The following is a 57,671-nucleotide window of genomic DNA, read 5'->3' as shown; positions in this document are numbered from 1 at the left end:
TGGCCGGGGCAGCCGGCCTGCGCTATGCCTTCGATGCGCATGGCCGCGTCACCAGCAAGACCTGGCCCAACGGTGATCACATCGACCTGGCCTGGGATGCGGAGCACCGCCTGCGCCGCGCGTGCGTCCAGCGTGGTGGCCTTACCCAGGAGACCGAGTACCACTACGATGTTTTCGGCCGTCGCATCGCCAAGACGGGCAGTGAGGGCCGCGCGCAAGATTTCCTGTGGGACGGCAACCGGCTGCTGGGCCAGTCCATGGCCGACGGCACGGCGCTGTTCGTCTACGACAAGCCGGACAGCTACACGCCGCTGGCCCAGCTGGCCACGCGACCCGGCCAGGCACCCGACATCCGCCACTACCAGGTTGATCACATCGGTACGCCCTTGCTGCTGAGCGACGATCAAGGCCGCGTGACCTGGCGCAGCGGCGGCCCTGGTGATGGCGTTGACCAACCATTGCGCCATCCCGGTCAGATGCACGATGCCGAGTCCGGCTTGCACTACAACCGCTTCCGCTACTACGATCCGGACTCCGGTTACTATCTCTCCCAAGACCCCATCGGTCTGGCCGGTGGCGAGCATGTGTACCTGTATGCCAACGGCGACCCGGTCAACTTGGCCGACCCGCTGGGCCTGATGGTGACGGACCCGGTCGCCCAGGCCGAGTACAAGGCATACAAGGCGCGCTGCTCCCAGTCCGCGCCGCCGGGCCTTGATCTGTGTGCCCGCAAGCGCTTCGAGTTGTCGCGCAACACCGATTGCCGTGACATGCGTCAGGCCTGGGACGACAAGTGGTTGCCGGGACGTCACCAGCAGGCCATCAACGAACTGGACGCCAGCGTCAAGAAGTTGACCAGCTGGGTTGCCAAGAATTGCCCTTGATCTTGCCTGTGACACTGACATGCCCCGAGACGAAACCCAGCCCGCGACCGAGCACCCGCAAATGACCGAGATGACAGCCCAAGACGTCCTGGCCCGCTACCTGGAAGAGGCCTTGCCCGATTTCGCGGACTTGCCCTCGCTGGACGTCAACCAGCGTGGACGGTTCGAGAGCTGCCCGCTGCACATCGCCGCCACGCGTGGCAGCGCCGAGGAAGTGCAGGCCTTGCTGCGAGGCGGGGCGGACGTGCGTGCCGTCGGCGACATGGGTAACCTGGCCTTGCATGACGCCATCGATGCAGGGAGTTTGCCTGCCGTTCAGCTTTTGCTGGACGCAGGCTCGCCGCTGGACGTGAGCAATGAGTTTGGCCAGACGCCGCTGGCATTGGGCCTGGCATCCGACGATGAGGCCATCCGCCGGCTGTTCGAGGCCCAAGCCGCTCGCGCGGGTGGCTGATCTCAACAAAGCGCAGGAAGGCGATCACGTGGCCAGCAACGCATCTGCATTTCCCGGTAGTACCGGCACCGGCACGGCGCCCGCCGTGCTGCTGCCCATCGTTCAGCAGCATGTGGACGAAGTGGCCATGCTGCGCCACGTCCGCAGCACGCTGCTGACTTCCACCCAGCCCCTGCATGCCCTGCGGCGGCTGGACGAACGCATGGCCGCCCACCTGGACGGCATCGGCGTGGCCGGTGAGGCGGGCGTTGCCCTGCTGGACGCGGCGCTGGAAGGCGCTTCCGTCGGCGCGGTGTTCGCGGCTGCGGTGCTGGCGCTGCAACGCCGCGACGCAGCAAGGCTGCTCAAGGTGGTCGAGCTCGCCAGCGCGGACCACCAGGCGGAGCGGGGCTTGCGTTCCGCGCTGGGCTGGGTCTCCGTGCAGGATCTGCAAGGCACCGTCCGGTCCTTGCTTGGCAGCCGTGTTGGCGTGCACCGGGCCTGGGGGCTGGCGGCCTGCGCCATGCACCGGGTGGACGCGGGCGCCGTTCTCCAGCAGGCCGCGGCAGATGCCGACGTTCGCGTGCGCGCGGCGGCCTGGCTGGTGGCCGGCAGCTTGGGGCGCCGCGATATGGCCACGGCGGCCCGCGATGTGTTGCGCCGGGCCGAGCCGGACGCATCCGGCCCTGCGGGAACGCCTTCAGACAGCGAACTGGAGAAGCAGGCGGCAGCCTGGGCCTTGACCCTGTGGCGCGACGGCGCCGACGAGCTGGTGCGTCGGCACCTGATGCGCGATGGCGCACCTCAGGGTACCGTGGGCGGGCGGTCCACCGATGCCGCGTGGCGCCTGGCGCTCATGGCCGCGCCCATGGACGTGGCCCAGCGAGAAGTCAAACAGCGTGCCGCCGCCGGGGCTGGCAAGGCGGCGACGCGGCAGCTGCTGCGCATGACCGGCTGGGTGGGTGACCCCCAGGTGGCGCCCTGGCTCATCCACCATATGCAGGACGATGCCCTGGCTCGCCTCGCTGGCGAAGCCTTCAGCCTCATCACTGGCGCAGACCTGGCGCTTCTTGATCTGGAACGCAAGCCGCCCGAGGGCGTCGAGGGCGCCCCCAACGACAACCCTGAAGACGAGAACGTGGCCATGGACGAAGACGACAGCCTGCCCTGGCCCGATCCGGCCAAGGTGCAGGCCTGGTGGCAGGCCAATGCACACCGCTTCGTGCCGGGGCGGCGCTACTTCGTGGGTGAGCTACCCAGCCCTGCACATTGCATTCACGTGCTCAAGACGCAGGGGCAGCGCCAGCGCGTCATGGCCGCGGAATACCTGTGCCTGCTACGCCCTGGCAGCCAGCTGTTTCCCGTGGCAGCACCAGCCTGGCGTCAAAGCCGCTGGCTGGCAGAAGAAGAGGCGGCCTTGTCATGAACATCCAACCCAATGTGGTGCTGCTGGTGGTCGGGGCAATCATGCTCGTGCTGGCCGTCAAAGATCTCGTCGTGCACCGCAGCCTGACGTCGGCGGGTAAGACCAGGTTGCTGGTGGCGCTGATTTTTGCGGCGGTGCTGGCCTGGAATCAGCTGCATCAACCTTGATATCGGGCTCAATTGCCGCCGGTGATGGTTTTGTAAATCGTGCCGATTCGGCTGGCTGCCCACAGCGTTTGCGGGTTGACGGCAGATACGGACACAGCGCCCTCACCGCCCAAGCCTTGCAATTGCCAGGACAGGGCGCCATCTGTGCTGCGCCACAGTCCTTGTGCCCCAGACACCCACAGGTTGCGGGCATCTGTGCTGGTGATGCTGCGCAGCCGTGCATCGGCGGGCCCTTGCCGTTGCATCCAAGTTTCACCGCCATCCTCACTGAGCAGCAGTGCAACGGGTGTGTCAATCGGGCTGAAAGGTGTGGATTCGCCCAGAAGCCAGATGACCTGCTTGCTCGGCGTGCTGATGTTATGCCAGCCGGTGGGTGGCGGATTGGGCGGCGACACCGTTTGCCAGTTGAGCCCGTCAGTGGTTCGCAGCAGCAACCACACACCTGGCGTTTGAATATTCGGGCCCAGTGCCCAGGCGGTGTGGGCATCCACGCCCTTGATGAGCTGGACATGGGCGTTGCCTGGCGTGTTTTGCGTGATCCAACTGGCGCCGCCATCCGTGGTTTTGACGATCTTGCCACCTGTGCCACCGCCCCAGACCAGGTCGGCCCCCAGGGCATCAATGGTCATCAGGCTACCAGGGGCCGCAGGGGGTGCTGACCAGGTCGTGCCGTCCGTGGTCTTGAGCAGCCCTTGTTCCATGGGCAAGGCCCAAGCGCTCGTTGCAGACACCGCGCTCATGCTCACAATCGGCACATGCGAGCCAATGCTGGCGTCGACCCAATCTCTACCGCCATTGTTGGTTCTGAGGACGGTGCCCAGATCACCTGCGGCCCAGGCGATCTGATCACTGATGGCCTTGATGACGCTCAGTCCAGAGGGCAGCGCCGACGAACTGGCCACCTTTTGCAAGCTATCTGACGCGAGCCGATAGACGCTGCTGGAACCATAGACCCAAGCGACTTGCCCTTCCAACGTGGCCAGATCGAAAAAGCTCGGGGTGTCGGCACCATTGATGGCTTGCCAATGGGCCCCTCGGTCATTCGTAAACCATAAGACAGGCTGATCAGTGCCGCCTGAGGCGCGCACAACGCCCAGCAGCCAGGCTGAATCCGCACTGGTTGCAAGTACCCGGTTGATCTGTCGGGCGATGACATTGCTCGTGGGCAAACTCGTGGAGACGGCCCAGCTGGTGCCACCATCTTGGGACAGGTACACGACGCTGTTCGCATCTGCTGCCCAGACGATCTTGTCCGATGCGGCCGAGAGCGACTCTATGAAGATACCTTGGCCGACGGTGCTGCTCTGCCAGTGCGCGCCACCATCTGTCGTTCGCCGGATGGTGGCCCCTGATCCCACCCAGGCGATATCGCGGCTGAACGCGGTCAGCGCCCCACCCTCCGGCCTGGGTGTGATCGGTGAGCCCGGCACAATGGTGTCGAGCATTGTCCAGGTCTGCCCGCCATCCGTGGTGCGCCAAGTTGATATGCCATTGGTGATCCAGGCGGTCTGGGGATCTATGGACACGATGTGCTTAAAACCGAAGGTGTCGTTGCCCTCGATGTTTTGCGCCGTCCAGCTGATGCCCCCATCGCTGGTCTTGATCACCGCATTGCCGTCGCCCGCAGCCCAGGCCGTGTTGTCTTGAAAGGCGCTGAGGTCATTCAGCCGTTGCGTGGTGGGCAAGGGCACGGCTCGCCAGCTCACGCCGCCGTCGACGCTCTTCAACAAGTGCCCCGCGCTGATGCCAAATTGGGTGAAGGCGGTAAGCGCCGCCGCGCGTGTGATGGTGGGGGTGATGTTTTGCGGGAACTGCCGACACCACCCTTGCGCGAAGCCCGTGCCACTGCAACTCAAGCCTGCGACCGTGGCCAGTGCCTCGGGGCCGACATGCACACTCATCCTGACCACGCCGCTTTGACCCGTGTCATCAGTGCATTGCACCGTCACGGTCAAGACGGTGTCACTGCTGGTTGTATAGGTGTGGCTGACCTCGGCCTTGTCGAAGGCGCTGCTGCTGCCTTCGGTGCTGCCGTCGCCGAAATCCCACTTGTAGTGGCGCGAGCCCGTGCCGACGCAGTCGGCCTTGAAGGTCACCGGGTTGCCGGGCCAGGTCTCCTGCAGGCTGGCGCTTTGGGCGTTGACAGTGGGGGCGGGGTTCAATCGGTTGATGGACGACTCGCCACCGCCGCCGCCACAGGCGATCAGGTTGAGGCTCAGCCCGGCACAGGCCAGCAGATGTCTTGTGGGATTGCGCCACCGATTGCAAGCCATGTTGCGCTCCTTGTCTGACGAATCAGAATGTGCCCAGCAGGCTGATGGTCAGACCCTGGGTGTTGTCGCGCAATTCATCGTGTGCATACACGGACACCGCACCACCGCCCGAGGGTTGGGATGACAGGGCGTAGTCACGGCTACGCACGCTTTGCGAGCGGTAGCCTATGGTCATGGTCAGACCGGTGTCGCCCTTGATCAAGGCGGGTGTGAACGCATAGGCCAGGCCGACTTCGCTGACGGTATAACTGGCGCTCCTTGTGCCTTGCCCGTCTGCATCGGCTCCTGGGAGCTTGAGGCTCAGGCGGCCCAGGCCCAGTGTGCCGTATAGCGCCCATCCTGCAGGCAGCGGCGCCGTGGCCGAGGCGCCCAGCACCGGGCCACGCCAGGTGAAGCGTCCGCCGGCTTCTTGGGTCAGCCGTTTGAAGCCTGCAGTCAAGGTGATGCCTGGCGTGGCTGCCCAGCCGGCATTGAGATCAAACTCGCTGCGTGAGGCAGAGATGGTGGTCACGGCGTTGTGCAGCGTGTAGTTGGTTTTGCTCATGACGCTGGTCGTGATGGACCAGGGGCCTTGTCGCACGCTGATGACCGGGATGAAGGCCAATGTCTGGTCGCTGGATACCGATTCGACCACTTGCAAGGCGCTGCCGCCAATCTGAACGCGGTTGATGTCCCAGCTGTCCCATTGGTTCAGCCAGGCTTTGGCGCCCACACTCACGTGCCATCGGTTGGCGTCTGCTTCATCCGTGGTCTGGGCGGGGCAACTGGCAGCGCCACACAGGCACGCGGTCGACAAGGCGAGGGTGAGTGTGTGATGCATGGTGTGTCCTACCTGTTGAATTGATGATTCAGAAAATGGCTGGAACAACGGGCTGCGCCGGCCGGGGGGCAGGGCTGCTTGCTGGCGAGCCTTGCTGGATTTTTTGTTCCAACATTTGGTTTTGGGCCCGCAAGCGAGTGAGCTCATGCTGATCCTCTCTTGAGGCACAGCCGGCAAAACAGAACTCGCCCGTGAACGACGAATAGACAAACGGCGTTTGCCCTTTTCGCGCCAGGCGTTGTGACTCCGCGCGAACGCCAGCACCCACGCGCTTGATCATGTCTTCGACGGTGATGCCCGGCGTTTCAATGTGGGCCAGCAGGTGTTTGGTGAGCAGGCCGTTGCGCCCGTTGCCGTCCAGCGCGACGTCGTTGGCGCCCGTGGCATACAGCACGATGGTGCCGATCGGCGCATCGCGTATCGCCCCCAGCCCGTAGGCAATGGGCCCTGCTTGCTGGTTTTGAACGCTCAGCCCTCTGAGCAGATTCGGGCCGTTGTCGCCAGGTGTGGGTAATGAACCTGCGAAGGGGTCTTCCCGGCAGGCGTCCAGTGTGACCACATTGAAGGTATTGCCCTTGGACTTGATTTGGTCCAGCAAGTCCTGGACGTCGACCAGCTGCTGCGGAACGTCAGACATGTTGCGCACCGATGCACGGGTAGGCACGAGGTAGTTGTGCCCCTGAATCTGCACGGCATGGCCCGCGTAGTAGACCAGGCCGTGGCTGTCTGGCGTGAGCTGGGCGACAAACTCGGCGAATAACTTCAGTACGGTGGCGCGATCCGGGATGTCCGTGTGGCACAGCGTTTTGAAGTGCAGCCGTCGCAGGCTCTGGCACATATCCTGGGCATCATGAGCCGGGTTGTTCAGCGGCGTCATGCCTTCATAGCGCGCATTGCCCACCACCCATGCCAGCCGAGGGGGTGGGGTGTCTATTGGGGCGGCAATCGCGCTGATGGGGCGCAAGCATGTACACAGGGCGATCAGGCCGATCAATGAGACAAGATGCCGCCGCGCTGGCGCCAGGCAAATCATTGCACGCTCCGTGAACCATTGATTTTTGGATGCGCTGGGCAGCGAAGACCGCGCATGCGCCAGCAAAGCTGGGCAAGCTTGACGCAATCGAGGCAAATGTCACGTGACTTTGGTTAGTCGCATGGCCTGTATCAAGGCTGCGCGCATGACTTTCGTTGATTGACCAAGGTCAGCTGCCCCGACACCATTCGGATCATCGCCCCCACCCATTTCTATAACAGGGGCAGTCTGGAGCCTTCATGCACTTGCTCATCCGCGCCGTCAGCCTGGCTGGCCAGCCCTTGACGCAGGCGATTTCCGCTTACTTCGACGAGCGCGGCGGCACCATCGGCCGCTCCGACACGAACACCCTGGCACTGCCCGATCCGGAGCGCCGCATCTCACGCCTGCAGGCCGAGGTCAGCCGCGGCCCCGAGGGCTGGCGCATCCTCAACGTGGGCAATGCCAACCCGATCTGGCACAACAACAAGCCCGTGCCACCTGGCGAGGGCGTGCTGCTGGACGAAAACGACGAGCTGCAGATCGGCACCTATGCCTTGCTGGTGAACTACTCGCAAAACGACGCCACGGCCCGCACCATCACCAAAGGCCGCGCAGCAGTGGATTCGCGCACGGTCATCGTCGGGTCGGGTCAAGAGCCGCGCACCGATCCCAGCCTGATGCGGGCGGCCGAGCATGGCACAGGGGTGCAGGCGCCGGTTGCGGCACCTGCACCTGCGCCCGCATTTGCACCTGCACCCACACCGCCGTCCTCCAACGCCTCGCCTTTTGCCGATCTGCTGGGAGGCCTCAGTGGGGCGTCGTCGGTCGCAGGCGCGCCGGTGGCACCCGCGTTTGTGCCCGCACCGTCTCCATCGCCGGCCTCTCCGTTCGCCGACCTGCTGGGCGGCTTTGGCTCCCCCGCGCCGGCCCCGGCGCCCTCTGCGCCCGCGCCCGCCACACCGGCACGCCTGCCGGATGATTTTGATCCCTTTGCCGACCTCCAGTCCGCCCCCACCCCATCGGGCCGGCCGGCTGCCGCGGCCAGCACTTGGGATCTGCCGCAAGCGCCCACGCCACCCGCCAGTGCCTCGCCTTTTGACCTGTCACCCGGTGCCAAGCCCTTGCCCGGCGACCTGGACCTGATGGGCTCGGTCGCGCCACCCGGTGCCCAGTCCATTGACCAGATGTTCGGGCTGGGTGGGGGCGCCTCGTCCGACCCGCTGGCGTCCTTCCTGAAAAAGACCGAACCGGCGGCACCTGCCCAGGCCGCAGCCGGCACGCCCATCAGCATGGACCCGCTGTCCTTGATCAAGCCCCGCGCTGACATCAGCACCTCGGCGCCAGACAAGCCGCCCGTCGATGCCGGATCGGCCTTCCCCGACGATGTGCCCGAGCTGCAGGCGGCGATGCCACTGCCACCCGTGGCCTCGCCCAAGCCCGCTGCGCCCCCCGAGCCGCTGGAGGCCTCCTTCTCCTTCATGCCGCAGCCCAAAGCGGCCGACAAGATCGCAGACAAGGCGCCAGGCAAGGCTGAGGCCAGCGGTGCCTCACCTTTTGCCGACCTGGGCCTGGGCACACCCGCCCGGTCCGGTGGCTTGCTCGACGACCTGGACCTGTCGCCCCAAACGGTGCCCAGCGTGCACGTCAAAAAGGCGATCGATGTGAGCGCGCCGGTGGGCCATGAACCCCTGGTCGAGCCCTTGCAGACCCAGCTGCCCATCCCGCAGACGGCCGTACCGCATGTCGAGGTCAAGGTGCCCGAGCCGGTGCCGGCCGTTGCACCCGCTCCCGCTCCCGCCACCGCTTCGGCATCTGCCGCAACGACCTCCGCAGCGCTCACCAACCCGGCCGCCAGCGCCGGTACGCAAGCCGGCACGCAAGCCGACACGCAAGCGCTGTGGGCCGCTTTCTGCGAGGGCGCCGGCATCCACTTCACGCCACCGCAAGGCCTCAACCCCGATCTGATGCGCGTCATCGGCCAGTTGCTGCACCACACCGTGGACGGCAGCCTCAAGCTGGTGGCCGCCCGCGCCGCCACCAAGCAGGAGATGCGCGCCGAGGTCACCGTGATCCAGGCCCGTCGCAACAACCCCCTGAAGTTCTCGCCCGACACCGTGTCGGCCATGGAGCAGCTGCTGCAGCCGCCGCTGCGTGGCTTCATGTCCGGCCCCGAGGCCGTGGCCGACGCCATGGACGACCTGCTGGGCCACACCATCGGCACCATGGTGGGCATGCGCGCGGCCCTGGAGGGCGTGCTGGCCCGCTTCGAGCCCGATGCGCTGGAGGCCAAGCTGGTGGGCCGCAGCATGCTCGACAGCCTGCTGCCCATGAACCGCCGCGCCAAGCTATGGGAGCTCTACCTGCAGCACTACGACGCCGTCAAGGCCGAGGCGCAGGACGACTTCCACAACCTCTTTGGCCGTGCCTTCCTGCAAGCCTACGAAGAACAACTGGACCGCCTGGATGCCGAACGCCGCCAGACCGGCCGTGACCCAGCCAAACCTGCATGATGCACATTGAAGTAGCCAGCCGCAGCGAAGTCGGCCAGCGTTCGCACAACGAAGACGACTTTCGCCAAGGCACCTCTGGCACGCAGGTCTATGCCGTGCTGTCTGACGGCGCAGGCGGCCACAGCAATGGCGCCATGGCCTCGGACATCGTGGTGCGCACCGCCACCTTGCTGCTGCAGCGCGCCACCGTCTACAACCCCGCGGTGCTGGAGGCCTCCATCGAAGAGGCCAACGAGGTGCTCAACGCTGGCCAGGAGGGCTTCAAGAGCCACCAGCGCATGCACGCCACCGTGGTGGTCCTGTGGCTGGAGGCGCAAGAAGGCCTGGCCATGTGGGGCCATGTGGGCGACTCGCGCCTGTACCGCGTGCGCCAGGGTGTGGCCCAGCAACTCACCACGGACGACAGCGTCGTGCAGCACATGGTTGATGCCGGCTTCATCAAGCCGGAAGAAGCCCGCCACCACCCGCGCAAGAACCAGCTGCTGGCCGCGATGGGCAGCGAAGAAACGCCGCACGTGCACCTGACGCGCGAGCCACAGGCACTGATCGAGGGTGATGCCTTTTTGCTGTGCTCGGACGGCTGGTGGGACCAGCTCGAACCGGCCGACATCGAGCGCACCCTGCTGCAGGCCGGCAACCCCCAGCAGTGGCTGGACCAGATGGCCGAGCTGGTGGCGCAGCGCCAGGTGCCCAACCAGGACAACTACACTGCGGTGGCCGTCTGGGCGGGCAACCCCAGCGAGGTCACCCGCATCGGTCCATGATGGGCCTTGATGCCAGCCCATGACCCTGTCGATGACAAAAGTCGCTTCTCACCTCCAGGCCATCGCTCTACAGTGACGGCCGTCACCCCTTCAAGGACCTGTCCATGAACACGTCTTCCAACTCTTTCCTGATCCGTGCCTTGAGCGCCGTCGCCCTGCTGGCCAGCCTGAATCTGGCGCATGCCGAAGGCCCCACCCCCACCACCGTGCTCAAAGGCAAGGCCGTGACCGAGGGCAACCTCATCGACGCCCTGACGCCCGAAGAGCCCGTGGTCACGCGCTCCCTGCGCGTGCAGCGCGACACGCCTGGCCAGCAGGCCGCCCGCAAGCCCAGCGCCTCGCTGCTCATCACCTTCGAGACCAACTCCGCCGAGTTGACCCCGCAGGCCAAGAAGCAGCTGGACGTGGTGGCCGCCGCGCTGCGCAACAACAAGCTGGCCGAGTACGGCTTCAACGTCGAAGGCCATGCCGACCCGCGTGGCGCCCACGACAGCAACCTGAGCCTGTCGCAGCAGCGCGCCGAGAGCGTGCGCAACTACCTGATCACGGCGCATGCAATCGAGGCCAAGCGCCTGAAGGCCGTGGGCAAGGGTGATGCCGAGGTGCTCAACGCCAAGGACCCGGCCGCCGCCGAGAACCGCCGTGTCACCATCGTGACCGACGTCTCGAAGGACTGATCGCGCCAGCGGCCCCCGCGAAATCGGTGCGGGGGTGGTGTACGCTGCGCGGCTGTGAGAAAACACCATGCAGTCATCGTGATCGGTGGCGGCCCCGCCGGGTCGTCTGCAGCCCGCACCCTGGCCAGTCAGGGCGTGGACGTCGCCCTCATCGACAAGGCGGTGTTCCCCCGGGCCAAACTCTGCGGTGGCTTGCTCACGCTCAGAAGCCGCAAGCTCTTTGCCCGCATCTTCGGTGAAGCGGCCTGGGACCAGGCCTTCGAGTACGAGGCAGATGGCATCCGCCTGTTTCACCGGGACCGGTGCCTGAGCGAGGTGGGTGGCCACAGCGCGCTCTATTTCACCTGCCGTCGCGACTTCGACCACTACCTGCTTGGCCTGGCCCGAGAGCAGGGCACCACCTTGTACCTGGGCGATGGCCTGGCCGCGATCGACCTGGACCAGCAGGTGTGCCGCCTGCAGTCCGGCCAAGAGATCCGTTATGACCACCTCATTGGCGCCGATGGTGTCAACAGCACCGTGGCCCGCACCTTGTTTGGCGCGTCGTACGACCGCGAGAAGATCGCGTTCGCGCTGGAGATGGACGTGGACCGCGCGCTGTTGCAACGCGAGGTCAGGCAACCGGAGATCTACTTCGGCGTGGTGAAGTGGGGCTATGGCTGGGTGTTCCCCAAGCGGGACACGGTCACGGTGGGCGTGGGCGGCATCCAGGCCCGTAACCCGCAGATGAAGCAAGACTTCGAGGCCTTCCTGCGCAGCGTGTTCGGCACCATGCCGCCGGGCAAGATCAAGGGGCACCACATCCCCTTTGGCGATTACAAGCCGACGCCCGGCGCGGACAAGGTGCTGCTGGCCGGTGATGCTGCCGGCCTGGTGGAGCCCATCACCGGTGAGGGCATCGCCTTTGCCATGCAGAGCGGCTACTACGCCGCACAAGCGGTGCTGGAGGCGCAGGCCTCGGGCGGCCGTGTGCCCGCACTGACGGCCTACCAGCACCGCCACAAGGCCATCACGCAGGCACTGGACCACGCCAACCGCCTGCGCTACCTGATCTTTCCTCAGGTCTGCGAGCGCCTGCTGGTCAAGGCCCTGCCGCGCAGCACACAGGTCACGCGCCTGCACCTGGACCTGATGGCCGACGAGATCGGTTACGGTGATTACGCCAGGCGCCTGGTTGTGCGGGTGCTCAAGGGCCTGGTCAACGGGCGCTTCTTCTGAGCCTGGCAGGCCGCGCGGATGCGCTCAGTTTGTGGGGCACGACACGCGGGTCAGCAACTCGGTCAGTGGTTGCGGCTTGTGGAGCAGGTAACCCTGTGCGTGGTCCACGCCCAGCTTGCGCAAGGCATGCAGCGTGTCTTCGGTTTCAACGAACTCCGCGATGGTCTTGATGCCCAGCACGCGTGCCACTTCGCAGAAGCAGCGCACGGTGGCCTGGTCCAGCGGGTCGTTCACCAGGGCCTTGATGAACTGGCCATCGATCTTGAGGTAGTCCACCGGCAAGGTCTTGAGGTAACCAAAGGACGAAGCACCCGAGCCGAAGTCATCAAGCGCCATGCGCACACCGCGCTGGCGCATGCCGTCAATGAAGGCGCCGGCATCGGCCAGGTTGGTGATGGCCGATGTCTCGGTGATCTCCAGGCAGAGCTTGCGCACATCCACTGAGGTCTCGGCGATCAGCTCCTGCATGAACTGGTGGAAGGTCGAATCGCTGATGGACTGACCGGACAAGTTGACGGCGATGGTGTCGATCTGATCGAGCGCCTCGCCTTGGCTGGCCAGCCACTCGAACACATGGCGCACCACCCAGCGGTCGATGCGCGAGGCCATGTGAAAGCGCTCGGCCGCGGGCAGGAAGGCGCCCGGCGGGATGACGCTGCCATCGGTGTCCTTCAGGCGCAACAGCACCTCGCAGTGCAGGCCTTGGGTGTCCTGGTGGATGGCGGCGATGCGCTGGCCATAGAGGATGAAGCGGTTCTCGTCGAGCGCCTGCTCCAGCCGGCTGGCCCATTGCATCTCGCCCTTGCGGGCTCGCATGGCCTGGTCGGTGTCGTACCAGGCATGCACACGGTTGCGGCCGGCTTCCTTGGCGGCATAACAGGAGGTGTCGGCCGCTTGCAGCACGGAGGCGGTGGTGGCCCAGCGCTTGTCCAGCGGCACCAGGCCGATGCTGGTGCCGATGCGAAAACGCCGGCCATCGTGGATGAAGCGGAACTCGCTCATCTGGTCGCAGATGTCCTGCGCGACGCGGTGGGCCTGGTCCACATTGCAGTGCTCCAGGATCACGCCGAACTCGTCGCCACCCAGGCGCGCCAGCGTGTCACGCGCACGCACGCAGCCTTGCAGCAGATTGGTCACCTGGCACAGCAGCTGGTCGCCCACGCTGTGGCCGCAGGCATCGTTGACGAGCTTGAACTGGTCCAGGTCGATGTACATCAGCGCGTGGCTGCTGTCGTGCTCGTGCGCTTCGCTCAGCACACGGGTGAGGCGCTTGTCGAACTCGGCGCGGTTGACCAGGCCGGTCAGCTCATCGTGCGTGGCGCGGAAGTTCATCTCGTGGCCCATGCGGCGCTGCTCGGTCACGTCGTGGAAGACCAGGACCACGCCCAGCATGGCGCCGTCTTCATCGCGAATGGGTGCGGCCGAATCCTCGATGCCGTATTCGACGCCATGGCGCGAGATGAGCAGGGTCTGGTCCAGCTGGCCCACATGCACGTCTTCGGCCAGGCAGCGCTCGAAGGGGTTGACCTCGGGCTCACGCGTGAGTTCGTTGACGATGTGAAAGACCTGGCCCAGGGGCTGGTCACGTGCGGCTTCATTGGGCCAGCCGGTCATGCGCTCGGCCACGGGGTTGAGCCATTGCACGCGGCCATGCGCATCGGTGGTGATGACGGCGTCGCCGATGGAGTGCAGGGTCACGCGCAGCAGCTCGTGCTTTTCAGCGAGCTCGCGCTCCATGCGCTTGCGCTCGGTGACGTCGTAGTTGGTGCCCAGCACGCGGGTGGCACGGCCCTTGCCGTCGCGGAACACCGTGGCGCGGCCGTACACATAACGCACATTGCCATTGGGATGCCGCACGCGGAAGTCGAAATCCAGCGCTTTGTGGCCCTTGATGGCAGCGCTCAATTCGCGGCTGGTGTATTCGAGGTCATCGGGGTGGATGCACTGTGCCCAGTCTTTGATGCGGCCGGTGAAATGCTCACGGGGCAGGCCGAAGATGGTGAACATCATGTCGCTCCAGGTGAGCCTGCCATCGGGCAGGGTCAGCTCCCAGATGCCGATTTCATTGGCCTGTGTGGCCAGGGTCAGGCGCTCCTGGTTGGCGTGCAGCGCGGCCTCCACGGCGTGCTTCTCGGTGACGTCTTCCAGGATGGCCAATGAGCGGCCAGGCTGGCCATCGGCCTCGCGCTCCATGATGGCCGACAGGCGCACGTCGATCAGGTTGCCGTCCTTGCGCACCATCTGGTACTCGACGTTGTCGCAGCGGCCCGTGAGCAGGTAGCGCGGCAGCACCACGTTGCGGGCGTACTCGTAGGACGAGGGGGCGAGGAAGTCTGCCGACGAGCGGCCGATGACCTCTTCGCGCGTGTAGCCCATCTTGGCCAGCCAGGTGTCGCTCACCGTGAGCAAGATGCCGTGGCTGTCGATGGAGTGCAGCATGGCCGGCGTGGACTCGTACAGCGAGCGCAGGCGGGCCTTGCTTTCCTGCAGCGAGTGTTCGGCCAGCTTGCGCTCGGTGATGTCGCGCCCCACCGAGTGGATGCCGGTGACGCGGTCGCGCTCATCGCAGATCACGCGGTTGGTCCAGGCCATCCAGCGCAGCTCGCCATTGGCGGCAACGGTGCGGTTCTCGTCCTGCAAGGGCTCGCGGGTGGCCAGCAGGCGGGCGATGTGGGCCCGCACTGCCTCGCGTTCGTCTTCGGGGACGTAGTCGTAGAAGCTGGTGCCGATGAGCTCGTGTGTGGCCTTGCCGTACTGGCGGCTGTAGGCCGCGTTCACGAAGGTGAGCCGCCCTTGCGTGTCGGCCAGCGAGATCAGCTCGGTCTGGTCTTCGACAATGGCGCGGTACAAGGCTTCGTTGTTGGCGATCTCGGCGGCGTAACCCTGGCTGGCCTCCATGGCCCGGCGCATGGTGCGCTCGCGCATGAGCAGGGCTTCGGAAACGGCCTGGGCCAGGTGCTGCAAGGCCTGGCGCTGTTTGCTCGACAGGATGCGCGGTTGCCGGTCGATCACGCACAGCGTGCCGATGCGTGTGCCATCGGGCAGCGTGATGGGGGCGCCGGCGTAGAAGCGGATCCCGGGTTCGCCGGTGACCAGGGGGTTGTTGACGAAACGGGGATCACGCGTGGCATCGGCCACTTCCATCACGTCTTCTTCGAGGATGGCGTGTGCGCAAAAGGAGATGTCGCGAGGGGTCTCGGTGACGGTGGGCAGGCCCACGCGGGACTTGAACCATTGCCGATCGACATCAATGAGGCTGACCAGTGCAATGGGCACACCGCAGGTGCTGGCGGCCAGCTGGGTCAGCGTGTCAAACAAGGGTTCGGGCCCGCTGTCCAGGACGGCCAGCTCGCGCAGCCGTGACAGGCGCTGTACTTCGTTGGCAGGCAGTGGCGCTGGTTGTGTCATCAAACGGTGCAAACAGTGCAAACGGAGCGGTCAGGCTCAAGAAGCGGGGCCGGGCGGGATGGGCCTGCCCGTTGGGATTGTCTCCTTGCGGACCGCCCCGGTATCTGGGGAGTCAGCCGTCTTGTCACCGGTAATTGACCGATTGTCCGCCTCTCCGGGCGCCGTGTCAGCAAGTTCGTGATGGCCGGTGTCAGCGTGTGGCCACTTCTTCGATGTGGACCAGCGTGGCGCCATAACGTTGATCGCAAGGCGTAGTGGCTCCTTCGCACAAGGCCGGTGGCACGAAGGGGCTGCCGGGGCCCTTGTGCTCGGCCCACAGGCGGACTGCCTGGGCCATGTCGAACTCGGGGATGGTGTCGCTGGTATTGAGGGGCAACTGGCCCAGGTCGCGCGGGAAGGGCGAGACCATGGTCACGATGTGGTCTACACCGGCCGGGCCACCGGCGGTGATGTGCCAGCCCTTGCGGGGCAGCTCCACCAGCTTGTCGGCCTCGATGCGGTTGTTTTTGTCCAGCGCATTGGGAAAGAGCAGGTAGAAGTGGTTCTGGTCTGTGCCGGCCAGGTAGACGTAGAGGTAGCCGGGCACGCTGGACTTGACCTGGAACAGCAGCTTGTCCTTGCCGATGAGCAGCTGCGATTTGTCGGTGAGCGTGTTGATGGCCATCAGCGGGTCGGCGTTGCGCACGATGTCTTCCAGAGCGGCCACGATGGTGAATGGGTCGCGTTGCGCGGGCATGGTGGGGGGCGCGGCGGAAGCGGCGGTGGCCGGTGCGCTGGCCGTGGCGTTGCTGCTGGCGGCCTGTGCCACTTGCGAAGCGACCTCACCCGTGGTGGCCGGGCCGGCCTGGTGCGAGCGGGTCATGAACCAGGCCCCACCGCCACCGGCCAGGCCGAGCGCGGCCAGGGCGATCCACAGCTTGTTGAGGCCGCCGTTGGAGGCCGGTGCCGCCGACGAGGACGCAGCGGCGATGGCTGAGGGCGGGACCGGTGTGGCGGCCGAGGGAGGCGGTGCCACCTGCGTGGCCGGGAAGCCGGTCGCCGTGGCGGCCATGGCCGTCATCTGCGTGTGCTGCTTGGCCTGCGTCACCAGGGTGGCCGCATCCATGCCGGCCGGGATCATGACCGTGCGCTCGTCGTCTTCCTGGGCGGGCGCAGGTGGGGTCATGCCGGGCGGCAGGTCGGTGGCAAACAGGCGCTCGCGCAAGGCGGCCATGTTCTGCAGGCGCTGCTCGGGGTGCACGGTCAGGCCTGCATCGATTGCCGCCAGGAAGGGCGCCGAATAACGACCCATGGCCGCTTGCGAGATCGGCGTCATGTCGTCCTTCATCATGCGACCGACCGAGGGGGGCGGTGCCTTGCCCAGGATGGCGGCATACAGCACGGCGCACAAGGCATAGACGTCGGTCCACGGGCCCTGTTTCATCGAGGGCACTTCGGCGTACTGCTCGATGGGCGCGTAGCCCGGCTTGAGGATGACGGTCAGGGCCTGGGTGGCGTCGCCGATCACGCGGCGTGCGGCGCCAAAGTCCAGCAACAAGGGCTTGTTGGGGCCCAGCAGCAGGATGTTGTCGGGCGCGATGTCGCGGTGGTAGCAGTGGTCGGCGTGGATGACGTCCAGTGCGTCGATCAGGGGGCCCAGCATGCCTTTGAGCCAGGCCTCGTCGGGCGGCTGCTTCTGCTCGCGCAACCAGGTCTTGAACGTGGGACCCTGGTAGTAGGGCATCACCATGTAAGCGGTGCCGTTTTCTTCCCAGAAGCGGTAGACCTTGATCAGCGCGGGGTGGTCGAACGAGGCCAGCAGCTTGGCTTCATTGACGAAGCTGCGCATGCCCAGCGTGAAGGTCTCGCGCTGGCGCTCGGATTTGACGGTGACGGAAAGGTCGCTCGCGCGCGTGGCCAGCGAGCCGGGCATGTATTCCTTGATGGCCACCACGCGCTCGAGCTGCGTGTCGTGTGCGAGGTAGACGATGCCGAAGCCGCCTTCACCCACCAGCCCGGTGATCTCGAACTCGTGCAGGCGATGGCCGATGGGCAGGGCATTGCCGCTGTGGCCCCCTGCTGAGGGGCTGGGGCTGCCGGAGGCGGGCGCGGAGGGCGTTGGGGGCGCAGGTTGCGCGGATTCGGCTTGACTCATGAGGGCGATGACAACGCAGGCAGCGCTGAGTTGGGGTTACCAGCTGCCTTGCAGCAGTTCGACGAAATGATCCGGGCCGGGCAGGCCGGGGCCCATGCTCAGGCTACCACCGCCATGGCCCGAATCGGGTAGCCACCACAGGCTTTGGCCCTGGGCCTGTTGATGCAGGCTCATGCCGGCCACCCCTTCCAGCCATTGGCTCAGCGAGGGGTGCGGGGGGCCCTGGTAGCGGTCGCGCCCGACCAGGCGCTGCAGGTTGGGGGCACCCACAGGCGGGGCGGCCTGCCAGGTGGGGGCGGCCATCAGCTGGGCTTCGAAGCTGTCCACCTGGGCGCCCGCGTGCAGGGTGCTCATGGCGGCGTGGGCCACATGGTCCATCCAGCGCTGCAAGGCGGTCTGGTCCTGGCCGGAGTCAGGGGCATGCATGCTGGCCTGGGCCACGATCAAGGGGAAGTAGCGCCCCACGCTGTCCACGCTGGGCATCATCACGCCCATCCACCAGTGCGGGCCGGCGATGCCGGGGCTCCAGGCGAAGCGCCAGATGGGCGCGGTCAGGTAGGTGTTGAGCCAGTGCTCACCCAGTTGCGCGCGGCTGGTCTGCACGCCGCGCGACAACCAGTCGTCGCAGCGCTGCACGAACTCGGGCGGCAGGCGCCGGGCGCTGAAGTCGCCCAGCGAGGCGATCTTGCCGAACCAGCCGCAAGCCGATGTCATCACAGGCCTCCCGGGCAGGAGAAGCTGCTCAGCTCAGGCAGGCGGAAGGGGTTCTGCACGCTGCTGGAGGTGACCGTGAAGGTGGCCTTGCGGCCGCCCACGTTGAACGCGACGTTGAAACGCTCGGGGGCGCCCGCCGGGCTCAGGGCCATGCGGTCAAACAGGCGGAACAGGGCCCAGGGGCCTTCGGTCACGATGGCGTTGTCACCCGCACCGGGCGGCGCCAGCGAGACGCGCACCAGCGAGCTGCCGCGCGGGCCGGGCCATTGCACGCTGGCGGGGATCTGCGGGCCGTGGGCGTACTTCACCAGCTGGCCGTCCACATCCAGCGTGAACTGGGTGATGGTGGCGTCCATCTCGAAGGGCCTGAAGTCCAGGCGCAGGCCGGGCTGGTTGCCACCGGCGCGGAAGAAGGTGTCGCGGATGGCCGCGGCGCGCTGGAACTGCGCCAGCGTGCCGCTGTCCGTGCCCATGGTCGCGCCTTCCAGCTTGCGGAAAGACCAGGGCCGCGTGGACGTGTCCACGAAGCGCGCCAGTTGCTGCTGGAAGAAGCTGTCCATCAGGCCACCGGGCGCGAACATGCGCGCGAAGTCATCCTGCGTGACATCGCGGCTGCTGCTCCGCACGAAGGGGTAACGGCCCGCGATGGCCTGCTGGCAGAACTCGCCGATCTGCGACTTGATGGCCTGGCCCAGGTTGGCACGCGTGGCGTCCAGCGCGGCCGTCGTGCCGCTGACCGACAAGGTGTTGAGCAGCGAGCGGATGGGCTCGGGCAGGCGAGCGGCTTCGGCCTTGATCTTGTTGGGCACGTCGCTGGGGGGCGGCACATTGCCGCCTTGCACGGCGGTCTCGGTGGCGGTCAGCAAGGTGTAGACCTCGTTGATCAGGCCGAGTGTGCCGTCGATGGGCGCGGGGCTCTTGCCATCGGGGCTGGTGACCATCTGGCGCAGGGCCAGGAAGCGGTCGTCCACGATGGACTCGATGCGCCGGCCATCGGCCACGGCGGTGGGTGCGGGCTTGTCACCAAACAGCTTGGCGATCTCGGCGCGGGACTTGTCCAGCGTGCTCTCGGCCTTGTCCTGCGCCTTGTCGATGAGGGACTTGCTCTCCGACAGGCTCAGCGTGGTCTCATGCGACAGCGCCGTCAGCAAAGGCTTCAGGGGCGATTCAGGGCTGGACAGCACACGCGCCATCTGCACGGCCTTGGGCAGGCTGTCAGATGGCAGCATGCGGATGTCGGCGATGAAGCCTTCCCAGATCGTGGCGTACTCGGTGAGGTAGATCTGGCGCACGTCGTCGGTCAGGCGGCGCAGCGCGGTCGGGTCACGCAGGGACTGCGATCGGGCGCTGTCCTGCACACCCAGCACCCAGGTCTCTTCTTCGCTCAACTGCTTGGTGGCCTGGTCCACCTGGGGTTGGAAGCCCTTGTGGTAACCATCAAACGTGAAGAGGCCGGGCACGCCCTTGGTCAGCGGCGCACCGCTGGCGCGCATGAAGACCAGCGCGGCGCTGTTGCCCGCTGCCTTGGCCACGGTGAACTCGGGGATGTCTTCACCCACGCCTTGTTGCTTGAGGCGGTAGTACACGCGCTGCGCCAGGGGGATGGCCACCAGGCGGGCGCGGGTGCTGTCCACCAGCTTGCGGTCTTCAGGCAGGGGGGAGACGGCCGGGCCTTGCGCGAGCAGGTCGTCCAGGTAGCCGTTGAGCTCGGCGCGCTGCTCGGTGGTGACGCTGCGGGGCAGGTTCTGATCCCAGTCGGCCATGAAGTAAGACTTCAGCGCCTTGGGGTCGAAGTGCTGCGGGTCATGCAGCATCACATAGGCCTTGAGGGCTTCGTATTGCAACTCGGGGTTGTCGATGCTGGTCTTGACCTGGTCTTCCACACGCAGGGCGATGCGTGGCAGCAGGGCGTCCACCAGCATGCGCTCGTAGGCCTGGCGCGAGGCCGAGTCCAGCTTGCGGCCCTGGTACAAGCCAAAGCCCAGGGACCAGGGCACGGCCCGTTCGCTGTCACCCACGGCCAGATCGCGTGTGGCCTTGAGCGCGGGCATCAGCACCAGGATGTCGGACGAAGCGCGGTTGGGCGTGGTCTGCAGCAAGGCGCGCACGGCCTGTTCACGCTGGCTCACCGCGTTCACATAAGCGCGGTTGTTGAAGAAGCTCACGCCCCAGGCCACCAGCAAGGCGGTGGCCAGCACACCGATGGTGGCGTAACCGGCCAAGGCCATCAGGCCGCGGCGGCGCTCCCATTTCAGGTCGGTGCCGCCCAGCTCGCTTTCGGCGAACACCACCTCGTTGAGCAGGCGCTCCAGGAAGAAGGCCTTGCCGCTGGCCTTGTTGGGCGGCAGCACGGTGCGCTCGAGCCGGTAGCTGCGGGCGATGCTGCCCAGCATGCGGTCCAGCGGGGTGCCTTCTTGCGTGCCACTGATGAAGTACACACCGCGGATCAGCGGGTTGGCTTCGAACTGCGAAGGCGAGAAGACATCGTCCACAAAGGACTTGAGCACATTGCGCAGGCCACCGAACTGCTGCGGGAAGGCGTAGATGCGGGCGCGGCGGGCCGGGTCGTGTTCCAGCTGCAGTCGGTCGATCAGGCCATCGGTGAGGCGCTTTTCCAGCGCATCGAACTCAGGCAGGAAGCCAGACGCGTCGGAATGCTGCTTGTCGTCGAGCTTGAAGGTGAAGCCCCAGGGCGTGGCGCGGCTGTCGCGGTCCAGCTCGCCCAGGGTGTCCATGAAGCCGGACAGCAGGTCGCATTTGGTCACCATCAGGTAGATGGGAAAGCGCACGCCCAACTGCTCGTGCAGCTCCTGCAGGCGGGTGCGGACGGCAGCGGCCTGGGCCTGGCGCTCGGCGGCCGACTTGGTCAGCAGATCGGGCACGGACACGGTCACCAGCACGCCGTTGACGGGCTGGCGCGGGCGGGCCCGCTTGAGCAGGCCCAGGAAGCCGTTCCAGGCGGTCTGGTCGGCCTGGTGGTCACTGTCTTGCGTGGTGTAGCGGCCCGCGGTGTCCAGCAGCACGGCCTGGTCGGTGAACCACCAGTCGCAGTTACGCGTGCCGGCCACGCCGGGCAGGCCTTGCACACCCGTGCCGGGGGCGGCCAGCGGGAAGCGCAGGCCCGAGTTCAACAGCGCCGTGGTCTTGCCCGAACCCGGTGCGCCGATGATGATGTACCAGGGCAGCTCGTACAGGTAGCGCTTGCCGGCGCGGGCCTTCATGCCGGCCCACACGCCCTTGTGCGCCTCGAAGCGGGCGTTCTTGAGCGTCTCCATGCCCTTTTCAAAGCGCTCGCGCAGCAGCTTGACTTCAGGGGCTTCGGGTGCAGCGTCGGCGCCTTTGGGGGCCGGGGCCAGCAACTGGTTGACGACAGCCTGGTTGGCTTTTTTGGCACGGATGGCGCCGATGACCTTGACCAGCGCGTAGATGCCCACGATCAGGCCGATCAGGATCAGGCGGGACCAGACCGATTCGAGTGGGCGCAGCGTGCCAATGGCGATCAGCGGGCCGACGATCCAGATGACCAGCGACAGGGCCAGCAGGCCGATGATGGCCAGCACCATGCCGCTAAAGAGGAAGGACAGCAGCTTCTTCATGGTTGTGTCTCTTGGGCTGCGTTGTTGTTGGTGTTCTCGCGGGCGACAAACAGGATCACTTCAACGCGGCGGTTGACGGCGCGGTTCGATGCCGTCGTGTTGTCCACCACCGGCTCGCCATCGGCACGGCCTTCGGCGCGGATGCGCTCCTTGGCCACGCCATTGGCCTGCAGCAGGTCACGCACGGTGTCGGCGCGCTCTTGCGACAGGTGCCAGTTGGACGGGAAGCGCATCGAGCGGATGGGCTGGTTGTCCGTGTGGCCGGTGACCAGGATGTTGCCTTGCACCTGCACCAGGGCCTGGGCGATGCGCTTCATGATGGCTTCGCGGTTCTCGGCCAGTGAGGCGCTGCCGGCGTCAAACAGGCCATCGCCACGCAAGGTCACCACGCTGCGGTCGATCTCGTCGCGCACGGCCACCAGGCCCGAGCGGATGTCGGCCTGGAGGAACTGCGCCAGACGCGGCTTGGCAGCGGGGATGGGCGTGGGCGGCACGGGCGGGGCCAGGCGCAGGCTCTGGATGGCGCCGAACACCGGGTCGGAGTGGCCGCTGAGTGCAAAGCTCAGGCCCAGGTACAAGGCCAGCAGGAGCAGGGCGCTCACGGCCGCGGTCACCCACAGGGGCAGCCACGACAGCATCAGGCGGCGCGCTTGGGGCGCGCCTTGCCAGTTCTGCGCCAGCGGCTGGGCGTAGTCGCCACGGGCCTGTTTGAGCAACTGGGCCAGGCGGTCACGCACGGTGTCGAGCTGGGTCTTGCCACCTTCGATCACACGGTAGCGGCCTTCAAAGCCCATCGTGATCACGGCGTAGATGAGCTCGAGCAGGTCACGGTTGGCGGGCACGTCTTCGGCCAGCTTGGCCATCAACTGGAAGACCTTCTCGCCGCCATAGGCCTCGTTGTGGAAGGTGACCAGCAGGTTGTGGCGCGCCCATTGGCCCGAGCCGCCCCAGGGGGTGGAGGCTGCGGCCTCGTCCAGCAGCGTGCACAGGATGTAGCGGGCCGCCAGCACGCGTTCGCTGGCGATGCCGGTGGCGCGGGCCTTGGCTTCGAAGTCGCGCAGGCCGGCGGCCATGGACTCCTTCAGCGCGGCCGGGTCGGCCAGGTGCGTGGTCGAGCGGATCTGCGGCACCAGGGCCAGCAGGGGGTTGGCCAGGGCCACCAGCGGGTTCAGGCCGGTGTCGGGTGCGGCCAGGTCGGCGGCCACATCGGCGCCGCGTGCCAGGTTGTCAAAGGGCGCGGGCGCGCCGGCTGGCCGCTGGCCCGGCGTGGGCATCACGAAGGTGCGCCCGGTGTCGATCGAGGCAAAGGGGTCGATCGGGGGCTGGTTGGGAGGCTGGGTCATGCCGGTCTTTCAATGGCGTCAGGTCAGCGGCTTATCCGTGGCGTGTCAGCGGCCTGTCAGCGACGGATGGCCCACAGGGCCAGCTCCAGGCCGGGGAAGTCGCCGGCCACATGCAGGGCCAGGTTGCCGCTGGCTTCGAACTTCTGCCACAGCTCGCCGCCGCGCTCCAGTTCGAAGTAGAAGAAGCCGGCATGGAAGGGCAGCTGGCGCGGCGCCACAGGCAGCGCACGCAGCGTGATGCCGGCCAGGTTGAAGTTGACGAGCTCCTTGATGCTCTCCACCGGGCCGACCTTGGTCTGCGCCGGGAAGCGCGTGCGCAGCTGCTCGCCGGGGATCTGGGCGTTGACGGCCAGCACGAAGGTGGCGGTTCGCACCATCTCCAGGTCGGGCACGACGGCGGTGCGCACACCGAACTTGCGGTCCACCAGCTCGATCTGCACGGCGTTGTCTTCCTCGACGGCCGAGAGCATGTCGCGGATGGCCTCGAACACGGGCGTGAAGCAGCCGCGCAGGTCATCGTGCTTGTAGAGCGGGAAGTCGGGCGAGCGGCGCGCGGCCGTGTGGAAGGTCGACAGCTCGCCAGCCAGTTGCAGGCAGACATGGAAGAGGTCCTGCGGGTGCACATTGGGCGCGCTGGCGAACTGGCGCAGCAGCGGCTCATGGCGGTTGAGCAGTTGCAGGCGCAGGAACTGCGCCACTTCCGAGACGCCGTGCCCCAGCTGGCCCATCTTGCCGGCCAGGGCATGCGAGCGCTGGCGCACCAGGCCATGCAGCAGCGTCAGGCTGGATGAGAGCTGCCCGCTGGCATCGCACACCACTTGCGGCGGGATGTAGCCGCGGTCCAGCAGCAGGGCGTTGTCGCTGCGGCGCTCGGCCACCAGGGCGCAGCCCAGCACGGTGTAGGCATCGGTCAGCTCCTTGGCGCGCAGCAGGCGCAGGCGCAGGCGGCCGGTCTGGATCTCTTCGGGCTCGGCGGTGGCGTCGGTGTTGTCGCGCACGCCTTCGATCAAGGCCTCGAAACGGGCCAGCTCATCACCCACACCGGCGTCGCCGCCAAAGTCGGCTTCATTGAGACCTTCGCGCTGCACGGGCAGGGCCAGGTAGACGATCTCGTTTTTCAGATCAGACGGGATGTCCAGCGGCGCGGGGGCCGGGTCCAGCTGGGGAATGGCAAAGGGCGTGCCGTCCGGCCAGACGCCGCTGGCGCGGGCGATGCCCAGTCGGCCCAGGGCCAGCAGGCTGTCGTCAAGCTGCAGCTCGGTGAAGCCCCAGGCGAAGGGCGACAGGGCGCGCACGCGGCTGTCGATCAGGCGCTCGGTGTAGCGGGCTTCCTGCTGGAAATGGTGCGGCTGCAGGAACATGCCCTGCGACCAGACGACTTTATTGCGCCAGCTCATGTATTTGCCTTGTATTGCTTGGAGGGCTTCACTTGGTGCTTCACTTCGCCGGGGCGGGCAGGATGGCCACCGTCAGCGGCTCGATCTTGATCACCCAGCGGTTGGTCTTGTTGGCCTCGACCGCCGCGATGGCGCGCGAGCGGGACTTCTCCAGGTCACGGAAGCCCACCAGCACGGCCAGGAACTTGGTATCGGGCTGCGTCTTGCGGTTGACGTCCTTGGTCTCGCCGGGCTTGAGCACGAACTCATCACGCACGACCAAGTCGCTGCCCAGCACGTCCTTGTCACGCTCGTACAGCGAGATGAAGTCCGCCGAATCGAATTGCGTGCGGCTCTTGAGCTCGTACACGCGCACGACCACGGGCGACGGGCGCTTGCGGGTATCCGGGTTGGCCTGAGGCGAGGCCACCACCTTGGCCTCGACCACGGTGGGGTCCGGCTTCATGAAGGGGATGGGGACGTCAGCGCAACCCGCCAGCATCACGCCGATCACGGCAGCAGACAAGCAGCGGGGGAGTGAGGGCAGATGAAAGCGCATGCCAGACGAGGGGTAGGTGACCATATGAAGGAGTAGCGGTCGAGAATAGCGGCGCCCCCGTGCGAGACGCGGTGACTTAGGTAACAAGCCGGGCGTTTTGACCAAGGTCAGTTGCCGCGGCGTGAACGGGGTTTCAAGATGCGGTGCATGTTGCGCAACCCGCCCCCCCTGACACCCTCTCTGCCCCGGTCCGGTCTGCTGGCCGTGGCCGCTTTGTTGCTGGCGCTGGCGGGCTGTGCCAGTGGCCCCGCCAAGGTCGATCAAGGCGGGGCAGCCCAGCCTGACACGGCTGGGGACGCGCAGGCCGATGCCATGCCCGGCCCGACGCGCCCTGAAGGCCAGGGCATCGCCACCAAACACGCGCTGTTCAAGATCAGTGCCTTCGACACCCTGCCGGGCTGGCAGCAAGACAACCTGGGCGAAGCCTGGGCGGCCTTCAAGGAGTCCTGCAAGGCGTTGGAGCGCAAGCCCAGCTGGAAGCCGCTGTGTGCCAAGGTCAAGACCATCAAGGACCCCAAGGCTGGCCGCCAGTTCATGGAGCGCGAGTTCACCTTGCTGACCGTGCAGAACACCGACCGCACGCGTGAAGGCGAGATCACCGGCTACTACGAGCCCTTGCTGCAGGGCAGGGCCCAGCGTGATGCCCAGTTCGCCGTGCCCGTGTATGGCGTGCCCAATGACCTTTACTTCCTGGACTGGAAGGCCGTGCCGGCCAGTCAACGCAAGGGCGTGACCTATGTGCGCGCCAATGGCCGCCTGCTGAGCCGGACCCAGGCCGGCCAGCCCGGTGCCATCGCCGTGGACCTGCGCACCTTCACGCTCGACACCCTGGACCGCCGCCTGCGTGTGCGCGTGCAAGGCAATGAAGGCCTGCCGTACTACACCCGCAGCGACATCAACCGCAGTGCCGCACTGGATGCCCCCGTGCTGGCCTGGGTGGACGACCCCATCGCCTTGTACGCCATGCAGATCCAGGGCGCGGGCCGCATCCGCATGGCCGACGGCAGCATCCTGCGCCTGGCTTATGCCGATCAGAACGGCCACCCCTTCAAGCCCATGCAGCTGTCGGCCGCCGGCAACGAACGGGTGCAGACCCGTGGGGCCCGTGCCGATGGCAGCCCGGACACCACTGACGAGATCGAGCATTTCGACCTGGCCGATGCGGCTGCCACCCCTGCCGATACCGCTGGCGCGAGCGAGCCCGATGCCCTCACATCCACGGCCACGCCCGATGAGCCTTTGACCCGTGGTGCCCGCAAAGCCGCCCCGGCGCCGGCCGACGCCGCGGTGACCGACACCGTCGATGCCTTGTTGCCGCCACCCGGCTCGCAAAAGGCCGTGCCCAAACCGGTGGCCCGATCCAAGGCCTTGGGTACGCCGGGCGCACCGGGCACGCCAGCTACGGTCGCGCCTGCGCCCGCCACCTCCAGGCCGGCCGGCGGCTCCCAGCAACTGGTGGACGACCTGCTGACCCAGGCGCAAAGCAACAAGGGCCGCCCGCCCCAGGCCAAGGCGGGCAAGTCCAGCCTGCCGACCGTGCCAAGCGCCAGTGCGCTGCCCACCAGGCAGCTCCAGCAGCGCAGCCGTGCGCTCGACAGCGACCCCAGTTATGTGTTCTTCCGCACCGCGCCCGACCAGTCCACGCAAGCCGGCCCGGTGGGGGCACTGGGCGTGCCGCTCACGGCCGGCCGTTCCCTGGCCGTGGACCCGCGCGTGTTGCCCCTGGGCTACCCCGTGTTCCTGGATGCCTCTGGTGGTGACCGCCGCCAACCCCAGATGCAGCGCCTGATGTTCGCGCAGGACACGGGCGGGGCCATCCGGGGGGCCGTGCGCGCCGACTACTTCTGGGGTTTTGGCGCCGATGCCGGCAAACAGGCCCGCCGCACCAAGCACAAAGGGCGCATGTGGGTGCTGGTGCCCCATGCCGAAGTCGAATCGCTCTTGTCGAGCAAGCTTGTCACCCGGGGCGGCAAGCCCGCCGACGAGCAGCGTGAATGCCTGATCGACGACGAGGCCTTCTGCGACAGCGCCAGCCCGGGCAGCACCGACGGCAGCAACAGCCCCCGCTGAAGCACGGGCGACCGCCTCAAGTCGCCATTTCGCCTGCCGATAAAACCCGATATCACCTCTTCGGGCTGCGGCCGGGCGTTTCAGTGAAGTACATCCAGGACCTCGTCAAGACCTTGCAAGGCGGCACCAACACGACCGGTGTCTTCCTGGGCTTGCTGACCCTTGTCACGGTCATCGCGGCGGTGGCCCACCTGAGCTTCATCTTCCTGTTCGACTCGGTGGGCGTGCCCTGGATGGCGCGCGCCAATGTGGCCAGCGTGCTGGTGTACGTGCTGTCGGCGCTGTTGATTCAGAACGGGCGGCACATGATCGCCATGGTGCTGATCGTCGGTGAGATCCTGCTGCACGGCATCCTGGCCGTGGCCGTCATTGGCTGGGACAGCGGCTTTCACTACTACATCATCCTCATCATGCCGGTGACCATCCTCAGCAACTTTCACGCAAGTTGGTTCAAGGCCGTGGTGGCGACCGCCGTCGGGGTGTTGTACATGGCCCTTGATTTCATCTTTCGCAATGCCACGCCGCTGGACGTGATTCCTCCACCCATGCTGCAGGGCCTGCACTACTTCAACCAGGCCAGCACCCTCGTCATCCTGGCGATGCTGGCCACGGCCTACTACCGCCTGGTGGCCAATGCCGAGGCCAGCCTGCGCCATCAGGCCTGCACCGACCCCCTGACCCAGTTGCAGAACCGGCGCTTTGCCATGGAAGTGGCCCAGCACGAAGCGGCCGTGTTCGAGCGCGGCGGCCGCCCTCTGGCCCTGGTGCTGGGTGATGTCGACCACTTCAAGCGCATCAACGACGTCCATGGGCACGAGACCGGCGACACCGCCCTCAAGGCCGTGGCCCAGGCCCTGCGTGAAGGCGTGCGCGAGGTGGACCACGTGGCCCGCTGGGGCGGCGAAGAGTTCCTGATGCTGCTGCCCTCGACCGACGAGGAAGAAGCCATGCGGGTATCCGAGCGCGTGCGCGAGGCCATTGCCCAGATCGACCTGGTCCACCAGCACCAGCTGGTGCCCATCAGTATCACGCTGGGGGTGAGCCTGCTGACCCCGGGGGAAAGCATCGAGCAGGCCCTGGCACGCGCCGACCAGGCCCTCTATAAAGGCAAAAAGGCCGGTCGCAATCGTGTGATTCTGGCTGGACACGAAGCCTGAAACATTTATACTGCGCAGGCTTTCGAGGAGCGTTGCAAGGTCCCCCTGTCGGTCAGGCGCGGGCCCCAGGCTCGAAAGACCCGTTATTTGCAACCGCGCTCACCCGCATGTGTCCCGCTGGGTGAGTTGTATCTTTCACGTTCCCCCCGGTAGCGCACGGCGGCTTCTGAACCCTTAGGAGCTCTCCATGACCGCTGTTACCAACAAACTGATCACCGAATACAAAGGCGTCGAATGCGTCGTCGCCGACATGTCGCTTGCCGCCTGGGGCCGCAAGGAAATCAAGATCGCTGAAAGCGAAATGCCCGCGCTGATGGCCATTCGCACCGAATACGCCGCCAAGCAGATCCTCAAGGGCGCGCGCATCACCGGTTCGCTGCACATGACCATCCAGACCGCCGTGCTGGTTGAAACGCTGCAAGCCCTGGGCGCCGATGTGCGCTGGGCTTCGTGCAACATCTTCTCGACGCAAGACCACGCCGCCGCCGCCCTGGTGGAAGCCGGCACCCCCGTGTTCGCCTACAAGGGCGAGTCGCTGGAAGACTACTGGGACTACACCCACCGCATCTTCGACTTCGGCGCCAAGGGCACGGAGGGCGAAGGCCCCAACATGATCCTGGACGACGGTGGTGACGCCACGCTGCTGATGCACCTGGGCAAGCGCGCCGAGAAGGACATCAGCGTCTTGAACAACCCCACCAGCGAAGAAGAGCGCATCCTCTACGCCTCCATCAAGGCCAAGCTGGCCGTGGACAGCACCTGGTACACCCGCAAGGCTGCCCAGATCATCGGCGTGACCGAAGAAACCACGACCGGCGTGCACCGCCTCAATGAAATGAGCGCGAAGGGCACCCTGCTGTTCCGCGCCATCAACGTGAATGACTCGGTCACCAAGTCCAAGTTCGACAACCTGTACGGCTGCCGCGAATCCCTGGTGGACGGCATCAAGCGCGCCACCGACGTGATGGTCGCTGGCAAGGTCGCTGTGGTCGCTGGTTATGGTGACGTGGGCAAGGGCTCCGCACAAGCCTTGCGCGCTCTGAGCGCCCAAGTCTGGGTGACCGAGATCGACCCGATCAACGCCCTGCAAGCCGCCATGGAAGGCTACCGCGTCGTCACGATGGACTGGGCTGCCGACAAGGCCGACATCTTCGTGACCACGACCGGCAACCGCGACGTGATCACCTATGAGCACATGGCCGCGATGAAGAACAACGCCATCGTCTGCAACATCGGCCACTTCGACAACGAAATCCAGGTCGCCAAGCTGGAGCAGAACTGCGAGTGGGAAGAGATCAAGCCGCAAGTCGACCACGTCATCTTCAAGGACGGCAAGCGCATTATCATGCTGGCCAAGGGCCGCCTGGTGAACCTGGGCTGCGGCACGGGCCACCCCAGCTATGTGATGTCGTCGAGCTTCGCCAACCAGACCATTGCCCAGATCGAGCTGTTCGCCCACAGCGACTCTTATGACAACGGCAAGGTCTACGTGCTGCCCAAGCACCTGGACGAAAAGGTCGCCCGCCTGCAACTGACCACGCTCAACGCCCAGCTGACCGAGCTGACCGAAGAGCAGGCTGCCTACATTGGCGTGCCCAAGAACGGTCCTTACAAGCCCGACACGTATCGTTATTGATCCCCCCTACGGCCTGCGGCCGCCCCCCAGGGGGCACCGCTGGCGGACCGGCTGAGCCGGATCCGCGGCGGTCGCTGGATCTGTCGCGCACCTTTGGTGGCGCTCCTTCGGGCGTGCCGGGGGTGCGCGGCGTCCAGTGCCTTGGCTGAAGGCCTGTTCGCTTCGCGCGGACTTTTTTTGCTACTTCTCGCACATGACCAACATCCTCCTCGCCCGCGCCGATCAACTCATTCTGGAAAAAGGCCTGGCGCCCACGCGCTCGGCTGCCCAGCGCTTGGTCGAACAGGGCGCCGTGCAGTGGAGCGGCCCCAAGGGCTGGACCACCGTGCGCAAGGCGGGCGAGCAGTTGCCCATCGAGAGCGAATTCCAGGTGACGGACGACTCGGAAACCCGCTGGGTGTCCCGCGCCGGCCTGAAGCTGGAAGGCGCGCTCAAGCATTGCGCGTTCTGCAAGCACCCGGTCGATCTGAAGGACAAGCTTTGCCTGGACATCGGCCAGAGCACCGGTGGCTTCACCGAGGTGCTGCTGTCGCATGGTGCGGCCAGCGTGGTGGGGGTGGATGTGGGCCATGGCCAGGTGCACCACAGCATCGCCGAGCACCCGCAGGTCACCGTGATCGAGGGCGTCAACGCCCGTCACCTCACGGCAGAAGACCTGGGTGAAGCGGCGCCCGAAGGCGGTTTTGACTTCATCGTGGGCGACCTGTCCTTCATCTCGATGACCCTGGTGTTGCCCGCTCTGGTGCCTTTCCTGGCCGAGGGCGGCGAGATGCTCATGCTGGTCAAGCCGCAGTTCGAGCTGCAGCCCGAGCACATCGGCAAGCGCGGTCTGGTCAAGGATCCGGCCAGCTACCCGGAGGTGGAAGCCCGCATTCGCCAAGCCTGCAAGGACCTTGGCTTGAAAGTGAGTGCCTACTTCAATAGCCCGATCGCCGGTGGCGACGGCAACCGTGAATTCTTCGTTCGGGCGCGCAAGGCGGCGTGATTGCCGGCCCGCAGCCCGACCCGATACTGAAAGCTCTGCCTCATGACGACCTCTACGCGTCTGCCCATCAGCCTGGAGTTCTTCCCGCCCAAGACCCCCGAGGGCGTGGACAAGCTGGCCGCCGTGCGCCAGCAGCTCTACCCGCTCAAGCCCGAGTACTGCTCGGTGACCTACGGTGCCGGCGGCTCCACCCAGGACGGCACCATCCAGGCCGTGCGCGCCATCCTGAGCGAAGGCTTTGACGCCGCGCCACACTTCTCGTGCATCGGCGCCAGCAAGGCCTCGGTGCGCGAGCAACTGGCGCAGTTCAAGGCCGATGGCATCAAGCGCCTGGTAGCGCTGCGCGGCGACCTGCCCAGCGGCTACGGCGGTTTTGGCGAGTTCCGCTATGCCAGCGAACTGGTGGCCTTCATCCGCGAAGAAACGGGCTCGCACTTCCACATCGAAGTGGGCGCCTACCCGGAGATGCACCCCCAGGCTCGCAACCCGCAGGCCGACCTGCAGGCCTACGTCACCAAGGTCAAGGCCGGTGCCGACGTGGCCCTGACGCAGTACTTCTTCAACGCGGACGCCTACTTTCGCTTTGTGGACGACGCGACCGCCGCGGGCGCCACCATCCCGGTGATCCCCGGCATCATGCCCATCACCAACTCGACCCAGCTCATGCGTTTTTCCGACGCTTGCGGCGCCGAGATCCCGCGCTGGATCCGCACCCGCCTGGAAGGCTTCGGGGACGACAAGGCCTCGATCCAGGCTTTCGGGCTGGACGTGGTCACCGCCTTGTGCGAGCAGTTGCGTGCCGCTGGCGTGCCTGGGCTGCACTTCTACACGATGAACCAGTCGGCGACCGTGCTGGCCATTTGCCAGCGCCTGGGCGTTTGACACCATTCCTTGTCAGATGCGTTGCGCAAACGCATCGCGTTCATCTGATCTGGCGCAAACCCGCAAGGGTTTAGCCGGGGGCGGCCCCGCTTCGGGCCTGCCGAGTTGACGCAGCACAAGTTTGGCGGGGTTTGACCTTGTTGCAATGGATGCCATGGGACGCGCCAACACGCGGTCCCTGCAACCTAGCCACAAGAAGGACCATTCATGAACGCCATCTCTACCCGCACCCGCCTGATCGCCGCTGCTGCTCTGGCTTGTGCTGCCGCCGCACCCGCCTACGCTGGCGACTTCATGGTGCGTGCCCGTGTCCTGCAACTGGACCCCGCCAATGAGAACACCACCGATGCCGTGATCCCCGCTGACTCGGTGTCGGTGAACACCAAGTACATCTGGGAAATCGACGCTTCCTACTTCGTGACCCCTAACGTGGCGTTCGAGCTGATCGCCACCACGCCGCAGAAGCAAACAGTCTCGCTGGCTGGCACCAAGATCGGTACCCTGCGCCATCTGCCACCGACTCTGACGGCGCAGTACCACTTTGCGCCCACTAACCCAGTGGCGCGTCCCTATGTCGGTTTTGGTGTGAACTACACCCACTTCTCCGCCGTGCACCTGAACGCACAACCGGTCCTGGGTTCGGACACCCCTCTGGACATCGACCGCCACAGCTGGGGCACCGCCATTCAGTTGGGTGCTGACTTTCCGATCAACGACAAGTTGTCGGTGAACGTGGACTTCAAGAAGATCGACATCCGCACCCGCGTCTACGCTGGCTCGACCAAGCTGGGCACCGTCAAGGTTGACCCCGTGCTGTTCGGCGTTGGCATCGGTTATCGCTTCTGATCGGTCACCGATCGAGCAATTGGAAAAGGGGCTTCGGCCCCTTTTTCCTTTGAGCTGCGCCACAAAGCAAAAAGCTCCCCGAAGGGAGCTTTTTGTCTGGTTGCGCTGAAAAGATCAGGCAGCCATCTTGCGGCGAGCCGTGAAGGCGATGCCGACCAGGCCCAGGCCCATCAGGGCATAGGTGGAGGGCTCAGGGACGGAGCCCACGTTCACCGACTTCACCATCGTGGCCACGAAAGCCATGGCGGCAGGGTCCACGCCGTTGTCGGTCAGGAAGGTGTTGAACGCGTCAGACAGCACGAAGTTGCTGGCAGACAGGCCCAGACGGCGGCTGATGGTCGACGAAGTGACGCTGTTCAGTTCTTGGGCGCCAAAGACGTCGTTACCGGAAACGACACCGCCGAAGTTGCCCACAGCGGTTGTGGCGGTCAGCAGGGACTGGTTGGTCAGATTCAGCAGCAGGCCGGCGCTGATGTCGCCGTACAGGCTGTTCGTGGCGGCGTCATAGGTGAAGTTCGTCAGCTTGACGGTGGTCAGGCCCTTCTTGATGGCCATGCCCGAGGTGTCGCTGAAGTCGATCGAGACGGGGCCGGGGTTGCCGGTCAGGTTCACGCCTTGAACCGGGTCGGTCAGCACGCCAGTGGTGGCGTTGTAGGTCGACGAACCCACGGCGCTCACGGTGTAACCGTTGGCCGTCAGGTAGCTCGTGTCCAGCGTGACGCTGGCCGTGGTGGCGACGAAGGGTTGGCTCGTGGCGGCGGAGGCAGCGGTGGCGGCAACAGCCAGGAACGACATACTGAACTGCTTGAAAAACTTCATGTTCACGTCCTTGTTTCGGTTGAGAAGGGGCGCTGCTTTTGTCGCCCTCTAGAAGAGGCCTGTGTGGACCATGGACGTGATCTTGAACGTTGTTTCGCGATTAACGCATAGGGTTCCCGCGAGGTCCCCCCGAAACTGGGGGGCGTTAGCCACCCCAGGTGTTGCTTTCTGTAAGGACCGCCATCAGGGGTATGTCATGAGGTTCAGGCTGCAAGTCTGCCTGGGCCAGCCGGCTTGACTCCCAGGCCACGCCGAGCGCGGTCACCTCCGGGTGGGCGGCCATGAATCGGTCAAAGTAGCCCCCTCCATAACCCAGCCGCCAGCCCTCCTGGGTGAAGCCGACACAAGGCACCAGCACCACGTCCGGCACCACCGGCGCGCCTTCCGGGCAGGGGATGCCGTGGTCGTCCAGGCTGGCAGGGGGCTGCCCGTTCCAGAGCCGGAAATGCATCTGCGGCGGGCTTTTTTGGGCGCAAGGCAAGGCCAATCGGCACGCCAAGGTCTCCTGGGCCGCCGCAGCCACGTCCATTGGGTTAAATTCACCCTGCATAGGCCAGTACAAGCCCAGACAGTCCGGCTCCAGTTCAGCCAGGATGGCCATCACGCGTTCATGCAGCGCGGCTTGCGCTTCCTGGGCCTGCGGCGTGGTGATCCATGCCTTGCGGGCCTCGAGCAGGTGCTTGCGCCAGTCCGCTCGGGCGCGGGGAGGGTTGTTCATGGCCATAACAAAAGGTTACTCAATTGCGAATCACGTACAAGTATGCGTCCTGGGGCGCGACCGCCCTGTCAGCCCTGACGCTGGTGGCGGGGGTGATGGTGGCGCCCGCGTCGCGCGCCGCGACCGATGACAGCACCGTGCAGGAGGCCAGGGAGGCCTTGCGCGTGCGGGACAAGGCGCGCCTGCTGGCCGCGCGCGATGCGCTGATCGCGGCCCAGCACCCTTTGGCCCCCTGGGCAGGTTATTGGTACTTCCAGGTGCGCCTGATGGAGGCCGGCCCCACCGAGGTGGACGAATTCCTGGCCCGCTGGCCGGACAGCTATGTGGCCGACCGGGCCCGCAACGACTGGCTGCTGGAGTTGGGGCACCGCCGCGACTGGCGCACCTTCTTGCGCATCCAGCCCACCTTCCGCATGAACGACGACCGCGAGGCCAGCTGCCTGGGGGTGCTGGCGCGCCAGCAGACCAACACGCCCATGGAAGCCCCGGGTGACTGGCGCGAGCAGGCCAGGCAGTTCTGGTGGAACCAGAAGGACGCAGACTTCGGCTGTGACGCCATGGCCCAGGCGCTGCTGAGCAGCCGCGTGCTGGAGCCCGCCGACGTGTGGCGCAAACTGCGCCTGGCCATCGAGGCCGACAAGCCCCGTGCCGTCCAGCAAAGCGCCAAGCTGCTGGGTGACGCCGTGTCGCAGGCCGTGGCCAAGCTGATGGGGCAACCGCAGACCCTGCTGATGCCGCAGGCGCGCTCGGCCGCCTTGAGCGGGGCCGGCGACGACCGGCACCATGCGCCTGGCTCGTCCATCGGCCCTGACTCACGGGGCAAGCACAAGGGCAAAGCCAAACGCAAGGGCAAGGCCAAACCGGATCTGACACCCATGCCCCTGGCCGTGCCGGCCGAGGCCGAAGGGCCGTTGACGCTGCTGGCCTTCATCCGCTGGGCAGGCATGGACCCGGTCGCCGCCGCAGCGGCCATCGAGGAGCCCGCCAACCGCAGCCGCTGGCGCTGGAATGCCGAAGAAACCGCCTGGGCCTGGGCGCAACTGGGCCGGGCTGCGGCCTGGCGCCTGTCACCCGATGCGCCCGCTTATTTCGAGCGGGCCCTGACAGACCGCGCGCTGGCGGCCGGCACCGGCGAGTTGCGTCAGGGCGGATCGCGCCTGGCCACGGCCTGGTCGTCCGAGACCCTGGCCTGGATGGCACGCGCCGGCCTCAGGTCGGCATCGGCTGGCCAGGCCGAGCGTTGGGCCCTGGTCGAGCAGGCCGTGGACGCCATGGCGCCGGATCAACAGCAGGATGCCGCCTGGGTGTACTGGAAGGCCAAGGCCTTGCAGGGCCGCGCTCGCAGCGCTGGCGGGCCGGCGGGCGATGCGCTCAAACAGCAGGCCCGTGAGCTGCTCACACGCGTGGCCAGCCCGGTGACCTTTTATGGCCAGCTGGCCGCGCAGGACCTGCATGGCACGTCGGCGCGCGCACCAGCCAAGCCGGCTGCGGTGACCGAGGCCGAACTGGCCGAAGCGCGCGCCATGCCGGGCATCGATCGGGCGCTGCGCATGCTGGAGCTGGGCTGGCGCGGTGAGGCCCTGCGTGAGTGGAATTTCACCTTGTCGTACGGCAAGGTCGGGGGCCTGAGCGACCGGGAGTTGCTGGCGGTGTCCGAGGAGGCTTGTCGGCGCGAGATCTGGGACCGCTGCATCAATTCCAGCGAACGCACGCGCCAGGAGATCAACCTGGAGCAGCGTTACCCCATGCCCTTCAAGCAGGACGTGCTGTCCGCCGCGCGGGAGGTTGGGCTTGATCCTGCCTATATGTATGGGCTGATCCGGCAGGAGTCCCGCTTCCAGCAGGCGGCCAAGTCGAGCGTGGGGGCGTCCGGGCTGATGCAGGTCATGCCGGCCACCGCGGCCTGGACGGCACGCAAGCTGTCCATCGACTACCACCCCGACAACATCACGGACCGCAGCACCAACCTGCGCATCGGCGCGGGCTACCTGAAGCTGGTGCTGGACGACTTCCAGGGTGCGCAGGCGCTGGCGGCTGCGGCCTACAACGCCGGGCCCTCCCGGCCGCGCCGCTGGCGTGACGGGCCGCGCATCGACGCAGCAGCCTGGGTCGAGAACATCCCCTTCAACGAAACGCGTGACTACGTCAAGAAGGTGCTGTCCAACGCCACGGTGTATGCCCACCTGATCCACGGCAAGGCCCTGTCGGTGCGCAGCCGCCTGGGGGCCACGGTCGGCCCTCGTGCTGACACGGCGCCGCCGAGCGAGGATGATCTGCCCTGACCGGGCTTACCGCGCGGGCAGGCGCAGGCGCGGGGTCCAGGCAGCTGGTTTCGTGCCCGCCAAAGCGGCCTGGGTGGCGCCACCCGTGCCCATCGGGGCGAGCGAGAAGTTCAGGTTGGACAGGTTGCTGTCGAGCGTGACCTCGGTGGGTGCGTTGCTCATCAGCGGGTAGACGCCGCAAGGCTCGCCCGCGTCGCAGATGAACCCGTTCCAGTCCAGATCGCCGCCCGCGAGCAGGTAAGCCTTCTTGCCTCTGGGGCCCTTGAGCTGCCAGTTGTAGCGGCCACCCTGTGCGGTGACCAGAACTTCGTCAATCACTTCTTCCGTGATGCTGTCAATGGCCAGCACGTAGACGGCGCCGTAGTCTGCGCTGCGTGCACCGGTGCTGCCGCCTGCCTGCTTCACAACCGTGACCTGAACGGTCAGGGTGTCACTGTTGGTCTGGATGTTCAGGCTCAAGAACGCCGTGCCGGTGGGGAGGCGCGTGCGGTCGACGTTGATGGTGTAGCTGCCCAGGCCGGTCTGCACATCCACGCTGGTGCGGGTGAAGGTGAGCGCGGGCGACGAGGACGTGATCTGTTTCACCACGTCGCTGGTCTTGGCCGTGGCGTTCAGCGCCAGGCTCATGCTGGTGCGCTGTGCGCCAAAGTCCAGTGCAAACGGGGTGGCGACGATCCGGCCTTGCGGTGCGGGGCCGGGGTTCTGGGCTTCAGCCAGGGCCACGTCAACGGCCTTGCGGGCGTTGATCAGGCCATAGCCGGTTGCGCTGTCAAAGCCGGGGCCGCCGATGTCGTCGGTGAGCTTGCCCGCACTGAGCCAGGCATCGAACAACTCGGGTGTCAGCCCGGGGTAGGCGTATTTCATCAGCGCCACGACCCCGGCGACATGCGGCGTGGCCATGGAGGTGCCTTGCATGTAGGCGAAGCCCGGCTGGCGCTTGCCTTCGGGCGAGAAAATCGCCACCGTGCTGTCGACCATGTCACCTTGTGGTTCGCCGGTGGTGGAGCGGGACATATCGCCGCCGGGGGCCGCCACGCGCAACTCCGGTCCGGACTGCGAGTAGTTGGCTTGCCTGGCCTGGGCATCCAGTGCACCCACGGCGACCACGCCCGGGCAGTTGGCCGGCGCCGCAACAGGCACGGCCACGCCATCGTTGTTGCGCGCGTCATTGCCGGCGGCCACCACGACGATCACACCGGCCTGCCGGACCTGCTGGATGATGTCCACATAAGAGGGGGGGCAGGCTTGGGAGCTGCCCAGGCTCATGTTGATCACATCTGCTTTGCGCGGGGGGAACAACTTGCTTCGATTAGGCAGGCCGGCGGCATACAGCATGGCGTTGAGGATGTCGTAGTCATCCGCGCCGGTGGGGCGGCGTTGGTCGAAAACGCGCAGCGGCATCAGCCTGGCCATGGGGGCGATGCCGGCGGCGCCATAGCCGTCAAAGGTGCGTGCGGCGATGGTGCCGGCCACGTGCGAGCCGTGGAAGTGAGGATCACCGGCTGCCGTGGGCAGGTCAAGGTCGTCCGGGTTGCTGGAGTCCGCCTCGCCAGCATTGCGCGTATTGAGCGAGACAAAGGTGCGGCCGCCCTCGATCTGGGGCGCCAGGTCGGGGTGGTCCACCATGATGCCGGAGTCGATCACGGCCACCAGCGGGCGGCGCGTGGGTTGGGTGGGCAGGTTCACCAGGCGGTCCATGGCGGCCGGCAGGTTGATCTGTTCGTAGTGCCAGCGCTGCTTGGGGTAGATGGGGTCATTGGGCGGGAAGTTGCCCACGTCGGCCACCATCTGGCTGAGTTGCACGCGGTGGTTGAGGCTCACGAACTTGTACTGCCCGGTGGCCATCAGGGCCTTGGCATACGAGACGGTGTCCAGGGCCTGGGCCAGGCTCTCGCTTCGCTGGGCAGGTCGGCTGGCCTGTTGTGCCAGCGCCGATGCGCGTTTGAAGCTGGTGTAGCTGGCCAGTTGCGACAGGCCTTTGAGGCGCGCCTGCGCCGTGTCGGGCAAAGTCAGCAGGTTGGGCGCACCGCGGGGCACGCTCAGCTGGCTCAAACCGGCTTCCCGGTGGAACTCCAGCATGGACTTGACGCCTTGCGCCTGTTTGGGGCTGCCACTGGTGCTGGCGACACTGCTGCTGCGGTTCGCCACCACGTTGCTGTCCAGCGGCTGGGCGATGACCTGGCCCGCCACGATGGCGCCCTCGGCACTGGTGGCGTTGGGGCAGCTGCTGACGCTGTCTGGGGAGCCAACGCGCAGGTTGTAGATGGAGGCCCCACCGTGGGCGTACACCGCGATGTAGTAGCGGCCGGCCTTGGCGATGCGCACGCACTCGGTGTTGCCGGTGCCGGCTGACAGGCCCACGACCTTGGGGCTGTCGTCCAGAATGGCCAGATCAAGGTCGTTGACGCCAGGATCGGCCGCAAACTGGAGTTCGACCGTCTGGTTGGCCTGCAGGTCGACCACAAAGACGTCGTATTGATCTCCTGCCGTCTTGTTGGGGCCGTCCGGGCCCGAGCCAGGTTCATTGACCGTGCCCACCAGATTGACGGGGGTGGTCAGGGCTTGCGCCACGTCGAAGTCGTCGTTGTTGTGGCGGCTGGCCTGGTTGGGGTCGTTGGTGTCCGAGTCCACCGCGGCGGTCTCAACCAGCGACAAGGTGCCCGACATCGTCACGACGTCGCTGCCGCCATCCTTGTCCGATGTCCGGGCTTCAGGCTGACCGCCGCCGCCTCCGCCACAGGCGGACAAGATCAAGGTCAGTGTCAGCGCGGCTGCACGCGCGCACGGCCGCAGCCCGAAATATGTCGGCATGTCCAATCCCTGTTGGTATGTGTACTGGGCCTCTCTGTGGAGGCTCGCGCAGCATACAAACAGATTGGTGAAAACGCCATGTCAGGCGTGCGCATGCCCACTTATTGGGGGGGCGTACAGCCAAATAAAAACCCCGGACGTGGCCAAAAGACCATGTCCGGGGTTTCGGGGATCAGGATGGATCAGGCCGCGACCAGCAGGGCCGAGGTGTCAAAAACGCTGCTCATCGGGGGCAGGTTCATGATCATGGGCTGCGGTGCGTTCTTCGAGACCTTGGCGGGCTTGACGTTGGGGTCGTTCTGGGCGACTTCGGCCTTGTCCCAATTGCCCACGGACTCCTTGCCCGACACGGCAATGGAATAGAACACACGGAAGGCGACCTTGCGCTCCGACCAGAAGTCGGCGGCGTCACGGAAGGCGTCCAGCAGCTGTTCGCGGGTTTCGCGGTCGCACTTGTTGCCGTCGGGGATGAGTTCGAGCACCACGACGAAGCCCGGCTGCGGGCCCGACTTGTGAACCAGGTCGGTCATGCAGTCGTACAGGGCGTCCAGGTTCTTGCCGAAGTGGTCCGGGAACAGGAAGTCGCGGGCAATGATGTCCAGCACGTCCTGCTTGTTCTGAGCGGGGCTCAGATTGGTGTAGAGGAAGTGCTGGCCAGCGGCATTGGCGGCCTGTTGCAAGTCTTCCGGGCGGAAAGCGCGGATGGATTGAACGATGTTGGGTCGAACGGATTGCAACAACATGATCGCTTGTGGCCCGGGGTGCATGCAGGAGTGCTTCATGTCCTTACGAGCAAAAGTTGAAGGTCTAAGAAAAGAACGGAAAAACGGATGCGATGACGGCTTGAAGGGCTTCAACGCCGGGGATCAATCAACTGAAAGCTCTGATAGTGATCCGCAGTGTAGAAACAAGTTTCAGGTTGTCGAACTTCTTTACCTCCGCAAACGATGCGCCGCGCGCCGCGGTCACCTTCGCCTGGGGTCGGAACGGTGTACTCGTGATAGAAACCGCGTGGCCGACGGGGCAGGATGCGCTCTCGGTTGCCGAACACCACACCGTCCTTGGCATAACGAAACGGACCGCCCGAGAAAATACGGCGGTGGACGTCTTGTGCTTGCGCAGGAAGGGCCGACAAGGCCACCGATTCGGCGGTGGTGCCTGTCTCTTGTGGTGCATGGCGACGAGCAAGGGCTTCAGAGGGAAGCCACGCAGTCACACAAATCAGGGCGAGACCAGTCAGGAAAGCGGCAGGCCACGAGCGGGTGGTTCTGGCTACCGCAGCGGGTGCCGCAGGTGTCAAGCCACAACCGCCTGACGAGGATTCCCTATTGACTGTGCGGGGCACCATGATGCTGTGTTTCCAGCCTTGATCTGTCAGCAATGCAGCTCTTCGTTAAAGACGTGACTGTATAGAAAAGCGCCAAAAAGCTCAAGGCCCCAGCTACCGTAAAACGGGTAGCCGGGGCCTTTGCGTAGGGGGTTGACAGATTGTGATATAAGCCGTGCGCTTTAACGCACGGCGTTGGCGTCGGCCACGGTCATGGCGGTCATGTTCACGATGCGGCGCACGGTGGCCGAGGGGGTCAGGATGGTCACTGGCTTGGCCGCACCCAGCAGAACCGGGCCCAGTGCGATGTTGTTGCCCGCGGCGACCTTGAGGAGGTTGTAGGCAATGTTGGCCGCGTCGATGTTCGGGCAGACCAGCAGGTTGGCTTCGCCGCTCAGGGTGCTGCGGGGCATCAGTTGCTGGCGGTAGGCGGCGTCCAGCGCGGTGTCGCCGTGCATTTCGCCGTCGATCTCCAGCCAGGGGGCCTGCTCCTGGATCAGGGCCAGGGCGGCACGCATCTTCAAGGCCGAGGGCTGGTTGCTCGATCCGAAATTCGAGTGCGACAGCAGGGCAGCCTTGGGTCGCTGGCCGAAGCGCATCATTTCCTCGGCGGCCATGATGGTGATCTCGGCGAGCTGCTCGGCCGTCGGGTCGTAGTTGATGTGGGTGTCAAGCAGGTTGACGGTGCGGCCTGGCAGGATCAGGCCGGTCATGGCCGCGTAGGTCTTGACGCCGGCGCGCTTGCCGATGACCTGGTCGATGTAGTGCAGGTGCAGGGCTGTGGAGCCCCAGGTGCCGCAGATCAGGCCGTCGACCTCGCCCTTGTGCAGCAGCATCGAGCCGATCAGCGTCAGGCGGCGGCGCATCTCGATCTTGGCCATCTGCTCGGTCACGCCCTTGCGTTCGGCCAGGCGGTGGTAGCTTTGCCAGTAATCGCGGTGACGCGGGTCGTTTTCGGTGCTGACGATGTCGAAGTCGCGGCCGGGCTTGAGGCGCAGGCCGAAACGCGCCAGGCGCTGCTCGATCACGGCGGGGCGACCGATCAGCGTGGGGCGGGCGATGTTCTCGTCCACCACGATCTGCGCGGCGCGCATCACGCCTTCGTTCTCGCCCTCGGCGTAGCAGATGCGCTTGTTCTTGGCGCGCTTGGCCACGCTGAAGATGGGCTTCATCGTGTGGCCCGAGGCATAGACGAAGCTCTGCAGCTTTTCGCCATACGCAACAAAGTCCTTCACGGGCCGGGAGGCCACACCCGAGTCGGCCGCGGCCTTGGCCACGGCCGGCGCGATCTTCATCATCAGGCGCGGGTCGAAAGGCTTGGGAATGAGGTATTCAGGGCCGAAGCTCAAGGACTCACCGGCATAGGCGGCGGCCACGACCTCGTTCTGCTCGGCCTGGGCCAGCTCGGCAATGGCGTGCACGGCCGCGATTTCCATCTCGTCGGTGATGGTGGTCGCACCCGAATCAAGGGCGCCCCGGAAGATGTAGGGGAAGCACAGGACGTTGTTGACCTGGTTGGGGAAGTCCGAGCGGCCGGTGGCCATGATGGCGTCGTCGCGCACGGCCTTGACCTCGTCGGGCAGGATTTCGGGCGTGGGGTTGGCCAGGGCGAAGATGATGGGGTTGGCGGCCATCTTGGCCACCATGTCCTTCTTGAGCACGCCACCAGCGCTCAGGCCCAGAAAGATGTCGGCGCCTTCGATGGCCTCGCTGAGCTTGCGCTGTTCGGTCTTTTGCGCAAAGGCGGCCTTGTCGGGGTCCATCAGTTCGACGCGGCCTTCGTAGACCAGGCCGGCCAGGTCGGTCACCCAGATGTTCTCGCGTGGCACACCCAGCTTGACCAGCAATTGCAGGCAGGCCAGGGCGGCGGCGCCGGCACCGGAGGTCACCAGCTTGGCGGTCTTGATGTCCTTGCCCACAACCTTGAGGGCGTTCAGGAGGGCGGCGCCCACCACGATGGCCGTGCCGTGCTGGTCGTCATGGAAGACGGGGATCTTCATGCGCTCGCGCAGCTTGCGCTCGACGTAGAAGCAGTCCGGGGCCTTGATGTCTTCCAGGTTGATGCCGCCGAAGGTGGGCTCCAGCGATGCGATGATCTCGACCAGCTTTTCGGGGTCCTTCTCGTTGATCTCGATGTCGAACACATCGATGTCGGAGAACTTCTTGAACAGGACCGCCTTGCCTTCCATCACGGGCTTGGCCGCCAGGGGACCGATGTCGCCCAGGCCGAGCACGGCGGTGCCGTTGGTGATCACGGCCACGAGGTTGCCGCGGCTGGTGTACTTGAAGGCGGCGGCCGGGTTCTCGACGATTTCCTCGCAGGGGGCGGCGACACCGGGGGAGTAGGCCAGGGCGAGGTCGCGCTGGTTGGTGAGCTGTTTGGTGGCCGAGATGGCGACCTTGCCGGGGGTGGGCAGCTCGTGGTACTCAAGCGCGGCCTTCTTCAGCTCGGCGCGTTTTTCTTCTGGGGTGGTCATCGAGGGGGGCCTTTCGCGGGCGGGGCCCGTCATTGGGGCCCGCCAGACCTCGCATTGTAGGAAGTTGTGCAGGGCTTGCCGTGTGGAAGGCCGCAATGGGTGTGCAGACGAGCCACTTTGCGAGCCGGTTTGGGCGCGACAATGGCGCCATGAGCCTGGGCGAATTTGATCTCATCGACACCTTTTTCCGACGCCCGCCGGGCGTGGGGCCGCATCGGTCCGTGGTCGGCAACGGCGATGACTGTGCCGTCATTGCACCCGCAGCGGGCATGCAACTGGCCATTTCCACCGACACCCTGGTGGAAGGGCGCCACTTCCTGTCCACCGTCAGCCCGGCGCGGCTGGGCCACAAGGCCCTGGCCGTCAACCTGTCGGATCTGGCCGCGTGCGGCGCTGAGCCTCTGGCCTTCACTCTGGCTTTGACCTTGCCGCGTGTGGATGAGGCCTGGCTCCAAGGCTTTGCCAAAGGCCTGTTCGATCTGGCGGACGAGCACAACTGCGAACTCATCGGCGGCGACACCACCGCCGGCCCGCTCGCCATCGGTATCACGGTCATGGGCGAGGTGCCGGTGGGGCAGGCCTTGTTGCGCAGCGGCGCCCGCGCCGACGACGACATCTGGGTCAGCGGGTTTCCCGGCCTGGCCCGGTTGGCGCTGGAGGCCTTTCGCGGCACCCTGCACCCCACCCTGAGTGCCGAGGCCTTTGAGGTGACCCGCCTGGCCATGGAGCGCCCCGATCCGCGCGTGGCACTCGGCGTGGGCTTGCGCGGCGTGGCCAGCGCGGCCATCGATGTGTCGGATGGGTTGCTGGGTGACCTGGGGCACGTGCTGCGCCGCAGCCGCGTGGGCGCCTCCTTGTGCCTGGACGCCTTGCCGGTCAGCCCCTGGCTGGCCGATCGCACGGAGGAGGTGCAGCGCGATTGCATCCTGGCGGGTGGTGATGACTACGAGCTGGTGTTCACGGCGCCACCTGCGCAGCGCGCGCGCGTGCTGGCCTTGGGCGCCAGCCTGGGCCTGGTGCTCAGCCGCATCGGCCGCATCGAGGCGGAGGCCGGCTTGCGCTTGTGGCATGGCGAGCTCGACCCCTGGCCAGAAGACCCGGCCAGGCAGGCCGTGCCCAACCGCTGGACCTCGTTTGACCATTTCAGGGGCGCGCCATGAGCGAAGCCCCTCGTCGCGCGACCGTGGGGCTCTTGCTCAGCCACCCCGCGCATTTCATCGCCTTTGGCGCCGGCAGCGGGCTGAGCCCCAAGGCTCCTGGCACGGTGGGCACCTTGTGGGGCTGGGTGAGCTTTCTGGCCATCCAGCATGTGGTGGGCACGGGCCTGCATGCCGACCTGATCTGGGCCGCGATCCTGACCGTAGGCTGGCTGGTGGGGTGCTGGGCCTGCACGCATACCGCGCGCAGCCTGCGCGTGGCGGACCCCGGCTCGGTTGTGTGGGACGAGGTCTGGGCCTTCTGGTTGATGCTCTGGCTGATCAGCCCGGTGGACTGGCGCGGCCAGTTGCTGGCCTTCATCACCTTCCGCTTTTTCGACGCGGCCAAACCCGGCCCGGTGGGCTGGGCCGACCAACTGTTCAAACTCAAGCCAGGCCAGTCCATCGGCTGGGCCCAAGGCCTGGGCATCATGTTCGATGACCTGGTGGCGGCCTTGTGCGCCTTGCTGGTGCTGGCATTGGCCGTGGCCGTGCGCCAGGGCGGTGTCAGCGCGGGGCTGATGGGCTGATGACGGGCTGAGCTGCCCCGCTGGATCTTCGAGGCTTCACATGGACACGATCAACTTGCTGCCCCCTATCCAGGCTTTGTCCGAGCGTTTGCTGGCGCGCGGCTGGCAACTGGCGACGGCCGAGTCGTGTACGGGTGGCTTGATCGCCGCGGCGTGCACCGAGCTGTCAGGCTCCAGTGCCTGGTTTGATCGGGGCCTTGTGACCTACAGCAACCAGGCCAAGACGGACTTGCTGGGCGTGAGCGAGGCCATGCTGGCCACCCATGGCGCGGTCAGCGAAGCCGTGGCCCGGGCCATGGCCGAAGGCGCCTTGCAACGCGCGGGTGTGGACATCTCGGTGGCCGTGACCGGTATTGCGGGGCCCACAGGGGGCTCGGTGGACAAGCCGGTGGGCACCGTATGGCTGGCTTGGGCGGTGCGCGGCGAGCCGAGTACCGCGCGTTGCTGCCTGTTCAAGGGCGACCGCGCCGCGGTGCGGTCGCAGACCTGTGAGATGGCCTTGGCAGGCTTGATGGACAGATTGGCTTGAGCGCCTGAGGTCTTCGCGAGAAGACCCTCATTGAGGCGGCGGCCCGGGCATCATCCGCGGCCCCATCATCCTCTCCAGCGCCACATCGATCACCAGGCTGCACACGCTGTAGAGCACCGAGCCCAGCAGCGCGTGCCAGAAGCCCTGCACGTGAAAGCCATCCAGCAGCCCCGAGGCCATCTGGAAGGTCAGGGCATTGATCACGAACAGGAACAGACCCATGCTCAGCACCGTCACCGGCAGGGTCAGCAGGATCAGCAGGGGGCGCACGAAGGCGTTGAGCAGCCCGATGACGAAGGCCGCCCACAGGGCAGCGCCAAAGCTCCGGACCTGGATGCCGGGGTCCAGCTGCGTCAGCAAAACCAGGGCACAGGCCAGCAGCAGCCAACGAATGATCATTTTCATGTGGCTAGCTTAGCGCAGCGCCCTTCAGAACGCCTTCGAGTCAGCCGATATTCCCCAGACTTCGCCCCTCGTCAATGGGGGTGTCATATCCTGTCAAGGGCGGCGCCAGCCCGAGTGGCGGCGTTCATATTTCACGGGTTGTAGCCCGAAGGTTGTCTTGGATGCGTGAGTTGTTGGAGCGCTTCATCATCAGTTCCACCCCGGCCTGGCGGGTGTTGCTGGCGGTGTTCGCCTCGACCCCGTTCTTCCTGATCGAGCTGGCCGCGCATGGCGTGGCCCTGGGCACCCCCGAGATGCGCTCGGCCTTGAACCCCATGGCCATGTGGCTGTTCCAGGGCGAGATGGTGCTTGCCAGCGGCATCAATGTGCTGGCAGCCCTGTGGCTGTGGCCCCGGCGCCATCTGCCGGACCCCGTCCCTCGGGCCACCTTGCTGGTGTGCCTGTCCATTGGCGGCACCTTCACGATGGTGACCATTCTGGCGGGGACCTTCACCGCTGCGACCAATCTGGTATTGCTGGGTGTGCTGGCCATTGGCTTGTTGCTGTTCGAGCGCCAGCCCATGCTCATTTGCTACGGGGTGGCCACCTTCATCATGTTGGCCTACGACCTTGGCGTGATCCTGGGTGTCTGGCCCTATGCGCCCGCCTTGACCAGCCAGGTGATGCAGGGGCGTGATCCCGTCTGGTGGTTTGCCTTCTGGCGTCAGTTCGTGCTCATCGCCGGCATTGTCGTGTTGCTGGGGCTGCTGCTCATCCTGTTCGAGCGCCTGGACCAGTTGCACGCCAAGCTGCGCCGCCTGTCCTACACCGATGGCCTCACTGGCCTGGCCAACCGCCGTCGCGCGATGGAGGTGCTGCACAACGAGGCGGCGCGGCAGGCACGCACCGGGCAGGCCATGTCGCTGGTGCTGATCGACGCGGATCACTTCAAGCAGGTCAATGACCAGCATGGCCATGACATGGGCGACAAAGTCCTGCGCACCTTGGGGCACCTGCTCATGTCCTGTGTACGCAGCCCGACCGATGTGGCCTGCCGGCTGGGCGGTGAAGAGTTTGCGCTCATCCTGCCCGACACCCGTCGCGAACAGGTCGAGGCCATCTGCGCGCGCCTGCGTGAACAGCTGGCCAGGCAGACCTTCGGTGAGGGCGAGGCCGCCTTCAAGGTCACCCTCAGCATGGGCGTGATCGAAAGCAGCGGGCAGGATGTCGAGCAATTGCTCAAGCTGGCCGACGATCAGCTCTACCTCGCCAAGTCATCCGGGCGCGACCGCGTGTGCGTGGCCCAGCTGTCGATGGGGGTGTCATGAACGCCACCCTCAGACACTGGCTGCAGCGGCTGGAAGCGCGCATCGTCGACAGGCAGGACAGCACCAGCTGTTTGCTGCTGGTCGAGGTGACCCTGCCCATCTTGCTGCTCCTGTTTGCGCTGCAATCGATTGGCGTTCGCGACGATGCGGTGCGCGCGCTGTACAACCCGAAGTGGTTGCAGCCCTCGTTGTGGTTTCAAGGCGGGCTGGTGATCTGGCTGATGGGCATGGGTGTCCTGGCATGGCGGCGCCGTCGCATCCCGGACCGCATGCCCCGGCTGGTGCAGATGACGGCGGTGCCGGCCGTGCTGGGCGTCGTCGTGCTGGCGCTGGGCTATGGCCTCAAGGACACCCCCATGGCCATGGTGATGCTGGCGCAGTTCGTGTTTACGCGTGCGCTGTTTTCCTTGCGCCAACTGCGCTGGGCCTTCTTGTTGAGCCTGGCCGCCATGGTGCTGGATGAGGTCTGCACCTCGCTCCAGGTCATGCCCTATGCCCCGCTGCTGGTGATGCCGGTCTACTCGGGCGGGGCGCTGCATCCCTGGTGGGCCTTGTGGGCGCGTGTGGTTTTCACGGCCGTCAGCCTGCCTTTGTCCGGCGTGATGTTCTTCCTGGCCGCCACCTTGAACCGCCATCGCCGTGAACTCGAAACCCTGGTGCGCACCGACATGCTCACCGGCCTGGCCAACCGCCGCGAGTTCATGACCCGGCTGGAGCGCGAGGCCCATCGCCAGGCCCGCAGCGGCCGCCCGCTGTCCGTCGTGCTCTTTGACGTGGACCATTTCAAGCGCGTCAACGACACCTGGGGGCACCCCATTGGCGACGAAGTCCTGGCCAAGGTCGGGGAGATACTGCGTTTCCATACCCGCGAGCAGGTGGATACTGCAGCCCGTTACGGCGGCGAAGAATTCGTCCTGCTGTTGCCAGAAACAGATCTAACAGGGGCCCAGCATGTGGCGGAGAAAATTTCAGCCCGCTTGCGCGAGCATGCATTTGCCGTTGACGGGCAGACCTTCACGGTCACGCAAAGCGTGGGCATTGCCCAGGTTGTGGAGGGTGACACCGGCTGGGCACTCAAGGTGGCCGACCGCAACCTCTACCAGGCCAAGCGGGCCGGGCGCGACCGCATCGTGGCCTCGATGGCCTTTGCCGAAGAGATGGGACACGCCTGACGGCCCGCAAACCGGCGCGCACCCATGAAACTCAAGACCGTTTCGCGCTGGTTCTTCCTGATGGTGGTGATGGCCTTGCTGGCCAACTTCGTCTTCCTGATGTTGATCCGGCAAGCCTACCTGTCGGCCGAGCAGGCCGTGCAGCGCCGCACCGATACGATGAAGCTGGTCTCTGGCCTGCAGCACGAAACCGCCTTGCTGCGGCGCCTGGTGAGCGCCTACACGGCCACCGCGGACCCACGTTACCTGCTTTACTACTACGACGTGCTGGCCATCCGCGAAGGCAGCAAACCACCCCCCACGCTGGACAACAACGGCCTGTACTGGGAAGACGTGATCGCCGGGCGTCGCCCGCACAAGCTGCCCACGGGCCAGAAGGGCGTGCCCCTGATCCAGCGCATGCAGGCGCTGGACATCAGCGAGGACGAGCTGCAAGGCCTGCGCCGGGTGCTCGACGCCAGCGAGCGCCTCAAGAAAACCGAGCAGATTGCCTTTGCCGCCACGCAAGGCCTGTATGACCGCGTCCACCAGACCTATGTCTCTGACGGCGAGCCCGATCTGAAGTTCGCGGGCGAGCTGGTTCATTCTCCCAACTACGAAGCCCAGTCTGCCGACCTGGCCCGCGCCGTGGCCAACCTCAGCCTGGCCACCGATGCCCGCACGGCCGCCGCGCGTGTGCAGGCGGCCACACAGCTTGAGCGCTACATCATCATGACACTCGGGGTGGACCTGGCCTTGCTGCCCGCCTTGCTGCTGGGCCTGTACGCCATGCAAAGCCGCCTGCTGCAACCCATCACGCGGCTCGACCAGGTGGCCCACCAGCTGGCCCGCGGCAATTACGACGCCCGCGCCGGTGGTCGCCAGAAGTGGGCCGAAGAGCTCGACACCCTGGCCACCACGCTCAACACCATGGCGCATGCCGTGCAGGACGACATCAGCCAGCGTGCCCGCGTGCAGGCCCAGTTGCGTGAGGCTCGCGACCAGGCCGAGGCTGCCACGCGGGCCAAGTCCATGTTCCTGGCCAACATGAGCCACGAGATCCGCACGCCCATGAACGCCATCCTGGGCATGAGCCACCTGGCCCTGCAAACCTCGCTGGACGAGCAGCAGCGCGACTACCTCAATAAGGTGCAATCGGCCTCCACCATCTTGCTGGGCGTGATCAACGACATCCTGGACTTCTCCAAGATCGAGGCCGGCAAGCTGGAGCTGGAGTCCGCGCCCTTTTGCATTGAAGACGTGGTTGGCAACGCCATGAGCCTGCTGCGCCAACGCGCGCAGGAAAAGGACGTTGAGCTGCTGTGCGCCTTCGAGGACCCTTCCTTGCTGGCCGATGCGGGCACCGTGTACGGCGACGCCTTGCGCCTGGGCCAGGTGCTCACCAACCTCATCTCCAACGCCGTCAAGTTCACGCACTTCGGGCACGTCAAGCTCACGGTGGGCCTGATCAGCCGCGTGGGCGAGCGCCTCATGCTGCGCTTTGAAGTGCGCGACACCGGCATCGGCATGAGCGAGTCGCAAGTGGACCGCCTCTTCCTGGAGTTCACGCAGGCCGATGGCTCCACCACACGCAAATACGGTGGCACCGGCCTGGGCCTGAGCATCAGCAAACGCCTGGCGCGCCTGATGGGCGGCGACATCGTCGTGGCCAGCAAGCTGGGCGGTGGCTCCTGCTTCACCTTCACCGTGCCCTTGCGTGTGGCCGAAGCCAGCGGCCTGCAGACCTTGCCCCGCAACGTGGATGGCATGCGCGTGCTGGTGGTCGACGACCAGAGCGAAACCTGCCAGACGCTCAGCGGCTTGTTGGGCGCCATGGGGGTGGGCCAGTCAGACGGGGGCCTGATCAGCGCGGTGTCTACCGGCGACGATGCGGTTCGCGCGGTTCAGCAGGCCGTCAACGCATCCCAGCCCTATGACCTCGTGCTGCTGGACTGGGTGATGCCCGGCTTGAGCGGCGCCGACACGCTGGCCCGCCTGCGCGAGATCCAGCCCGACGGCATGGTGGTGGTGACATCGGCTTATGGCTCCGACAACCTGCGCGCCGAGGCCATGAAGGGAGGCGCCCATACCTTCCTGACCAAACCCATCCTGCCCGAAGCCCTGAGGACCTTGTTGCACCGGCTCAAGGGCAGTGGTGCCGCGGTGCCGGCCCAGGTCAACACCTCGGAAGACGTGGTCCAGCTCGATGGCCTGCGCCTGCTGCTGGTGGAAGACAACCTGCTCAACCAGCAACTGGCCACCGAGTTGCTGTGCAGACGCGGGGCCCGTGTCGACGTGGCCACCAATGGCATGGAAGCCCTGGAGCGCCTGCGGCAAGGTGGCGGTGGCGCGTACGACGTGGTGCTCATGGACCTGCAGATGCCGGTCATGGATGGGTATGAAACCACACGTGAAATCCGTAACGATCCGTCCTTGAGCCACCTGCCCGTGATTGCCATGACCGCGCATGCCATGGCCGAAGAGCGCGAGCGTTGCCTGGCGCTGGGCATGGTCAACCACATTGCCAAACCGCTGGACCCGGCTGCCCTGTATGCCGCACTGGCGCCTTTCTGCGGGCTGGCTGCCAAGGTGGTGGCCGACCCTCACCAATATGCTGCGACCAGGACCAGGCGCCCCGCGCAGACTGTGCCTGACATCGAAGGCATCGATGTGGCTGCAGCCCTTGCCCATTTCGAGGGCGACCTGCCCTTGTTCAAGCTCACCTTGAATGCCTTTGTCGCCCACGCCCGGCACATCCTGGACTGGCTGCCCCAGGCCCTGGCCCAGTCCGATTGGCCCGCCTTGCTGCGCGAGGCCCACACGCTCAAAGGCCTGGGCGGCACCATCGGGTCGGCGCCGCTTCGGGGGTATGCCCTTGCATTGGAGCTTGCAGCGAGGGAAGAGGATGCGGCAGCAGTGCAACAAGCGGCCGAAACCCTCGTTCAGGCGCTGGCGCCGCTGGTCAAAACTCTGCAAAACTACTTGACCGAGATCGAAGTTACGTCAAGCGAACAGGCCGCCGCACAAGCAGCCAGTGAGCGAGACCTTGGGTTGGCGCAGCGCCTCAAGCAACTGGCCGGTGAGTGCGACAGCGAGGCGCTGGCCTTGTGGCAACAGCATCGCAACGCATTTGCCGCCTGGCTGCCTGCCGTCACCACCGCCCGCCTCAACGCGGCGCTCGCGCGCTGTGATTTCGATTCCGCTTTCGGGCTGCTGGATGAATTGGACCTGGAGGCCAAACCACAATGAACGCAGACAAGGAGACGTTGCCCACGGTATTGGTGGTGGATGACGCGCCTGCGAACCTGAGTTTGCTGGCTGGTCTGCTCAACAAGTTCTACCGGGTGAAGCTGGCCCCATCAGGCGCCAAGGCCCTGGAGCTGGCCCGCCGTGGCGCGCCCGACCTCATCCTGCTTGACGTGATGATGCCCGAGATGGACGGCTATGAAGTCTGCCGGCGCCTCAAGGCCGATGCCCTCACCCGCCACATCCCCGTGCTCTTCCTGACGGCCATGAGCCAGCCCGAAGACGAGGCCCGCGGCTTCGAGGTCGGCGCGGCCGACTTCATCCAAAAGCCCATCAGCCCGGCCATCGTGCAGGCCCGCGTGCGCACCCATCTGCAGATCAAGGCCTACCAGGATCAACTCAGCCGTGACAATGCCTGGCTGCAATCCGAGCTGGAGCAGCGCATGGCCCAGGTGGACCAGTTGCGCGAGGCCACCCTGCACGTGATGGTGTCCTTCGCCGAGTTCCGCGACGAGGAAACCGGCAACCACGTCAAGCGCACACAGGAATACGTGCGCACCCTGGCCACCCACCTGTACAACAAGGGTGCCCACCTGGACGTGCTCAACCCCGACAGCATCGACCACATCGCCAAGTCCGCGCCCTTGCACGACGTGGGCAAGGTGGCCATCCCCGACCACATCCTGCTCAAACCCGGCCGCCTCAATGACGACGAGCTGGTCATCATGCGCGAACACGCCATGCACGGCTGGGAGATGCTCAAGCGCGCGGCCAGCCGAATGGGCGATCACGACGGCTTTTTGCGTCACGCCATGGACATCGCCCGCTACCACCATGAGAAGTGGAACGGCAGCGGCTACCCCGACAAGCTGGCGGGCGAAGCCATCCCGCTGTCGGCGCGCCTGATGGCCGTGGCCGATGTCTACGATGCCCTCATCAGCCGGCGCCCCTACAAGGAGCCCATGTCGCACGAGCGCGCCGTGGCCTTCATCCGCGACGGCTGCGGCTCGCACTTCGACCCCGAGATCGTGCAGGCCTTTGACGACACCCTGGACCAGTTCGTGCGCATTGCCGCCACCTGGTCCGACGAATAGGGCATGAGCCCGGCCCAACGAATCCATACAAAAGCCAAGAGGAACACCACAAGATGAAGCGCTTGCAGGCTGTCTGTTTCATCACCGGTCTGGGGTGTGCGCTGGCCACCGTGCCTGCCCATGCCGTGGACCTGAGTGCGTCGGGCTTTGGCACGCTGGGGTATGCCGTCTCCGGCCAGCCCTACAACTACCAGCGTTTCATCGATGAAGGTGGCACCTTCAAGCGCGACACCGTGCTGGGCGGCCAGCTGGACGCCAAGTTCAGCGCCGAGTGGTCGGCGACCGTGCAAGCCAAGGTCGCCCCCTCTTTGAACAACGACGAAGACTGGTCGCTCACCGCCTCCTGGGCCTTCGTGTCCTGGCGCCCCGGCAACGACTGGTTGCTGCGCCTGGGCAAACAGCGCGTGCCCATGTACCTCAACTCCGAGAACATGGACGTGGGGCAGACCTACGACTTCGCGCGCCTGCCTTTCGAGATGTACGGCATCTCGCCCTCGAACGACTTCAAGGGCCTGTATGTGTCGCGCACCTGGATGCCTGACCTGGGTGAGACCACACTGGACGTGTTCCACGGTGAGGCCGACTTGAAGGCCCGTGCCCACTTGCGGGATGCTGGCGCCATCTTCATGCCTGTGTGCACGACCATCACCGGGGCTGTGCTGACCTTGAAACAGGACAGCTCAACCTGGCGCGTCGGCTTGCATCACACGGTTACTCGTCGGCGTGACGGCCAGGATTTTCCCAGCCATTACCCCTTATCAGCCTTGGCTCCCTTGTACCGTGTCGACAATGCAATGCCCGGCTCGGAGCCTGTGGGCTATACCTCCAGCATCGTCAACGACGTGATCACCTTGGGCGGCGACATCGAGATGGCGCCCAACTGGCGGCTGGTCAGCGAACTCGCGCGCAACATCCAGATGCGCACCGAAAACGGCGCCAACACGGCAGGCGGTTATGTGGCCGTGCTGCACAAGATGGGCGCGCTGACGCCTTATGTGAGCTACGCCCGACTGCGCTCCATGGGCGTGTCGGTGCAGAACGCAGACAACCTCAACGCCGCGCACATCCCAGGTGATCCCTATGGCTTGAACTACACCCAGCGTGCCGCCTCCGACGCCATCATGGTCTACGACCAGGACACCCTGGCCCTTGGCGCCTCGTATGCCCTGACCGCGCAAAGCAAGCTCAAAGCCGAGTGGGCGCGAACCCGCATCGGCAACCGTTCGGCGACCGTTGATTCACCACCTGGTGAGGAGGTGGTCCGCAGGCAGCGCATCAATGTGCTGTCCCTCAACTACAGCTTTGTCTTCTGAGGGGCAACACATGAAACGTCTACAACGCTTTCTCTGTGCTGCCTGGCTACTGAGCCTGGCCCTGTTGGCTGCACCGGCCATGGCGGGCGTGGTCGTGGTGGCGCACGCCAACATGCACAAGCTCGATCTGCCCACCCTGCAGCGCATCTACACCGGCAAGGTGATCGAGGTGGGTGGGGTGTCCGTCTCGCCCATCAACCTGCGGGCGGGTCAGCCCTTGCGCCAGCGCTTCCTGAGCGACTACCTGCAGCAGACCGACGATGCCTACGTGGCCTACTGGACAGTGCGCCGCTACGTGGGCAAGGGCGTGCCGCCGCGTGAGTTGCCCACCGTGGCCGATGTGATCAGCTATGTGCAGAGCACACCGGGCGCCGTGGCCTATCTGGACGAGGCCGATGTGCCCGCTTCGATGAACGTGGTGCTGCGCAAGTGAGCGCGGCCGCTCAGGTGGCGGGTGCCGTCACCAGGCGGTACAGCAGCACCCACCAGATCAGGGACACCACCACATTGCTGATGGCAAACAGCATGAGGCGGTGCATCACATTGTTGTGCCCCAGGTGCACGATGGAGTGCCCGACACGCAGCGCCACATAGGCCCAGGCCAGGCCCAGGACCAGCCCGTCCACGTTGTGCGTCAGGTAAGCCATGAAGCCGGCCACATAAAACAGCACCGGCACTTCCAGCAGGTTCATGAAATTGCGGTTGGGCAGGCGCACGGCGTCCGGCACCCGCTCGGATTCTCCATAGCGAAAATCCTCTGCCGTGACCTGGCCCTGTTTGCCGGCCTTGAAGCGCGCAAACGGGATCATCAGCAGCACGTGCATCGTCCACAAGGCCAGGATGGCCATGGGCAGGAAAACGGGTGAATACGTGTGCATTTGCGGCGGGCTCCTCTGAATGGGGGTCTATTTGGGAGAGTTTGGGCGAGACAAGCGCAGGCGTCGGGGCTACCATCGTAGCCAGTACTTCAACCCTGTGTTCACCGGACACTTCGCCATGGGCGTCGACAAGCTGTTCTCCATTTTCGTGGCCGCCATCTGCGTGGTCATGCTCGTTCGGCTCGCGCTGGGCGACGCACGGCGCGCCCGCCTGGACCGCGCGGCCATCATGCTCTGGGGGCGTGTCCGCCGTCAGGCCTTGCTGATCTGGCACTGGCGCCGCAAGCGCCGTTCTGCGGCCCAGGCCAGGCAGGCGGCGCAGGAGGTCATCAACCGCGTGCGCCACCGCGTCGAAAAAGAAGGCAATGTGCTGACCCCTGAGGCTTTCAAAGAGAAAGAGCCCCGTAAACCACACTGAGAGGTGTTCACGCGCGTGCGCGGGCTGCGATCCGCTGGCCCACCAGGCCGGCTGACATCACGCCCATCATCAGGGTGACGGCCGCGCCGTAGAACACACCTGATGGCGAGCCGTGGTCCATCAGCGCGCCGAAGACCGGCGCCGCCAGCGCAAACCCCAGATCCAGCCCCGAGTACACCGTGCCGTACACGCGGCCGGTGGCACCCGGTGGCGCGGCGCGCTTGATCAGCATGTCACGCGAGGGGCCAGCCAGGCCTGTGCCAAACCCTGCCAGCGACACCACCACCGCTGCCGCCACGCCCGGCATCATGCCCAGGCCACCCAGCGTCAACAAGGCGGCTGCCAGCACCATGGCGGCACCAATCGTGCGCTCCAGACGCTCGACGCGTGCCACCAGGAAGCCGCCCAGCACCATGCCGACGGCGCCGCAGATCATGTAGCCGGTCACCACAAAGGCCGTGGCCGAAATCGGCAGACCATACAACTTGCTCAGCGCCGGGCTGGCAAAGCCCTGGATGGCGCTCAAGGCGGCCGTGCTGAAGAAGAAAAACGAGAAGCACAACCAGACCGAGGGCAGCTTCAAAAACGCCATCGCGTGCTCGCCCTTGACATGCTGAGGCTGCACATGGCGCGGCGCATGGGCCTGATGGTGGTCGTCAATGGCCTCGCGGTTGAGCGCCAGCAAGGTGATCACCGTCAGCCCGATCAGCGCGGCACACAGATAAGCCACACGCCAGCTGCCCGAGGCCTGGTGGATGCCGATCAGGAACACCGGTGCGGCGGCCCAACCCAGATTGCCACTGATGCCGTGGATGGAAAACGCATGGCCCAGGCGCGCCATCGACACCCGCTTGTTCAGGATCGTGAAATCAGCCGGGTGAAACGGCGCGTTGCCCAGGCCTGCCAGGGCCGAAGCCAGCATCAGCCCACCATAACCATGTGCCGAGGCCGCCGCCAGCGCCGCCACCACAAAACAGGCCAGGGCCGCAAACAGCACCGGGCGTGCGCCAATGCGGTCCACCACGAAGCCAGCCAGGGCCTGCCCCACGCCGGAGATCACGAAGAACACGCTCACCAGCAAGCCCATTTCGGCGTAGTTCAACCCGAATTCCCGCATGAAAACGGGGAAAAGAGGCGCCAGCAGCAAGTGATGAAAATGAGATGTCCCGTGGGCTAGTCCGATCAGGCCAATCGTGGCGGCATCGCGACGCGCCACAGGGGCGTCAGGCGCGGGGATGGAGGTCGACATGTGCATCGTGCGACTGTGCCACACCCCCTGTTCCCGCGTCATAAATAGGCCCGGGGAATCGCCGGTGGTGGTAGGCTGGTGTGCCGCACCGAACAGCTGTCCAGCGTGGGCACGCTGCCTGGTGAGGCTTGACGCCAAGGAGCGATCATGCCCAGCACTCCCTCTCCGTCGTTTGAGCACATGGCCTCACGGCCTGGCCATGCGATGCCTGCTTCCCGCGCAGAGATGTTGCGCACCATGCTGCCCCACACCATGGAATGCCTCAAAGCCCGTCAGGCCAACCTGATCGGCGACGACCTGATCGAGGACTACGTGACCCTCGACTGGCTGGAGTGGGCGGGTGGCGGTTTGCGGCTCACGGAAATCGGCCGCAACCTGTGCAATGCCATGACTCGCAGGCCGGGCGGCGTCTGACCTGGCAGCTTCCCGACTAGGCGGTTTTCCGGTCGACGTGTTACAGTATCCTGTTTTGCAGATCGGCGATGTCAGTCTTCCTGACCTTCGCCTGGCATCCCGGTATCGTCCACACTGAGGAAGGACGGCATCGTACCCGACTCAACCTGCTGGAGACTGGCCCATGGCCAAGGAAGAACTGATCGAAATGAACGGCGTGGTCAACGAAGTCCTCCCGGACTCGCGTTTCCGCGTGACGCTGGACAATGGCCATCAACTGGTCGCCTACACCTCCGGCAAGATGAAGAAGCACCACATCCGCATCCTGGCGGGCGACAAAGTGTCGCTGGAGCTCTCACCTTACGACCTGACCAAGGGCCGCATCACCTTCCGCCATATCGAGCGTGGTGGTTACCAGGCTCCCCAGCGTTCGTCGCACTGATCCCAGGCATTTGTCCTGCATCAACAAGGCCGCCATTTGCGGCCTTTTTTCACACTTGCTTACCTGAACCCCTTCAAACGCGGCGTGGCGCACTGAGGCGGGATTGGGCACCATGGCATCTGTCGACGTCGTTGAGTCGATCAGGAGTTTCGAAATGAGTCATTGGATCAAGGGTGGCATGAAGGCCGCCATC

Annotated in this window: 46 protein-coding genes, 1 pseudogene and 1 riboswitch (2 of these 48 cut by a window edge); of the genes and pseudogenes, 28 read left to right on the top strand and 19 right to left on the bottom strand. The window is 65.8% G+C overall.

From position 1 onward, the window contains the following. The 4 genes in view from HY019_RS00690 to HY019_RS00675 are tightly spaced (at most 28 nt apart) and all read left to right on the top strand, a layout consistent with a single transcriptional unit that may run on beyond the window. Positions 1 to 884 carry the end of a PAAR-like domain-containing protein gene (locus HY019_RS00690; protein WP_290687541.1) on the top strand. 2,824 nt of this gene lie to the left of the window's left edge, so the window shows 884 of its 3,708 coding nt (coding positions 2,825–3,708); its start codon lies beyond the left edge, outside the window; it ends in the stop codon at positions 882 to 884. Positions 885 to 903: 19 nt separating this feature from the next. Beyond that, positions 904 to 1,338: an ankyrin repeat domain-containing protein gene (locus HY019_RS00685; RefSeq protein WP_290687539.1), complete on the top strand. Its 435-nt coding sequence runs from the start codon at positions 904 to 906 to the stop codon at positions 1,336 to 1,338. Positions 1,339 to 1,366: 28 nt separating this feature from the next. Further along, positions 1,367 to 2,743, top strand: a complete 1,377-nt coding sequence (locus tag HY019_RS00680; protein WP_290687538.1) for a TIGR02270 family protein — start codon at positions 1,367 to 1,369, stop codon at positions 2,741 to 2,743. Next, positions 2,740 to 2,910 carry a hypothetical protein gene (locus HY019_RS00675; protein WP_290687536.1) on the top strand — a complete coding sequence of 57 codons (171 nt, stop codon included), beginning with the start codon at positions 2,740 to 2,742 and terminating at the stop codon, positions 2,908 to 2,910. The genes HY019_RS00680 and HY019_RS00675 overlap by 4 nt, the downstream gene beginning before the upstream one ends. Positions 2,911 to 2,918: 8 nt before the next feature. Here HY019_RS00675 and HY019_RS00670 read toward each other — a convergent pair whose 3' ends face one another. Genes HY019_RS00670 through HY019_RS00660 form a run of 3 tightly spaced genes read right to left on the bottom strand, consistent with a single transcriptional unit; the run spans position 2,919 to position 7,036 of the window. Further along, positions 2,919 to 5,183, bottom strand: a complete 2,265-nt coding sequence (locus tag HY019_RS00670) for a YCF48-related protein (protein ID WP_290687535.1) — start codon at positions 5,181 to 5,183, stop codon at positions 2,919 to 2,921. A gap of 22 nt (positions 5,184 to 5,205) precedes the next feature. Then, positions 5,206 to 6,003 carry a hypothetical protein gene (locus HY019_RS00665; RefSeq protein ID WP_290687533.1) on the bottom strand — a complete coding sequence of 266 codons (798 nt, stop codon included), beginning with the start codon at positions 6,001 to 6,003 and terminating at the stop codon, positions 5,206 to 5,208. Between the two features lie 28 nt (positions 6,004 to 6,031). Continuing rightward, positions 6,032 to 7,036 (bottom strand): caspase family protein, encoded by a 1,005-nt coding sequence (locus tag HY019_RS00660; RefSeq protein WP_290687834.1) that lies wholly within the window; start codon positions 7,034 to 7,036, stop codon positions 6,032 to 6,034. A 239-nt stretch (positions 7,037 to 7,275) separates the two neighbouring features. On the opposite strand from HY019_RS00660, the gene tagH reads away from it, so the two are divergent. The 4 genes from tagH (at position 7,276) to HY019_RS00640 (ending at position 12,187) form a co-directional block, all read left to right on the top strand. After that, positions 7,276 to 9,528 (top strand): type VI secretion system-associated FHA domain protein TagH, encoded by a 2,253-nt coding sequence (gene tagH / locus HY019_RS00655; protein ID WP_290687531.1) that lies wholly within the window; start codon positions 7,276 to 7,278, stop codon positions 9,526 to 9,528. Continuing rightward, positions 9,525 to 10,292: a protein phosphatase 2C domain-containing protein gene (locus tag HY019_RS00650; RefSeq protein ID WP_290687530.1), complete on the top strand. Its 768-nt coding sequence runs from the start codon at positions 9,525 to 9,527 to the stop codon at positions 10,290 to 10,292. Before tagH ends, HY019_RS00650 begins: the two co-directional genes overlap by 4 nt. A 104-nt stretch (positions 10,293 to 10,396) precedes the next feature. Next, positions 10,397 to 10,969 carry an OmpA family protein gene (locus HY019_RS00645; protein ID WP_290687529.1) on the top strand — a complete coding sequence of 191 codons (573 nt, stop codon included), beginning with the start codon at positions 10,397 to 10,399 and terminating at the stop codon, positions 10,967 to 10,969. Between the two features lie 54 nt (positions 10,970 to 11,023). After that, complete coding sequence (locus HY019_RS00640) at positions 11,024 to 12,187, top strand: NAD(P)/FAD-dependent oxidoreductase (RefSeq protein ID WP_290687527.1); 1,164 nt, start codon at positions 11,024 to 11,026, stop codon at positions 12,185 to 12,187. Positions 12,188 to 12,211: 24 nt separating this feature from the next. On the opposite strand, the gene HY019_RS00635 is transcribed toward HY019_RS00640, so the two are convergent. From HY019_RS00635 to tssJ, 7 genes are all read right to left on the bottom strand, one after another. Continuing rightward, positions 12,212 to 15,595 carry a PAS domain S-box protein gene (locus tag HY019_RS00635; RefSeq protein WP_290687525.1) on the bottom strand — a complete coding sequence of 1,128 codons (3,384 nt, stop codon included), beginning with the start codon at positions 15,593 to 15,595 and terminating at the stop codon, positions 12,212 to 12,214. 190 nt (positions 15,596 to 15,785) lie between these two features. Beyond that, positions 15,786 to 17,729 carry a serine/threonine-protein kinase gene (locus HY019_RS00630; protein WP_290687524.1) on the bottom strand — a complete coding sequence of 648 codons (1,944 nt, stop codon included), beginning with the start codon at positions 17,727 to 17,729 and terminating at the stop codon, positions 15,786 to 15,788. A gap of 36 nt (positions 17,730 to 17,765) precedes the next feature. Beyond that, positions 17,766 to 18,443, bottom strand: a complete 678-nt coding sequence (gene tagF / locus HY019_RS00625) for a type VI secretion system-associated protein TagF (protein ID WP_290687522.1) — start codon at positions 18,441 to 18,443, stop codon at positions 17,766 to 17,768. Beyond that, on the bottom strand, positions 18,443 to 22,039 hold the full coding sequence (gene tssM / locus HY019_RS00620; protein WP_290687520.1) for a type VI secretion system membrane subunit TssM: 3,597 nt from the start codon (positions 22,037 to 22,039) through the stop codon (positions 18,443 to 18,445). The genes tagF and tssM overlap by 1 nt, the downstream gene beginning before the upstream one ends. Continuing rightward, complete coding sequence (locus tag HY019_RS00615) at positions 22,036 to 23,382, bottom strand: DotU family type VI secretion system protein (protein WP_290687518.1); 1,347 nt, start codon at positions 23,380 to 23,382, stop codon at positions 22,036 to 22,038. Before HY019_RS00615 ends, tssM begins: the two co-directional genes overlap by 4 nt. Positions 23,383 to 23,438: 56 nt before the next feature. Continuing rightward, positions 23,439 to 24,779 (bottom strand): type VI secretion system baseplate subunit TssK, encoded by a 1,341-nt coding sequence (gene tssK / locus HY019_RS00610; protein WP_290687516.1) that lies wholly within the window; start codon positions 24,777 to 24,779, stop codon positions 23,439 to 23,441. A 40-nt stretch (positions 24,780 to 24,819) separates the two neighbouring features. After that, entirely contained in the window at positions 24,820 to 25,341 is a 522-nt protein-coding gene (tssJ, locus tag HY019_RS00605) for a type VI secretion system lipoprotein TssJ (protein ID WP_290687514.1), read from the bottom strand. 123 nt (positions 25,342 to 25,464) lie between these two features. Between tssJ and HY019_RS00600 the strand changes: the two genes are divergently transcribed. The 6 genes from HY019_RS00600 to HY019_RS00575 all read left to right on the top strand — a co-directional run bounded on the left by HY019_RS00600 (position 25,465) and on the right by HY019_RS00575 (position 32,893). Next, on the top strand, positions 25,465 to 27,387 hold the full coding sequence (locus HY019_RS00600; RefSeq protein WP_290687512.1) for an MltA domain-containing protein: 1,923 nt from the start codon (positions 25,465 to 25,467) through the stop codon (positions 27,385 to 27,387). A gap of 83 nt (positions 27,388 to 27,470) precedes the next feature. Next, on the top strand, positions 27,471 to 28,544 hold the full coding sequence (locus HY019_RS00595) for a GGDEF domain-containing protein (RefSeq protein ID WP_290687511.1): 1,074 nt from the start codon (positions 27,471 to 27,473) through the stop codon (positions 28,542 to 28,544). Between the two features lie 18 nt (positions 28,545 to 28,562). Then, positions 28,563 to 28,652, top strand: a riboswitch (S-adenosyl-L-homocysteine riboswitch). Positions 28,653 to 28,731: 79 nt separating this feature from the next. Then, complete coding sequence (gene ahcY / locus HY019_RS00590) at positions 28,732 to 30,180, top strand: adenosylhomocysteinase (RefSeq protein WP_290687510.1); 1,449 nt, start codon at positions 28,732 to 28,734, stop codon at positions 30,178 to 30,180. A 193-nt stretch (positions 30,181 to 30,373) separates the two neighbouring features. Then, positions 30,374 to 31,165, top strand: a complete 792-nt coding sequence (locus HY019_RS00585) for a TlyA family RNA methyltransferase (protein ID WP_290687500.1) — start codon at positions 30,374 to 30,376, stop codon at positions 31,163 to 31,165. A gap of 42 nt (positions 31,166 to 31,207) precedes the next feature. Next, positions 31,208 to 32,047, top strand: coding sequence for a methylenetetrahydrofolate reductase [NAD(P)H] (gene metF / locus HY019_RS00580; protein ID WP_290687498.1), 840 nt, complete (start codon positions 31,208 to 31,210; stop codon positions 32,045 to 32,047). Between the two features lie 207 nt (positions 32,048 to 32,254). Further along, entirely contained in the window at positions 32,255 to 32,893 is a 639-nt protein-coding gene (locus HY019_RS00575) for an OmpW family outer membrane protein (RefSeq protein ID WP_290687496.1), read from the top strand. Between the two features lie 114 nt (positions 32,894 to 33,007). On the opposite strand, the gene HY019_RS00570 is transcribed toward HY019_RS00575, so the two are convergent. Together HY019_RS00570 and HY019_RS00565 are read right to left on the bottom strand one after the other, a co-directional pair. Beyond that, a complete protein-coding gene (locus tag HY019_RS00570; RefSeq protein ID WP_290687494.1) occupies positions 33,008 to 33,712 on the bottom strand; it encodes a PEP-CTERM sorting domain-containing protein in 705 nt (234 codons plus the stop codon). Between the two features lie 145 nt (positions 33,713 to 33,857). Beyond that, positions 33,858 to 34,430: a 5-formyltetrahydrofolate cyclo-ligase gene (locus HY019_RS00565; RefSeq protein WP_290687492.1), complete on the bottom strand. Its 573-nt coding sequence runs from the start codon at positions 34,428 to 34,430 to the stop codon at positions 33,858 to 33,860. A gap of 23 nt (positions 34,431 to 34,453) precedes the next feature. Between HY019_RS00565 and HY019_RS00560 the strand changes: the two genes are divergently transcribed. After that, positions 34,454 to 36,712, top strand: coding sequence for a lytic transglycosylase domain-containing protein (locus tag HY019_RS00560; RefSeq protein WP_290687491.1), 2,259 nt, complete (start codon positions 34,454 to 34,456; stop codon positions 36,710 to 36,712). Between the two features lie 6 nt (positions 36,713 to 36,718). Here the strand turns inward: HY019_RS00560 and HY019_RS00555 are convergent, their stop codons facing one another. From HY019_RS00555 to HY019_RS00540, 4 genes and pseudogenes are all read right to left on the bottom strand, one after another. Continuing rightward, positions 36,719 to 39,523 (bottom strand): S8 family serine peptidase, encoded by a 2,805-nt coding sequence (locus HY019_RS00555; RefSeq protein WP_290687490.1) that lies wholly within the window; start codon positions 39,521 to 39,523, stop codon positions 36,719 to 36,721. Between the two features lie 356 nt (positions 39,524 to 39,879). Further along, positions 39,880 to 40,266 (bottom strand): annotated as a pseudogene (locus tag HY019_RS00550) (barstar family protein); the annotation flags it as partial. A 110-nt stretch (positions 40,267 to 40,376) separates the two neighbouring features. Beyond that, the gene (locus HY019_RS00545) at positions 40,377 to 40,823 is read right to left on the bottom strand and encodes a ribonuclease domain-containing protein (RefSeq protein ID WP_290687488.1); all 447 of its coding nucleotides are present in this window, start codon (positions 40,821 to 40,823) and stop codon (positions 40,377 to 40,379) included. Between the two features lie 209 nt (positions 40,824 to 41,032). Next, positions 41,033 to 43,327, bottom strand: coding sequence for an NADP-dependent malic enzyme (locus HY019_RS00540; RefSeq protein WP_290687486.1), 2,295 nt, complete (start codon positions 43,325 to 43,327; stop codon positions 41,033 to 41,035). A gap of 155 nt (positions 43,328 to 43,482) precedes the next feature. Here HY019_RS00540 and thiL point away from each other — a divergent pair, with 155 nt between their 5' ends. Genes thiL through HY019_RS00525 form a run of 3 tightly spaced genes read left to right on the top strand, consistent with a single transcriptional unit; the run spans position 43,483 to position 45,582 of the window. Then, positions 43,483 to 44,487 (top strand): thiamine-phosphate kinase, encoded by a 1,005-nt coding sequence (thiL, locus tag HY019_RS00535; RefSeq protein ID WP_290687832.1) that lies wholly within the window; start codon positions 43,483 to 43,485, stop codon positions 44,485 to 44,487. Further along, positions 44,484 to 45,053, top strand: a complete 570-nt coding sequence (locus tag HY019_RS00530) for a phosphatidylglycerophosphatase A (protein WP_290687484.1) — start codon at positions 44,484 to 44,486, stop codon at positions 45,051 to 45,053. The genes thiL and HY019_RS00530 overlap by 4 nt, the downstream gene beginning before the upstream one ends. A gap of 40 nt (positions 45,054 to 45,093) precedes the next feature. Then, positions 45,094 to 45,582, top strand: coding sequence for a CinA family protein (locus HY019_RS00525; protein WP_290687483.1), 489 nt, complete (start codon positions 45,094 to 45,096; stop codon positions 45,580 to 45,582). A 27-nt stretch (positions 45,583 to 45,609) separates the two neighbouring features. Here the strand turns inward: HY019_RS00525 and HY019_RS00520 are convergent, their stop codons facing one another. Beyond that, complete coding sequence (locus tag HY019_RS00520; RefSeq protein ID WP_290687481.1) at positions 45,610 to 45,987, bottom strand: phage holin family protein; 378 nt, start codon at positions 45,985 to 45,987, stop codon at positions 45,610 to 45,612. A 161-nt stretch (positions 45,988 to 46,148) separates the two neighbouring features. Here HY019_RS00520 and HY019_RS00515 point away from each other — a divergent pair, with 161 nt between their 5' ends. Genes HY019_RS00515 through HY019_RS00490 form a run of 6 tightly spaced genes read left to right on the top strand, consistent with a single transcriptional unit; the run spans position 46,149 to position 54,531 of the window. Beyond that, positions 46,149 to 47,294, top strand: a complete 1,146-nt coding sequence (locus HY019_RS00515) for a diguanylate cyclase (protein WP_290687479.1) — start codon at positions 46,149 to 46,151, stop codon at positions 47,292 to 47,294. Continuing rightward, entirely contained in the window at positions 47,291 to 48,466 is a 1,176-nt protein-coding gene (locus tag HY019_RS00510; protein WP_290687477.1) for a GGDEF domain-containing protein, read from the top strand. Before HY019_RS00515 ends, HY019_RS00510 begins: the two co-directional genes overlap by 4 nt. 24 nt (positions 48,467 to 48,490) lie before the next feature. Beyond that, complete coding sequence (locus tag HY019_RS00505; protein ID WP_290687475.1) at positions 48,491 to 51,694, top strand: hybrid sensor histidine kinase/response regulator; 3,204 nt, start codon at positions 48,491 to 48,493, stop codon at positions 51,692 to 51,694. Then, positions 51,691 to 52,785 (top strand): two-component system response regulator, encoded by a 1,095-nt coding sequence (locus tag HY019_RS00500; RefSeq protein ID WP_290687474.1) that lies wholly within the window; start codon positions 51,691 to 51,693, stop codon positions 52,783 to 52,785. Before HY019_RS00505 ends, HY019_RS00500 begins: the two co-directional genes overlap by 4 nt. A 53-nt stretch (positions 52,786 to 52,838) precedes the next feature. Continuing rightward, the gene (locus HY019_RS00495) at positions 52,839 to 54,098 is read left to right on the top strand and encodes a hypothetical protein (RefSeq protein ID WP_290687472.1); all 1,260 of its coding nucleotides are present in this window, start codon (positions 52,839 to 52,841) and stop codon (positions 54,096 to 54,098) included. Positions 54,099 to 54,108: 10 nt separating this feature from the next. After that, complete coding sequence (locus HY019_RS00490) at positions 54,109 to 54,531, top strand: hypothetical protein (protein WP_290687470.1); 423 nt, start codon at positions 54,109 to 54,111, stop codon at positions 54,529 to 54,531. Between the two features lie 10 nt (positions 54,532 to 54,541). Here HY019_RS00490 and HY019_RS00485 read toward each other — a convergent pair whose 3' ends face one another. Then, entirely contained in the window at positions 54,542 to 54,976 is a 435-nt protein-coding gene (locus tag HY019_RS00485) for an MAPEG family protein (protein WP_290687468.1), read from the bottom strand. Between the two features lie 118 nt (positions 54,977 to 55,094). Between HY019_RS00485 and HY019_RS00480 the strand changes: the two genes are divergently transcribed. Continuing rightward, positions 55,095 to 55,394, top strand: a complete 300-nt coding sequence (locus HY019_RS00480; protein WP_290687467.1) for a hypothetical protein — start codon at positions 55,095 to 55,097, stop codon at positions 55,392 to 55,394. Between the two features lie 7 nt (positions 55,395 to 55,401). Here HY019_RS00480 and HY019_RS00475 read toward each other — a convergent pair whose 3' ends face one another. Then, a complete protein-coding gene (locus HY019_RS00475) occupies positions 55,402 to 56,649 on the bottom strand; it encodes an MFS transporter (protein ID WP_290687465.1) in 1,248 nt (415 codons plus the stop codon). 141 nt (positions 56,650 to 56,790) lie between these two features. On the opposite strand from HY019_RS00475, the gene HY019_RS00470 reads away from it, so the two are divergent. From HY019_RS00470 to HY019_RS00460, 3 genes are all read left to right on the top strand, one after another. Next, entirely contained in the window at positions 56,791 to 57,057 is a 267-nt protein-coding gene (locus HY019_RS00470; RefSeq protein WP_290687464.1) for a hypothetical protein, read from the top strand. 163 nt (positions 57,058 to 57,220) lie between these two features. Further along, entirely contained in the window at positions 57,221 to 57,478 is a 258-nt protein-coding gene (gene infA, locus HY019_RS00465) for a translation initiation factor IF-1 (RefSeq protein ID WP_035037217.1), read from the top strand. 154 nt (positions 57,479 to 57,632) lie between these two features. Continuing rightward, positions 57,633 to 57,671 carry the beginning of a PEP-CTERM sorting domain-containing protein gene (locus HY019_RS00460; protein ID WP_290687461.1) on the top strand. Its footprint extends 576 nt past the window's final position, so only the first 39 of its 615 coding nucleotides appear in the window; the start codon lies at positions 57,633 to 57,635; the stop codon falls past the right edge of the window.

Origin of the sequence: Aquabacterium sp. (assembly GCF_016195855.1) — a bacterium.
Taxonomy (GTDB): Bacteria; Pseudomonadota; Gammaproteobacteria; order Burkholderiales; family Burkholderiaceae_C; genus Aquabacterium.
This window is presented reverse-complemented; position numbering and strand designations above follow the sequence as displayed.

Bases quoted from the DNA above. Each gene is read 5' to 3' on its own strand.
- HY019_RS00685 (WP_290687539.1), top strand. From the start codon at position 904: ATGCCCCGAGACGAAACCCAGCCCGCGACCGAGCACCCGCAAATGACC.
- HY019_RS00675 (WP_290687536.1), top strand. From the start codon at position 2,740: ATGAACATCCAACCCAATGTGGTGCTGCTGGTGGTCGGGGCAATCATG.
- HY019_RS00670 (WP_290687535.1), bottom strand. From the start codon at position 5,183: ATGGCTTGCAATCGGTGGCGCAATCCCACAAGACATCTGCTGGCCTGT.
- HY019_RS00665 (WP_290687533.1), bottom strand. From the start codon at position 6,003: ATGCATCACACACTCACCCTCGCCTTGTCGACCGCGTGCCTGTGTGGC.
- HY019_RS00660 (WP_290687834.1), bottom strand. From the start codon at position 7,036: ATGATTTGCCTGGCGCCAGCGCGGCGGCATCTTGTCTCATTGATCGGC.
- tagH (WP_290687531.1), top strand. From the start codon at position 7,276: ATGCACTTGCTCATCCGCGCCGTCAGCCTGGCTGGCCAGCCCTTGACG.
- HY019_RS00650 (WP_290687530.1), top strand. From the start codon at position 9,525: ATGATGCACATTGAAGTAGCCAGCCGCAGCGAAGTCGGCCAGCGTTCG.
- HY019_RS00645 (WP_290687529.1), top strand. From the start codon at position 10,397: ATGAACACGTCTTCCAACTCTTTCCTGATCCGTGCCTTGAGCGCCGTC.
- HY019_RS00635 (WP_290687525.1), bottom strand. From the start codon at position 15,595: ATGACACAACCAGCGCCACTGCCTGCCAACGAAGTACAGCGCCTGTCA.
- HY019_RS00630 (WP_290687524.1), bottom strand. From the start codon at position 17,729: ATGAGTCAAGCCGAATCCGCGCAACCTGCGCCCCCAACGCCCTCCGCG.
- tagF (WP_290687522.1), bottom strand. From the start codon at position 18,443: ATGACATCGGCTTGCGGCTGGTTCGGCAAGATCGCCTCGCTGGGCGAC.
- tssM (WP_290687520.1), bottom strand. From the start codon at position 22,039: ATGAAGAAGCTGCTGTCCTTCCTCTTTAGCGGCATGGTGCTGGCCATC.
- HY019_RS00615 (WP_290687518.1), bottom strand. From the start codon at position 23,382: ATGACCCAGCCTCCCAACCAGCCCCCGATCGACCCCTTTGCCTCGATC.
- tssK (WP_290687516.1), bottom strand. From the start codon at position 24,779: ATGAGCTGGCGCAATAAAGTCGTCTGGTCGCAGGGCATGTTCCTGCAG.
- tssJ (WP_290687514.1), bottom strand. From the start codon at position 25,341: ATGGTCACCTACCCCTCGTCTGGCATGCGCTTTCATCTGCCCTCACTC.
- HY019_RS00600 (WP_290687512.1), top strand. From the start codon at position 25,465: ATGTTGCGCAACCCGCCCCCCCTGACACCCTCTCTGCCCCGGTCCGGT.
- ahcY (WP_290687510.1), top strand. From the start codon at position 28,732: ATGACCGCTGTTACCAACAAACTGATCACCGAATACAAAGGCGTCGAA.
- HY019_RS00585 (WP_290687500.1), top strand. From the start codon at position 30,374: ATGACCAACATCCTCCTCGCCCGCGCCGATCAACTCATTCTGGAAAAA.
- metF (WP_290687498.1), top strand. From the start codon at position 31,208: ATGACGACCTCTACGCGTCTGCCCATCAGCCTGGAGTTCTTCCCGCCC.
- HY019_RS00575 (WP_290687496.1), top strand. From the start codon at position 32,255: ATGAACGCCATCTCTACCCGCACCCGCCTGATCGCCGCTGCTGCTCTG.
- HY019_RS00570 (WP_290687494.1), bottom strand. From the start codon at position 33,712: ATGAAGTTTTTCAAGCAGTTCAGTATGTCGTTCCTGGCTGTTGCCGCC.
- HY019_RS00565 (WP_290687492.1), bottom strand. From the start codon at position 34,430: ATGAACAACCCTCCCCGCGCCCGAGCGGACTGGCGCAAGCACCTGCTC.
- HY019_RS00555 (WP_290687490.1), bottom strand. From the start codon at position 39,523: ATGCCGACATATTTCGGGCTGCGGCCGTGCGCGCGTGCAGCCGCGCTG.
- HY019_RS00540 (WP_290687486.1), bottom strand. From the start codon at position 43,327: ATGACCACCCCAGAAGAAAAACGCGCCGAGCTGAAGAAGGCCGCGCTT.
- HY019_RS00530 (WP_290687484.1), top strand. From the start codon at position 44,484: ATGAGCGAAGCCCCTCGTCGCGCGACCGTGGGGCTCTTGCTCAGCCAC.
- HY019_RS00525 (WP_290687483.1), top strand. From the start codon at position 45,094: ATGGACACGATCAACTTGCTGCCCCCTATCCAGGCTTTGTCCGAGCGT.
- HY019_RS00520 (WP_290687481.1), bottom strand. From the start codon at position 45,987: ATGAAAATGATCATTCGTTGGCTGCTGCTGGCCTGTGCCCTGGTTTTG.
- HY019_RS00515 (WP_290687479.1), top strand. From the start codon at position 46,149: ATGCGTGAGTTGTTGGAGCGCTTCATCATCAGTTCCACCCCGGCCTGG.
- HY019_RS00510 (WP_290687477.1), top strand. From the start codon at position 47,291: ATGAACGCCACCCTCAGACACTGGCTGCAGCGGCTGGAAGCGCGCATC.
- HY019_RS00505 (WP_290687475.1), top strand. From the start codon at position 48,491: ATGAAACTCAAGACCGTTTCGCGCTGGTTCTTCCTGATGGTGGTGATG.
- HY019_RS00500 (WP_290687474.1), top strand. From the start codon at position 51,691: ATGAACGCAGACAAGGAGACGTTGCCCACGGTATTGGTGGTGGATGAC.
- HY019_RS00495 (WP_290687472.1), top strand. From the start codon at position 52,839: ATGAAGCGCTTGCAGGCTGTCTGTTTCATCACCGGTCTGGGGTGTGCG.
- HY019_RS00490 (WP_290687470.1), top strand. From the start codon at position 54,109: ATGAAACGTCTACAACGCTTTCTCTGTGCTGCCTGGCTACTGAGCCTG.
- HY019_RS00485 (WP_290687468.1), bottom strand. From the start codon at position 54,976: ATGCACACGTATTCACCCGTTTTCCTGCCCATGGCCATCCTGGCCTTG.
- HY019_RS00480 (WP_290687467.1), top strand. From the start codon at position 55,095: ATGGGCGTCGACAAGCTGTTCTCCATTTTCGTGGCCGCCATCTGCGTG.
- HY019_RS00475 (WP_290687465.1), bottom strand. From the start codon at position 56,649: ATGCACATGTCGACCTCCATCCCCGCGCCTGACGCCCCTGTGGCGCGT.
- HY019_RS00470 (WP_290687464.1), top strand. From the start codon at position 56,791: ATGCCCAGCACTCCCTCTCCGTCGTTTGAGCACATGGCCTCACGGCCT.
- infA (WP_035037217.1), top strand. From the start codon at position 57,221: ATGGCCAAGGAAGAACTGATCGAAATGAACGGCGTGGTCAACGAAGTC.